Source organism: Sporanaerobacter sp. PP17-6a (assembly GCF_900095615.1).
Classification (GTDB): Bacteria; Bacillota; Clostridia; order Tissierellales; family Acidilutibacteraceae; genus Acidilutibacter; species Acidilutibacter cellobiosedens.
The window spans coordinates 57,672-115,342 of sequence record NZ_FMIF01000009.1 but is presented as its reverse complement, the minus strand read 5'-3'; the positions used below and the strand labels follow the sequence as shown (position 1 = coordinate 115,342).

Sequence of the window (57,671 nt, the reverse complement as noted above, 5' to 3'; positions counted from 1 at the left end):
TTTTCATTAATTGAAGTGTTTGTTTAGTATTTTTGTTATGTTATAATTTATATAGAGACAGTTGGGTATAAATTATAATATTGCTAATAGATATAAGTATATAGTCTTTTGTATAAATTATATAAAGGAGGAAAAGCAGCAGAGAACTGCAATAGTATGAAAAAATTACATTTAGGTATTGATATTGGTTCAACCACCGTAAAATTAGTTGTATTAAATGAAAAGTTGGAAATTCTTTTTTGTGATTACAAGAGACATTTTTCTGATATTAAAAGTAGTGTAAAAAATCTTATCCTCGGAGCATATAAAAAGTTTAAAGATGAAAATATAACCGTTATGGTTACAGGCTCGGGAGGACTTTCCGTTAATAAATGGCTTGATGTTCCATTTGTTCAAGAAGTAGTAGCTTCAACTACTGCAATCAGAAAATTTATTCCAAAGACAGATGTAGCGATTGAACTTGGAGGAGAAGATGCTAAAATTACCTATTTTAGAGGAAATGTAGAGCAAAGAATGAACAGCATATGTGCAGGAGGAACCGGTGCTTTTATCGATCAGATGTCATCTCTTCTTCAGACAGACGCAGAAGGATTGAATGAATTGGCAAAGAATTATGAGCATATATATCCTATAGCTTCCAGATGTGGAGTATTTGCTAAAACAGATATACAAGCCCTTATAAATCAGGGAGCATCAAAAAATGATATAGCTGTTTCCGTATTTCAGTCCGTAGTCAATCAGACAATTTCAACATTAGCCTGCGGCAGACCAATTACTGGAAGAATAGCATTTCTCGGAGGACCTCTTCATTTTTTGTCCGAGCTCAGAAAAAGGTATATTGAAACCTTAAGGCTCAAAGATGATGAAATAATAGTTCCCCGGAATTCACAGCTATTTGTTGCTTTAGGAGCAGCAATAGAATCTATTGAGGAGATACCCATAAGCTTTAAAAAATTTATAGACAAGCTAATAAATTTCGACAGACCTATAGATATGAGTATAAAGAAAATACAGCCTTTATTTAATAACAGGGATGAGTTGGAAAAGTTCAGGAAAGATCACGAAACTAAAAAACTTTTAAGAGGTGATATCAGATCTTATAGAGGGAAGTGTTTCCTGGGGGTTGATGCAGGTTCAACTACCACTAAAGCTGTATTAATAGATGAAAATGATAAAATATTATATTCATATTATAATAATAATCAGGGGAAACCTTTGGAATTGGTAGTACAAATATTAAAGGAGATCTATTCGGTTCTTCCTGCAGAGAGTAAGATTGTTTATTCTGCAGTTACAGGATATGGAGAGGATCTTATAAAAGAGGCTCTTGGAATAGACGTAGGAGAAGTAGAGACTATAGCTCATTATAAGGCAGCCGAATTTTATCTTCCGGGAGTAGACTTCATATTAGATATTGGTGGGCAGGATATGAAATGTATGAAGATTAAAAACGGCGTTATCGACAGTGTACTTCTCAACGAGGCATGTTCTTCCGGATGCGGTTCTTTTATAGAGACTTTTGCTCAATCTTTAAATATGAAGGTAGAAGATTTTTTAAATGAAGGACTTTTAGCTGAAAATCCCGTGGACTTAGGTTCAAGGTGTACTGTATTTATGAACTCAAAAGTTAAACAGGCTCAAAAAGAAGGAGCAACTATAGGAGATATTGCGGCAGGCCTTTCCTATTCTGTTATAAAAAATGCTCTTCAGAAAGTAATAAAAATAAGGGACCCTCAAGAAATGGGAGAAAAAATAGTTGTACAGGGGGGAACCTTTTATGGAGATTCTATATTGAGAAGTTTTGAGTTGATATCCCATAGAAAAGTTGTGAGACCAGATATTTCAGGATTGATGGGAGCACTGGGAGCTGCACTGATAGCAAAAGAACGATATGAAGACGGAAAAGAAACTTCATTGTTAAAAATAGAAGATCTAAACAATTTTAATTACAATACTAAGATGACAAGGTGTGGAGGTTGCGGAAACAATTGTTTACTGTCAATTCATACTTTTTCAAATGGAAATAGATATATTAGCGGGAATAGATGTGAGAAGGCTCTGGGATTAAATAAATCTTCAAAAAATATCCCTAACTTATATGATTATAAATATAAAAGAACCTTTGACTATAAACCTTTGAATGAGGAAGAAGCAAAAAGGGGTACAGTTGGAATACCGAGGGTATTGAATATATATGAAAATTATCCCTTTTGGTTTACTTTCTTTACGGAACTGAATTTCAAAGTTGTACTTTCGGCTCCATCGAGTAGAGCCATGTATGAAAAAGGAATCAGTACGATTCCCAGTGAAACCGCATGTTATCCTGCTAAGCTTGTCCATGGGCATATTTCAGACTTAATTGAAAAGAAAGTTAAATTCATTTTTTATCCTTCCGTATTTTATGAAAAAAAGGAAGATAAAACTGCTAATAATCATTTAAATTGCCCGATTGTTACTTCCTATTCGGAGGTTATAAAACATAATATGGATAATATAAAAAAGAATGATATACTTTTTTTGAATCCGTTTATTAGTTTTGACGACAAAGAAGGTTTAAAGAACAGACTTGAAAAAGAATTTAAAATATTTTCAATCGGAGGCAGAGAAATAGATAAAGCTGTAGAAAAAGCATGGGGAGAGCAGGCTAATTATAGAAAGGATATTCAATTGAAAGGGGAGGAAACTTTAGATTATATAAGCAAAAATAAGATCAGGGGAATAGTCCTTTCGGGTAGACCATATCATATTGACCCGGAAATAAACCATGGAATTCCAAATCTTATTACATCATTAGGGATGGCTGTTTTCACAGAGGATTCAATTGCTCATTTAGGTAATGTTGAAAGACCTTTAAGAGTAGTAGATCAGTGGACTTATCATTCAAGATTGTATAGAGCAGCAAGTTTTGTTGCTCAAAGAGATGACTTGGAATTAGTTCAATTAACGTCTTTCGGTTGTGGTCTTGATGCTGTTACCACGGATCAGGTACATGAGATATTGGATAACTACGAAAAAATATATACCTTATTAAAAATAGATGAAGTAAATAATTTAGGAGCGGCTAAAATAAGGATCCGTTCATTGAATGCAGCGCTGATGGAAAGAGATAAAAGAGGATTCAGGCCTCATAAAGTAGGAGGATCAATTAAAAGAGTACTTTTTGCTAAGGGAATGAAAGAAAGACATACCATACTTTCGCCTCAAATGTCCCCTATTCATTTTGATTTACTTCAAACAGCCATGAGAGATTGTGGATATAATTTTGAAGTGCTGCCCTCTGTAGACAGAGGTGCCATAGAAGAAGGGTTAAAATATGTAAATAATGATGCTTGCTATCCTTCAATAATAGTTGTAGGGCAATTTATAGAAGCTCTGAAATCCGGAAAATATGATTTAAATAATACATCAGTCATCATAACTCAGACAGGAGGAGTATGCCGAGCATCAAATTATATTGGATTTTTAAGAAAGGCTTTAAAAGATGCCGGATTTGGAAATATTCCAGTCATTAGTGCTAATGCCTATGGCATGGAAGAAAACCCCGGGTTTACCTATTCGATGGATATGGCATCAAAGGGTGTGATGGCAATAATATACGGGGATCTCCTTATGAGAGTATTATACAGGGTAAGACCTTATGAAAAAGTAAAAGGGTCGGCAGATTCATTGTATATGGAATGGAATCAAAGATGTAAGGAATCTTTAAAGAATGGAAGTAAAAAGTTGTATAAGAATAATATCAGAAAAATAGTTAAAGATTTTGATAATATTGATATATATGATATACAGAAACCAAAAGTAGGAATAGTTGGAGAAATACTGGTTAAATATCATCCTACCGCCAATAATGATATTGTAGATGTTTTGGAAAAAGAGGGAGTAGAAGTTGTAGTTCCGGATTTGACGGATTTTATTCTTTATTGTGCTTATAATGAAACCTTCAAAGCAGAATATTTATCTCAGAGAAAAAGAAATAAAGTCTTCGGAGATATTGCAATATCATATATAGAAAATTATAGGAAGGATTTAAAAAAAGCATTGAATGATAGTGAAAGATTTTCTTCCCCAATGTCTATTAAGGAGTTGGCAGGATTGGTTAAAAATTTTATCTCTTTAGGAAATCAATCCGGAGAGGGTTGGCTTTTAACGGCTGAAATGTTGGAGTTAATTGAAAACGAAGTAGAGAATATTGTATGCGTTCAGCCTTTTGGGTGTCTTCCAAATCATATAACGGGAAAGGGAATGATTAAATCTATAAGGGAGATGTATCCTAAGGCAAATATTATTCCCATAGATTATGATCCGGGAGCAAGTGAGGTAAACCAACTGAACAGATTAAAACTTATGCTTTCTACGGCTCGCCATAATGCTGACGAGGAAGAAGAAAAAGGAAATAAAGCATTGAATATTTAAAGATAAGGAGTCAGTGTCAAATTTATAGACGCTGACTCCTTTTTTTAGGATGTAGTTATACGTAAATATAAAATTTTCCCCTATTCTACCGACTTAAGTGATTCAATCATGTTGATTGTCTGCAACTTAAAATAAGTAATGATTTGCATGATTACAGAGAATATCAGAGTAATCAGACATGCCAGTACAAAGCTGAGCCATCCAATTTTTTTGAAAAATACAGTCGCATTTATTTCAATAATATCAATAACGAAGTGATGAAGGAAAATCCCCCCAATTAGGCCTATCCCAATACTAATTAAAGTCAGGATAAAGGTCTGACGGTAAATATATCCGTTTGTTTCCGTATCGGTAAAGCCCAATACTTTAAGAGTGGCAATTTCACGCGTTCGCTCGCTTATATTGATTGATGTTAAATTATACAGCACACTGATTGCTAAGAGGGAAGCAACCACCACAATCAAGACAATGATACCGTTTAGGCTTTCGCTAATCCCAAGGGCATTTTGCATCATATCGTTAGTAAAGACTACATTCAAAACCAAGTCGCTGTCTATTAGATGTTTGGCTAAAGCTTTTTCACCAGCTCTATGGTTTGATACAATTGCATTGTAGGATACAGGTTTGTCGAAAATTTTATTATACAAAGCGTTGTTCATGTAAATATAATCAGCATTATAGTTTTCAGCCACATCTGCAACAGTTAACTGATAAGCATTGTTATCAGCATCTTTTACAGTGATGTTATCTCCCTTATTAACTTTGAAAACCTTGGAGAGTCTTTGTGTAATCACGACGCCATTATCATTCAAAGCTAACTTACTTCCGGTATCCGCACTTTTTAGATTATAATATTTATAAAAAATATTTTCGTTCTTCGGCACGATCAAAAAGGCATCAAGTGATTTATCATTGGATTCACATTTTAGGGCAGTCTGTTTTATTAAAAGAGGTTCTTCTATTTTTTCTTTTGTTAAAAGATTTTCTAAATCTTTACTGATATTTTTGGTTTCATCTTTGAGAATTATCATGTCATCATAACGAAAAATTTCACCGTACTGCTTTTCCGCAACGCCATCCATGCTGTCCTTCAGCCCAAATCCTACAAGTAACAAAGAAGTACAACCTGACACGCCTATTATGGTCATAAGGGCTCTCTTTTTGTATCGAAACATGTTTCTCATGGTGATTTTCCATGTGAAGGAAAGGTGTTTCCATATTGGCCCAATTTTTTCGAGAAAAATTGTTTGCCCGTTTTTAGGCGGAACCGGACGCATTAAAGCTGCAGGATTCTGTTTTAATTCTTTATTGCATGAAATTATTGTCACCAAAGCCATAAGCGCTAATGTAATCGTCAAAATCAGCAAAAATGTCATCATATCATATTGGATGATAAGGGGCGGCAAATTAGATTTAAAATTTGAAAAATTTGAGTAGATAAGCGGTGGTATAATACGGCACCCCGCAAAAAATCCTACTGTTGCACCTAAGCCCGAAGCAGACAGAACATAGAAGATATATGTGGAAATAATACTGCTATTTTTATAGCCGAGTGAGGTTAATATGCCGAGTTCATTTCGCTCTTCCGCTATCATACGAGCCATTGAATTGGACGCCATAAGCATTCCGATCAGTATGAAAAAGAAGGGAAAAACAGCGGCGATCGAGGTGATCACATCTATACTGGATTTTAATTCGCTGTAGCCGATGGCGGCATCTCGGTCAAAAATATGCCATTGTGTTTTTTCAATATCAGAAAAATCTTTTTTGGCATCATCAATTTTTTCCTGTGCGTCAGCCATTTCTGTATTGAATTTTTCTAAATTCTTATTATATTCCGCATATCCGTCTTTCAATTTCTTTTCATTTTCCTCTATTTCACTTTTACCTTTTGCGATTTTGTCCTGAGCTTTTTTAATTTCGGAGTTAAAGTTTTCAATTCCCTTATTAAGTTTTGCTTCTTGAGCTGTTAATGTATCAACTGATTCTTTGAGTTTCAAGAGTCCTTCACGAGACTTGGAATATTGATCTATAGTTACACTGAGTTTGGCATATTCCTGACTTCCGGAAGGAAGCTGACTAAGTTGTGTTTTCATAGATCCAATAGCAGTATTCAACTTGTTGATTTTTGTGGGTAGTTCCTCTTTTTTAACGCCGTTTTGTATTAGCGCGGAATTGATTTCGTTCCAGCCATTTGCAATTTTAGCTTTAGAGGATTCAAACTCTGCATTTTGCCTTTTAATGTTTTTTTGTAAGTCTGTCTCGTTTTTAGCAAGTTCATTTTTTCCGTCTTTCAGCTTCTGTGTGCTGTCATCAAGCTTGGCTTTTGCATCAACCAGTTTTTTTTCACCTTTTGCCTTTTCATCGTTCAGTTTTTTTTCATTTTTGTTTATTTCCTGATTTGCTTTTTTATAAATTTCCTGATACCGTGTATTTTCCCTTTCCGGTTTAATTTTTATCAGTTCATTATTAAGTTGCGATGCCACACTATTATAATCTTTTGAATATGCAGTAGTGTTTTTAGTGCTTGCGGCAACGAGATAGATCTCGGTGTAAGCGTCTAACATAAAATTATCCTTGTTTATAAAAATAAAAGATGATAATTCTCCGTCGCCAATATTGGTACTCCCATAATTATTTGTCAAATATAGTACCGATTTTGCCGTACCAACAACGGTAAATTCGGTATTTTTTAATTTTCCGCCGACATCACTTGTTATTCTGATTTTATCACCGATTTTATAGGCTTTACTATCCGCAATGCATTCATTATCAGTCTTAGGCATCCGTCCGGAAATAAGTTGAACCCTATTGACTGATTTTTCAATTGCATGAACACGAATCGCTTTATTCTGATCCAAAACATCCAAAGAATAACTCGGAATAACGGTGTTTACATTTTTCAAAGTTTTTAGCGCATTGACATCACCATCTGTTAGACCCATTGAGCTGACGATTTTAAAATCCATTAAGTTATGGTCGCAATAATAATGATTGGCTACAGCAACTAAATCAGGCGCACTTTCCTGTACCCCTGCGAAAAAGCCTACACCCACCATAACAATAATAAACAATGACAGATATCTGCCAATAGATTTTTTTATTTTAATCAGGGTATTTTTATACAACAAACTGATCACCACACAATCTCTTCTGCTTTTTTGGGATTTTTATTTATAATAATATCTTTGACCGTTCCATTTTTGATTTTAATAACTTTATCTGCAACATCTGCAATTACGGTATTGTGAGTAATTATAACAGTAGTCATGCCCATTTTTTTACAATTTTTTTGTAAAAGTTCAATAATCCGTTGTCCTGTTACGCTGTCAAGTGCGCCGGTAGGTTCATCACACAAGAGAAGCTTCGGATTTTTTGCGACCGCTCTCGCTATGGCAACACGCTGCTGTTCTCCACCCGACAACTGAGAGGGAAAGTTGCTTATACGCTCCGATAAACCGACCTTTTCTAAAATTGTTTTGGGATCAAGTGAATTAGGACATATCTGACACGCAAGCTCAACATTTTCCAGTGCGGTTAGATTTTCCACAAGATTATAAAACTGAAATACAAACCCAATATCATTACGCCTGTAATTTATCAGTTCCTTTTTGTTATATTTATGGATTTCATTTCCGTCAACTGTAATATTGCCGTCGCTTGGACTATCCATCCCGCCGAGCAGATTCAACACCGTTGTTTTTCCCGCCCCCGACGGACCGAGTATAACAACCAATTCATTTTTTTCTATTGAAAAAGAGCAGTCATCAACTGCTGTAATCGCTAAATCACCGACTATATATTTTTTTTCAACATTTTCAAACTCAATAAATGCCATTTCTACACCTCCGATTTTAAACAACATAATGTTGACGATTAAACATTAATGCAATATACTAACATCATGGAACAAACACAACATGAATAAATTATACTAACATCATGAAATAAATACAACAATCAGATGTTTAATAAGTGTAGGTTTCACAGCAGATTTTCAAAAAATGTTTAGAAAACGACAAAATTGTTTATAAATTTTTTATAAGGGGGGGACTTAGATGGCGGCAGAAAAGATCGACAGGAGGGTAAAATATACCAAAATGGTTATTAAGGAGAGCTTTGTTAAATTTCTAAAACAAAAACCAATTTCAAAAATCTCTGTTAAAGAAATCTGTGATGATGCAGATATAAACCGCACGACCTTTTATGCACATTATGTAGATCAGTATGATTTGCTTCAGCAGATTGAAAATGAAGTAATTGATGATATTAATCAATATTTGAAGGGATACGATTTTAAAAACAATAAAGTTGTACCTACGGAGATGATTGAAAAAATCTTAGAATACATAAAGAAAAACTCAGAACTTTTTGACCTTTTACTAAATTCAAACAGAGATATGAAATTTCAACAGGAAATTATAAAGATTATTGGCAGGCAGCATTTTATATCCGTTATCGGAGATAATTCTTTAAATAAAGAAGATGCGGAATATATATTTTATTTTTTAGCAAGCGGTGCTGTCGGAGTCATTCAGATGTGGCTGAAGGGTGGGATGAAAAGGCATCCCAATGAAATGGCGGAATTGATATTAAAAATAGCGATTAACGGCAGATCATCGGTTATTTAAATGATAACTAACTTTTGCATTACAGCCACTTTTTGATTATCAATATTTTGAAGGCAGAAATTCAGGATAAAGCAAAGAACGAATCAGAATCAGTTCTTTGCTTTATCCTTTTGTTTTTAAGTTGTTAATTAGTATACCTTATTTTCTTATTGCTTTAAAAAGAGTGTATTAATTTAAGCTGCATTTAGATATATACTTTTTAATGTAAACAGAAAACTATTGAAAGAGAGGTGTAAAGATGTCAACAGACTGGTTAGGGATTTCCGGAAAAGTTGTAATTGTCACGGGAGGCTCTTCAGGAATCGGAGAAAGTATAATAACAGAATTATTGGAGCAAGGGGTAAAGGTAGTTAATGCAGATATTCATGATAATGGGAAAAAACATGATAATTTGTTGTTTGTAAAAACAGATGTATCGTCAAAAAAGGATGCGGAAAAAGTTGTTGAAGAAACTCTCAAGGCTTTAGGGACAATAGACGGCCTTGTAAATAATGCGGGAATAAATATTCCAAGGCTGTTAGTAGATAAAAAGCATTTTTATGGTAAATATGAGCTTTCTGAAGATGTATTTGATAAAATGACAACTATTAATCAAAAAGGTGTCTATTTAATGGCACAAGCTGTGGCGAGAGTTCTTGTCAGGAAAAATTCAGGAGTGATTATAAACATGTCTTCTGAAAGTGGCCTTGAAGGTTCAGAAGGTCAAAGCTGTTATGCTGCTACAAAGGCTGCCATAAACAGTTTTACCAGGTCCTGGGCGAAAGAACTGGGGAAATCAAATATAAGAGTAGTGGGGATTGCTCCCGGCATAATGGAAGAGACCGGCTTACGTACTTTGGAATATGAAACTGCCTTGGCATATACAAGAGGAATTACCGTAGAAAAACTAAGGGAAAATTATAGTAGGACAAGTACTATACCATTGGGGAGGAGTGGAAAGCTTTCTGAGATAGCGGATTTAGTATGCTATTATTTATCCGGCAGATCCAGTTATATTACAGGAATAACTACAAATGTTGCAGGAGGGAAAAGCAGAGGTTAAAGAATGGAGGAAGGTGTTAGTGTCTCTCGTAAAAAAGTGGTATCTAATTTTAAATACACTTTTAGTAAAGGAATATATTACTGTTGAAAAACTAAGTGACATTACTCAGACAACTTCTCAGACTTTAAAAAAGAATATTGAATTATTGAATGATCAACTTAAAGGAATAGCATCAATATTGTGGGAAAAAGGCAGCTATTATTTGTATATCGAAAATTATTCGGCGTTTAAAGAAATTATGAACGGAGAACTGAAAAAGGATATGGACTTTAATTCTTCAAGTAAGCGAATAGCTTTTATTTTAAAAACTTTGTTAAATACCAAGGGATTTGTTACAATGGACAGTTTGGCAGAAAGAATTGAAGTAAGCAGAGGAACGGTAAACAAAGATGTGAAGAATATAAAAAAAATAATTTCAGACTTTGGCATAAGTTTATATGGAATACCGAACAAAGGTATAAAAATTGTCGGGGACGAATTAAACAGACGGTTGTTATTGCTATATTATGTTTATGATTATTATTTTGCGGATTACAAACTAAAGAAAAGCACAGTCGAATATATAGACAAAATTGCAGAAGAATACCAGTTAAGCAATTATAATACGGCTATCATGAAAAAAGTTGTAGGTATTACTTTAGACAGAGTAGGAAAAGGCTTTTATATAAACAAGGAAATACCTTACTATAATAATTATGAAGGAAATTCAAGCTTTATAAAGAGGTTTCTTTATCATTTGGAAAAAGAATATGACATAGCCTTGGGGCCGTATGATCGAGACTTTGTCATTTTCCCGGTTAATATCAGAAATTCCGCTTATGTAAAGAAGGAGAGTATGGAGAAATATGAAAAAGGCATAAAAGACCTTTTCAATGATATGATAAGGAAAATCAGGGCAAATTTTATGCTTGAATTAGATGACAATCAGTTATTTGAAGAAATGAAATATCATTTGATGTTTATGGTGAACAGGCTTGTATTTCATATAGAATCGTTTAATTTGTTCTATGACGAGATTGAAAAGAAATATCCTTTTTCTTATGAATTGGCGAAGATGGCTGCGAATGTTATAGAGTCACGTTTAATGATAAGTGTGGCACAACCGGAAATCAGTTATCTTGCCGTATATTTTGAATTAATTTTATACCATAAAGACAGAGAAAACAGGCAAAAACAGATTGCGATAGTAAGTAATTTTGGGAAAGGCACGTCAATGTTAATAAAGAAGCAGATTCAGGAAATTTTGGGACCTGAGGTGACTATATTGCAATTTTCGGAGCAAAATTACACAAAACAAAATTTTAAAATTTTTTTTGCAGTTTTTACCACGTTTCCCATAGAAATAGATAAAAGAATACCTGTAATTCAAGTGGCTAATTTATTTGATAACAACTGGGTTATTAGCGAGTGGAATAAAATAGAAGAGGAACAAAATTTTGATATTGCTTACATTGATTTTTCATTTACCGTTCTGGACGAAGAAAAAAGTTATTTTGATAATGTTAAGTTTATGATTTGTAGATTGATTAAAGATAAGAAGTTAAATCCTAATTTTATAAATTTATGGCAGGAAAGAGAAAAAAAACAGTCCACTATCTTTGAGCAGGGGATTGCGTTTCCCCATACGTTAAATAAAGGATTTAATAAAATAGTGTTGAGTGTAGGAGTATTTAAAAATCAACTATTTGTTGGAAATCAAAGTATTCAAATCGTATTTTTGGCAGGAATACCCGAAAATATAGATGATGGTGCTGAGAATTCTTTACTGGAAATGTATGATTTGATATTTCGAATAGCAAGAAGAAAAGAAATTCATCAGAAAATCGGAGAAACAACAAATGGAAAAGAATTTATTTCACTTTTAAAAAGGGAGGGAATATTGCGGTGAATATATATATATTTGGATTGTTTGTACTCTCGGCCTATTTATTGCAAGTGTTTTTTGGGGCAAAGCAAATTCGACATTTTAATGAAGAATACGGTAGATTGAAAAATAAAGGAAAAGTAGCGATAGGAAAAAGGCCGGGAAAATTTCATGTTGGTACTATTGTTATGCTGGCAACAGATGATAACGGGGAAATTTTAGAAGCTGTAAAAATGCAGGGAATTACAGTATTATCTAAGTTTAAACCTATTATCTCACTGACGGGACAATATATTCAGTTGATAAATGAGCATTCTTTAATTGATTGCGGAGAAAACAATCTGACTAAGAAAACCATATTAAATGCAAGAGATGTATATCTGCATGTTAGCCGGGGAGAGAAAATACCTGAAACAAAAAGTCCTCTTGCTCTGCTAACCTCGAAGATAAAATTATTAAAAATAAAAAATTAAAAGGATGGTGTTGAATAATGGCAGCAGTAGCAAAGATTGCTAAGGGATTTATGAATTTATTTGAAACAGGAGGGAATACCTTTTTAGGATGGATGAAAGGTATAGTGCCTGTTGTTTTAATGCTGATGGTATTAATGAATACCATAATCAGCCTCCTGGGGGAAGAAAGAGTAACAAAGATTGCAAAGGCTTCTTCAAAAAATCCGTTTACCCGATATTTAATATTACCCTTTTTAGCTGCATTTATGCTGGGAAACCCCATGTCCTTTACATTGGGCAGGTTTTTGCCGGAGTATTATAAGCCAAGCTATTTTGCATCTTTAGCACAATTTTGCCATACAAGCAATGGCATATTTCCTCATATTAATCCGGGAGAACTCTTCGTTTACCTCGGTATTGCTCAAGGAATAGAAAAGTTAGGATTAAACACCATGGATTTAGCAATTAGATATATGTTAGTCGGGATACTGATGAATTTTATTGGAGGCTGGGTCACAGATTTCACAACAGCTTATGTTTGTAAACAACAAAATATAATGTTAAGCAAACAACCGAAAGTAACAGCTGAATAAGAAAAAGGAGGAATTTTAGATGGCAAAGTACAGAAGTATAAAAATAAAAAAAGGAAGCGGTGGTTTTGGAGGACCTCTTATAATTACTCCGACCGAAGAAAGATATAAAATTTTATATGTAACAGGAGGAGGAGAAAAACCTGATATAGTTGATAAAATGGCAGAGTTATCAGGGATGGAAATAGTTAATGGTTTCAAGACGTCGATTCCCGATGAAGAAATCGCATTGGCTGTAATTGACTGTGGAGGGACATTAAGATGTGGGATTTATCCTCAGAAAGGAATACCGACAGTAAATATTGTACCTACAGGGAAGAGCGGACCTTTAGCAAAATATATTACAGATGATATATATGTGTCTGCCGTTGGCGTAAATCAAATAGAATTAACCGACAAATCAGAAGCTTCTTCCGAAAAAGCTGAAAAGAGCAATAAACAAGTAAAAAGAGAATATAAGTACGATACTACTAAAAAGATTACCGAACAAAAATCTGAGAAAAGTCTTATTGCCCGTATAGGAATGGGAGCAGGTAAAATTGTAGCTACTTTTAATCAAGCGGCAAGAAGTGCGGTTCAAACAATTTTAACTACAGTTATACCATTCATGGCTTTTGTATCTTTACTAATCGGAATAATAGAAGGTTCAGGAGTCGGAAATTGGTTTGCAAATATTATGACTCCTTTAGCGGGAAATATTATTGGATTAATTATAATCGGATTAATCTGCTCTCTGCCGGTTTTGTCTCCTTTATTGGGTCCGGGGGCAGTTATTGCACAAATTATCGGTACTTTAATAGGAGTGGAAATAGGAAAGGGAAATATTCCTCCTCAACTTGCTCTGCCAGCTTTATTTGCAATTAATACACAAAATGCTTGTGATTTTATTCCAGTTGGCTTAGGGTTAGAGGAAGCTGATGCGGAAACTGTTGAAGTAGGTGTTCCGTCTGTTTTATATTCGAGATTTTTAAACGGTGTGCCTCGGGTGATTGTTGCATGGCTTGCCAGTTTTGGGTTGTATAGCTAATAAAGTATAATTATAATATAGGAAGGAACAGGAATAACTGATGAAAATTTTTGAAACAACAGTAAAAGGAATTGGCTTGAATGCAGAATTGTTTAAACATGAAAACTTATTAATACTCTTTGGTGAAAATGCACCGGATACTTTGGCAGATTATTGTTTTAATATTGAAATGAATAAAAGCGAAAGGGAGATAAAGCCCGGTATGACCTTAAAATTTGATGAACAGGATTATAAAATAACAGCGGTGGGAGAAAAAGTAAAAAAGAATTTAGATGATTTAGGACATATTACAATAAAATTTGATGGTTCTACAAAAGCAAAACTGCCGGGTACTCTTTATGTAGAAGAGAAAGAATACCCAGTCGTTCAAATCGGAACGAAAATATCTATTATTTTGTAAAAAAATATAAAAATAGCAAAGGTTGTCATTCCTACACCTTCAAATGGAAAACTTGAATTTGTGGTATACATTATAATTTTGGCAAATGTATTGCTTTTGTATATATAATAGCATATAATTAATATATGGAGGGAGTGATTGGCAATGGCAAAAACAACAAATCTGTATATAAGGATTGAACCTAAACTTAAGGAACAGGCAGAGTTAGTTCTTAAGCAATTGGGAATTCCGGTATCTAATGCAGTGAATATGTTTTTAAAACAAGTTGTTATGCAAAGAGGAATTCCCTTTGATGTTAAGCTTCCTGCAACAAAGCCTGTGGGAACAGCCGGCTTAACAGAGAAAGAGCTAAATGCGGAACTTGAAGAAGGCTATGCGGATTTTGTTCAAGGGAATACAAAGTCGGCAGAGAAAACTTTTTCGGATATTCGCAAGGATTATGAGATATGAAATATAAAGTAGTATTAACGGAACAAACAGATGCAGATTTAAGAAGTATATATGAATACATTGCATTTACACTGCTTGAACCCGGAATAGCAGTTAAGCAATTAGAGAGAATTGAGAAAGCTATATAAAGTTTAGATGAAATGCCTGATAGATTTAGGGCATTTGAAAATGAGCCGTGGCATAGTAGAGGACTACATCAAATGGTAGTAGATAATTTCGTTGTATTCTATATTCCGAAGTTAGAGGATAAAGCAGTTACTGTCATTCGTGTTATGTATGGAGGACGGGTTAAAAAGATTAATCAATATTGATAAATAAAATTAGAATTTATATAATATCTTCATAGTAAAATAAATGGGATAATAAAAATAGCAAAGGATACCGTATTCTTTGCTATTTTTATATAAAAAATCTCTCAATTATTTTAACACCTTTTTAATAAATTTCAGTTTATCTCCATAAGGAGGATATCTTAAATTTATATCTATTTTAGTGCTTTTTCTTAGGACACTTTTATAGTGAGTAAAGGTATCGAAACTTTTCTTCCCATGATAGCTGCCTATTCCGCTCATTCCCACACCGCCAAAAGGAAGGTTTGAATTTGCGATATGCATTATAGTGTCATTTATACACCCACCGCCATAGAACGTATTTCTTATTATCCTTTGAATTTTTTTCTCGTTATTTGAAAAGAAATATAAAGCCAAAGGTTTTTCATGTTCATTTACTATGTCTATTACTTCATCTAAGGACTCATATTCGAGGATTGGAAGGATTGGACCGAATATTTCTTCTTTCATTACGGGTTCATCCCAAGTTACGTCCTTTAGTATTGTTGGAGAAAAATACAGATTATCTGAATTTATTTTTCCCCCGTATACGATATTGCTTTTTTCAATAAGTTTCTTTAATCTGTTTAAATGATTGAGATTTACTATTCTTCCGTATTCTTTATTGTTTTCGGGATCTTTTCCGTAAAATTCTTCTATATAATATATCATGTTATTTATAAGTTCATCTTTTACTTTTTTCTGGACTAAAATGTAATCAGGGGCTATACAAGTCTGTCCGCAGTTTAGAAATTTTCCCCATACTATTCTTTTAGCGAACAATTTTAAATCTCCTTCCCAGTCTACAATACAGGGGCTTTTTCCTCCAAGTTCAAGGGTTACGGGAGTTAAATTCTTTGAAGCTTTTTCCATTATCAATCTCCCTACAGAAGGGCTGCCTGTATAAAAAATATAATCAAATTTTTTCTCTATTGCCTTTCTCCCTTCTTCTCCTGTGACAACATACAAATATCCTTTGTCAAAATTATTATTTATGATTTCTTCGATTATTTTGGTAGTATTGACAGAAGTACTTGACAGCTTAATAATCGCGGTATTTCCGGCGGCCATAGCTCCTATGAGAGGCCCGAAAGCTAATTGAAAGGGGTAGTTCCAAGGAGATATTATAAGGGTGTTGCCGAAAGGCTCCGGATATATGCAGCTTTGTGATTTAAAATTTGTAATAGGAGTCCTTACTCTTTTTACGGCACTCCATTTATTTAAATTGGATACTGCATACGCTATTTCACTTAATATGAGCCCTACTTCGGTGGAATACCCTTCAAAAGGGGATTTACCAAGATCATAATTCAAGGCATCCAATATTTCTTTTTCATTTAAAATTATTAAATTTTTTAATTTATTTAAGGCGCCCTTTCTGAAATTTATGTCTATGGAAGCTTTTGACTTAAAAAAATTCCTTTGATTATCTAAAACAGCATCTAAATTATTCATTTTTATCACCTGCTTTTAATAATACTATACCCCTTTTCATAAAATTTGTAACTTTTTTGTAACTCATAACTGATTTAATTCTGGTATACTTAAAAAAGAATATAAATTTGAAAAAAATTTTTACTTTAGTATAATTGTATTAACAGGATACAAAGATTAATGAAAGAGGTAATGTTATGAGATGGAAAAAAGGGATAGCTTCATTTATTATCATATTATTAATAGTTATTTTAATAATAGGCTGTAATAAGAAGGAAGAAAATGGGGGAAATACAAATACAGGAGAAAATAAACCCAACGGATCCGAAAAACTGACCGAAAACAATGAGAAAAAAATTATGGAAGGATTTAGAAAACTCACCTCCGGCAATAAAAAACCTTTTGAAATAGCTAAATATATCGATGCCAATATTGCCAAAGTCAGCAAAGAAAATGCTCAGGAGATGATCATCGGCTTGGAAGAATCTCAGGAATATTTTTCACAGGAATACATAGATGAACTTTTTAAAGGAAACAGACAAGACCTTATCATTAAAGCTGGAGGACCTTTTAGCTTTGACTCATCTAAGATTGAAGCTATAGAAGATAAAAGCTTAAAATCTGTTATTACAAATATATATGACGGAAAATACAAATTGATGGCAGGAGAAGGAAGTTATTATCCTATTATTGATTATGACCGATATAAGGATTATGAAAAATATTTGCCGGATGAGATTAAGGAATATATTGATATAAAGTCAATGGAATCCTCAGATCCTTCTATGAGAGATGCAGAACTTGGAATATCCTGGGATGAACTTGGAGAGAGATTGTTGAAAACCGAAAACTATTTGAAAAAATATAAAGCAGGAGTTAAATCCGAAGAAGTGACCAGGCTGTACGGAGAATATCTGATAATGTATCTGCAGGGAGGCGATAATTCTCCCATATATGATTATCAAACAGGATTAATACACAACGAGGTAATGACAAGCTATAAAAAATTAGTAAACAATAATGCCGATACTATTTCCGGTGATATTGTTAATAAATATATAAAGGCAATAGAGCAAAATAAGTTGAAAATAGACAGCAGTATTACAGCAAAAGTGATTGAGCTGCATAACCAAGCAATAGCCAAAGCAGAAGAAAATAAATAAGCCACCACAGGCATAGTTTCTAAACCCCTTCAGAAAAATGTAGAAACTATGCTTATTTTTTATTATAGCCACCTTAATCCCTTAGGGTAATGATTTTTAAGGACTCCATTACTCATCTTTCCCCATCCTATGGAATATCCGTCTACCAAAACCAAATTCCATCCTTTTGTTCCATGAAAATTTAATGTTTCACCCTTTAAATATCTTATTATTTCATCGCTGTGGGAGGAAAATGATACTGAATTTTCAAAATCATCCTTTTTTAGATAAAGGGCAAGAGAATGAGAAGGCTCAAATCTGTTTTTTTTCAATATTCCTATATGAAGACCCGGTCTTAATACCTTTAAGCCTTTTATATCTATATTTTCCTTTAACATATATATATTATCTCCAAAAGGGAATATATTTCCGTTTAAATCCCTTTTAAGATAATTTTCCTTAAATTGATAAAAATCCTTCAACTTATTTTTATCAAGGGGATATTTAACTTTGTTGAAGTGGGCAGAACTACCTCCGTTTTTCCTCATTACCGCTATAAAATGGCCTTCTCCTTTCACTTTATGGGGCCATATTCTGATGGCTTTATCTATCTCTTCAAAATTACTTACAGTCCATTTATTTTGTCCATGTTCAAATGGATAAAAATCTTTTTGCTTTTCCAAAGAAAATTCTTTGTTTTTCTTTAAAAATTTTTCTATAACCTGTTCGTTTTCTTCAGGAGAAAAGGTACAGGTGGAATAGACCAATAATCCGCCCTTCATGACCGTATCTTTTGCATATTCTAAAATATTTAACTGCCTTTCTGCACAGGTACGAACATTTTCCAAACTCCATTCTTCTGATGACAAGGGCTCCTTTCTGAACATTCCCTCACCTGAACAGGGGGCATCTACCAATACCCTGTGGAAGAAATCCCTAAATTTTTTTGAAATAGTTTCAGGAGGCTCATTTGTTACTATAGTATTTTCAATTCCCATTCTTTCGATATTCTCCGAGAGAACCTTTGCTCTTTTAGGATTTATTTCATTAGATATTAAGATGCCTTCTCCTTTCATTTTTCCGGCAATTGCAGTGGACTTTCCGCCCGGAGCGGCACATAAATCAAGTATTTTCTCATTAGGCTGGGGATTTAGAAATTCGACTACTGCCATAGCGCTTGGCTCCTGTATGTAATACATTCCTGATTCGTGATAAGGATGTTTTCCTGGATTATCCCCAGGGAGATAATAAAAGCCTTCTTTACACCAAGGAATAGGGCTCAAAACAAAATCATTTATATTTAAAAAATTATCTGCCGATAATTTCAGGGTATTTACTCTTAAACCGTATGTTCTTTCACCTTCATAACTTTTTATGAAAGAAAGGTAATCTTCGCCCAACATTTTTTTCATTTTTTCTTTATATTCTAAAGGTAATATCATAGGTTTTCTCCTTTTATTTATAGTATATCACTTTACATTACTGATTTATAAATTTATTTTGTGGTATTATATAATAGTAATAGAAAGTTTTTAGGGAGGGATTTTTTTGAAAGAGATATTGGTACTATTAGCCGACGGATTTGAAGAAGTGGAAGCATTAACGGTTGTAGACTATTTAAGAAGAAAAGATATACTGGTTAAAACATGCTCCATAAGCAAGAGCAAAATAGTGATTGGAGCACATGATATTCCTGTGGAAGCTGATTTACTTATTGATAATATAAGAAATATTGAGGACTGCAATGGAGTAATAATCCCCGGGGGAATGCCGGGAGCTGAAAATTTGAAAAACAGTAAAGCGGTAATCAATACAGTGCAGAAATTTTATAAGGAAAATAAATTGATAGGAGCAATATGTGCAGGACCTATAGTATTAAAAGAAGCGGGAATTATTGAAGGAAAAGATATAACCAGCTATCCGGGATTTGAAGAAGATTTGAAGGGAGGCAACTATAAAGAAGACTTGGTAGTTCGGGACGGAAATATTATTACTGCAAGAGGACCTGCTGCGGCAGTATATTTTGCCCTTGAACTTATAGAATATATATCGGGGAAAGAAAAATCAGACGAATTAAAAAATGACATACTTTTAAATATGGTTGAGGAAAGGTATCAATAGAAATACTAAGATATCATCATGGCTTTTCTATATTTTTAATTTAGTATGGGAAAGCCTATTATTTTTTTAACATTAGGGTATATATATTAAAATAGGTTTAAAATCTTTAGAGATGCTAATTTATTGTGAAGGGGAGCTAATAGTGGAAGATTATGAAAAGCAGATAGAAGAAATAACTCGGTATTTCAGAAACAATGAAAAGAAAAAAGAAGATTTTAAGTTGGGAGTAGAATTAGAACATTTCATTATAGACAAAAATACATTGAAAACCGTTTCATATTATGGAGATAACGGAGTAGAAGAGACATTAAAGGATTTGCTTTTTAAAGGCTGGGAAGGAATGTATGAAGGAAACAACCTTCTTGGCCTTATAAATAAAAACAACACCACTGTAACTTTAGAGCCGGGAAGTCAAATTGAGCTGAGTATAGAGCCTCTTAAGGAAATAAAGGATATTGAAAAAGAGTATTTTGATTTTTTATATGATATAATTCCGATATTGGAGAAAAAAAATCAAAATATTATTGCTGTGGGGTACCAGCCCAATACGAAGATATCCGATATAAGGCTTATTCCCAAGCAGAGATACGACTTTATGTATGAATATTTTAAGACCAAAGGTTCCCATGCTCATAATATGATGAAAGGAACTGCTTCTCTTCAGGTATCCGTAGATTACAAGTCAGAGGAAGACTATATTAAAAAAACACGTATAGCTAATGCTTTAACACCTGTTATATACGATATGTTTGATAACTGTTTGTATTTTGAAGGGGGAATATGGAATAAGTTTAATCTCAGGACTTATATATGGGAAAATTGTGATAAAGACAGATGCGGTACTGTAGAGGGAGTCTTTGACGAAGATTTCGGATATGCAAAATATGCGGAGTATATTTTAAACAGGCCCATTATATTTACCGAAGATAAAAAAGGAGATCATTTTACCGGAGAAAAATTATTTAAAGAGATGTTTGACCCGAATCATTATTCAATAGAGGAACTGGAACATGCGCTGACCATGTTTTTCCCCGACGTAAGAACCAAAAAATATATTGAAATAAGGATTATGGACGGAGTCCCTTACCCTTTGAATTTTTCTGCCATAGCATTGTGGAAAGGTCTTCTTTATAATGAAGATAGTCTTAATTTTTTATATGACCATATAAAGAACATGAAAGCAGAAGATATAAAGAAAGGAAAGAAGGAGATAATCGAGAAGGGACTAGGCGGAATATACTTGGGAAGAAAAGTTAATGATTTGGAAAAATGGTTGTTGGATATTTCAAAGAAAGGGTTAAACGGCAAAGAATTAGATTATATTTTGCCTTTGGAGGAAATGGTAAGGGAAGAGAAAACGCCCCGCAAGATAACCGAGGGGAATATGAGACTTGGGAAAAGAGAGTCTTTGAATTGGTGTGTTATAAATAATATAATATAGCGGAGATGAATAAAGATGGACTGGGAAAAAATAAACAATGAATATATAAATTTGATTGAAAAGAATCCTTATGAATACTATGAAGATTATAAAAAAACATTGGAGGCAGTCAGAAATTCTACTGCCATATATAAAGGAGAACCTGTGCCCTTTTTATATCATCCTATGTTTTATACTCCGGAAGATGTGAAGGACTTCGAATATATAGGTAAGATCATCATGTCCATAGCCAACAAAGTGGCTAAGAGGTACATGGATTTTCCGGAGTACAGAACTAAATTTGAATATTCCAAATTATTGGAAGATCTCATATTGATTGATGAGGGATATCATATAAACGTACCTATCGGAAGATTTGATATATTTTATGGCGGGAAAGATAATTTCAAGTTCTGTGAATTTAATACGGACGGATCTTCTGCCATGAATGAAGACAATACATTGGCAAGAATACTGATGGATACAAAAGCCATCAATAATATGAAGAAGAAATATAATATAAGTTACTTTGAATTAATATATAAATGGGTCGAAGAAAGCACTAAAATATTTAAAAAATTTAATCCTGATATAGAAAAACCAAATGTAGCTATTGTGGACTTTAAAGAAAGCGGAACTCCCTATGAATTTGAAGAATTTAAAAAAGCTTACATAAATAAGGGGTTTAAGGCAGTAGTGGCAGATCCGAGAGAGCTGAAATATATTGACGGGAAATTGTATTTTAAGGATATAAAAATTGATTTAATATACAGGAGAATAGTAACCAAGGAATTCGTGGACAGAATCGATGAAATAGAGGATTTGGCCAATGCATATAAAGACGGCAGTGTCTGTATGATAGGATCCCTTAAATCTCAGATAATGCACAATAAAATAATATTTAAAGTACTTCATGAAAAGGAAACATTACAGTTTCTTACAGAAGAGGAAAGGAATTTTATAAAAAAGCATATCCCCTATACGGAGGAATTCAACGGAGAAGATATATACAAAGAGGTATTGAAAAATAAGGATAAATATATATTGAAGCCTAAAGACCTGTATGCATCAAAGGGAGTATATGCAGGGAAGAGTTTTTCTTCAGAAGATTGGAAAAGAATAGCAGACGAATCTTTGGGGAAGGAATATATATGCCAGGAATTCTGTGAGCCCTTTACCAGGGAATTTGTCAATTTCGAGGATGGAAAACTTAAAGTTAGCAAACTTAAAACGATAACGGGGATATTCATGTATAATGAAAAATTTGAAGGCCTTTATACAAGACTGGGGAAAAGTACTATTATTTCCGGACTTCATGATTACTATACCGTTCCTAATATAGTTGCAGAAGAAAAATGATTTTTTTATTATTTCGACATATAAAGGAAGATAAGAATGAAACTTAATGATAATTTTTATTTGGAAAATACCGAAACAGTAGCAAGGAAACTTTTGGGAAAGATTTTAGTTCATAATATAAACGGAAATATTCTCAAAGGAAAAATAGTAGAAACAGAAGCCTACATGGGAGTCACAGATAAAGGGGCCCATTCCTACGGAGGAAGAAGGACCAAAAGAGTGGAAATCATGTATGGGCCGCCGGGAAGAGCTTATATATATTTTATATACGGAATGTATTACTGCCTCAATGCTGTTACTCAAAAAGAAGGAATTCCGGAGGCAGTCCTCATAAGAGCATTGGAGCCCTTGGAAGGCCACGATATTATGGCATTAAACAGGTTTAATAAAGAATATAAAGATTTGACATCCACTCAAATAACAAATCTGACAAACGGACCGGGAAAGCTTTGTATGGCTATGGGAATAGATAAAAAATTAAACGGAAATATGCTTTCAGGGGATACTTTTTATATAGAAGAAGGAAATAACGATAAATTCGATATAATAAAGACCAAAAGAATAGGTATAGATTATGCGGAGGAAGCAAAAGATTTTCTTCTGAGATTTTATATTAAAGGCAGTCCTTTTGTATCAAAAAAGGGTTAAAATAAGATTAAATGTTACACATGATAATTATATAAAACAATGTGAGGAATACTATGAAAAACAACGGAGAATTTCATATAAGAAAGAAAAGAAAAAAGGAACATATAGATTATTTTCTTAAATCCAACCATAATAGAAGCAATTTGTTTGAAGACATATATATTGAACATAATGCATTGCCCGAGCTGAACTTGGAGGATATAGATACAAAATGTTTATTTCTCGGGAAATATGCAGAATATCCTATAATGATAGATGCAGTTACGGGAGGAACGGAATTTTCCCGGGAAATAAACGGAGATTTGTCAAAATTGGCTCGGAAATTTAGTATTCCCATGGCGGTAGGTTCCCAAACCATAGCTTTGGAAAATGAAGGGAGCAGGGAATCATTTAAAATAGTAAGAGAAAATATGGGAGAGGAAGGAATAGTCATAGCCAATTTAAATGCTCATTCTTCCTTAGATGATGTTTATTGTGCCATAGATATGATAGATGCCGATGCTGTTCAGCTTCATCTGAACACAGCTCAGGAATTGGTAATGAAAGAAGGGGACAAAGAATTTAAAGGCATTTTGGAAAATATCAAAAATATAGTTTCTTCTCTTTCCAAGCCTGTTATTGTAAAAGAAGTAGGGTTTGGAATATCGGGAAATGTATTATCAAGATTATATGATGCGGGAGTTAAATATGTTGATATATCAGGAGCAGGCGGAACAAATTTTATAGAAATAGAAAATGAAAGAAACGATGAAATGGATTTTTCGGATATTTATTCTTGGGGAATACCTACTGCTCTAAGCCTTATTCAGTGCAGAAGATTTAAAGATGATGTCCATATTATTTCCAGCGGAGGAATCAGAAATTCTCAGGATGTAGTTAAATCTTTAATATTGGGGGCCGAAATGGTAGGCATAACGGGAGAAATTTTAAAGCACCTTCTCTATAGCGGTTACGAAGGGGCCTATACATATATTCATGGGATTGTATATAAACTGAAAATGCTTATGCTTCTGTTGGGAAAAGAAAATTTATCGGAATTAAAAAATACCCCTTATAAAATTAAAGGGGTATTGAAAGATCTCATTTAAAATCCTCCGGCACCGCCACCTCCGGCACCGCCACCTCCGCCTCCGGAGAAGCCGCCGCCGCTGCCGATGTTTCCCGAAGAAGGAGCAACAGGGCTGAAGGCACTGTTAATACTTCTGTCAAACGTGTTATTTTTCGTTGAACTCATAAGAAAATACCAGTAAATCCATCCGTTATTATTATAATAATAGTCATCGGAAAATTGGACTTTATAATTGTTTAATGTTTTTCTGTTAATGCCTAAAGCCAAAGCATATATCAAAGCTGTATCCGGAGGATATTTAAAGATATTCTTTTCCTGTGTATTTTCTTTTTCTTTCATGTATTTTATAAACTCTTTCCATTTTCTTTGCTGGGATTTACCTAAATCCGACGGCCTAAGCAAAAGAATTATTCCATATATCAAGGAAAATATGGACATAATCAAAGGGAAAAATCCATACGGTTCCCCAAACACGAAATCCATAACTGATATAACCAATAACACAGGAAATAGTATGATGAACATAATTCCCCACGGTTTTCCCTTTCCGTCGAAATATCCTCTTTTTCTTGATTCTTCTTTAATCAATTTTTGCCATTGATAATATTCCTGTGAAAAGCTTTTGTATTTTTTCTTTCCGTAATCTTCAATTTCTTCCGTGGTGACTCTGCCTTTTTCTCCAATAGTGTCTATAATCCAATTCATAAAATATTTTTCATGGTCTAATAGATCAGCCTCTTCATTTTTAATTTTAGTTATGATTATATTATTTAAATTTTTCTTGTATTCCCCTCCGTCTTCGATTTTTAAGTACCCTCTTCTGGCTAAGTCCAATATCGTTGCAATTACCGCATTTGTTGTTACGGACATATTACAGAGATATGAAGCTACAGCAGGGCTGCACTTTTCAGGTATAAAATCAGGATTCACCTTTTCATACAAGTCATTTTCTCTTTTGAACTTACTCAGTGAAATAGAAATGAGAATTAAAACTATACCTCCCGATATCAGGGAAATATAATTAAAAACATTTCCCATATATTCGTTTCTGATGGTTTTTTCTCTTGCTGATTCTTGAAGCTGACTTTCCTCTTTTAATATTTCGTTGTAATTATTTTTGTCAACCGATTTTTCGGAGTTTAAAATAAATTCCGTGGGGAAAAGTATCCTGCCCTCAATAAATGTTCTATCAGGTACATTTTCTACTTCCAAATGAACAACATCATTGCCTTTAAAATTTATTGTTCCGTTTAAAGGCCCGTGAGCAAATATTTTAACTCTATCTGTTCTATCCTGAGGGAGTATTATATTTACAGAAAAATATTCTATGGGAGTTTCGTTTTCGTCTCCAAGAAATTTATAATACAATTCTCCCGTGTCATTATATTTAACGGCAACATTTTTAACGGTATATTTAATTCTGAATGTTTTTTCTTCGTTCTCCGAAGGAGAGTATATGGTTATAAGGCTGTTGTCTGATTTTCTATCTATATTGAATACCCTGCTATCTCCATTTTTAGCATTATCCTTTTCTTTGTATTCAATTTCTTTTCCGTTTACCATTTGAAAAACTTGAACACCTTTTATTCCGTCTGTTTTTTCTGAACTGACATCCCTGAATACCCCGTTAAAATCCCTATTGAATTTAAATGTCAAATCCTCTTCTATATATAAATCTCCGTTTTTCCTAAGCTGTGAATTTACTATCCATCTGTTAATAAGAATATCACTTTCCGCTGATACTCCTGGTGAAAAGGAAACAATCAAAAATAGTACAAAAACTATAGGCATAAAGTATCTGAATAACTTTTTAATTGATATCACTCCTTTTTGTACGGCATATTTTTTTCACTTATCTTGTAATATATTCATATCGATAAGATTTTATCAGCTTTTTGTAATAGATGCAATAATAATTGTTTTTAGAACATAATTATCTATATATTGGCAGTATATATATTAACAAAATAAATAGTAAAGCTTATTATATGAAAATAGAAAATCGGGGAGTGAAAATAATGTACATGAATGTTCTCACATGGAATATTAAAGCCGGACAGAATAAAGACGGCAGTTATCCAATCCCAAAGACGAAAAATTTGGACAGAATTGCAGAAGCTGTTAAGGATTCCAAAGCTTCAGCTGCCTGTTTTCAAGAGGTAGATGCCTGTACCTTGCGATCCGGTATAAAAATTCATCAGGCCGCATATATTGCCGACAAACTTACCTCAATTACCGGAAAGACCTGGAATTATGAGTATATTGTCTCTAAAAATATGAATCCGGGCTATTACGGGAATGCAATTTTAAGCTGTTATCCTTTGACAACTGCTTTAAAAATTTCTTTTCCCAAGGTAAACAGCAGAGAAGACCGCAGTTTTCTTCTCACAAGGGTTGATGGGGACAATTTTTATACATATGTAGGTACATTTCATTTGGGACTGCAAGGAGATCACAGTATTCAAGCACAGCAGATAAAGGATATATTAAACAATAAAGGTTATTTTAACAAAAGATTGATTCTTGGAGGAGATTTAAATGCCCGGGAAGGTTCGGGCACTTATAATATAATGATTAATCACGGTTTTCCCATGATTGACATCGGCCCCGCAGGAGTCTGTACTTTGAACTGCTATAATAACCCTGACAATCCGAAGATTGATTTTTTGTTTATGAGAGGACTTTCGACATATACTTTAAGAAGCGAAGTACTGTCCATTGATATATCGGATCATAGGCCGGTAATATTATGTCAATGCTGAAGGGAAATAATTTATGTTGATAAATAGACTGTTCATATTGATAAAAGTACTGTCTGTCCAAAGTTATTGTGATATTTTGGAGGAGTGATAAAATTAAGGTAGGAAAACGATATAGGGGGAAAATGGAAATAGTAAAATTTTAGAGATTAAATTAAGTGGAAAGTAGGGATGAAGCTAAAAACTTAATCCTGAAATATAGTAGTATAAAGCTCTTCGAATATTCGAGAACATATAAGATTATAAAAGGAGGCGGAATTCATGAAATCATATGAACTCAGGGAAATGATAGAAGAGGATGTTGATGTTGCATCTATGTTTGATTATTCTACAGTTGATTGTGCAACACAGGCAGTCGCAGTATGTTGTAATTCATAAAACAAAATAAGTAGAATTATATAGACAAGAATAGATTTTTTATTCTTGTCTATATAATTTATATAAGATGGAGGAATAAAACATGGAATTGTCAAAATACAATATTGATTTTAATTTCGAAGATAGATATGTAATATACAATTTATCTTCGAAAAAATTTATTATGTGTAATTTAGAAAAAAAACATAATATATTTAATTTATTAAATATATTAAATAAATTAGATACATGTAATCTTAAAAAAGAAGAGAAAATTATGCTGAGAAAAATGGCAAAACAAGGCATAATAGTAGATAATACTAAAGATGAAATTGAAAAAATTAAATTTCTATTTAATAAAACCAAATATCAGGAAGGCACATTTATATTAGTTATATCACCAACGATTAAATGCAATTTCGGGTGTCCATATTGTTTTGAAACTCGCAGAGATGAAACATGGGATGAAAATTTAAGATACAATTTAATTAAATTTGTTGAAAATATAACTCCAAAAGTAAAAACACTGCAAGTGTCTTGGTTTGGAGGAGAACCAACACTTGAATATGATAATATAAGAATAGTGACTGAAAAATTTAAGTCTATATGTGAGAAGAATAAATGTAATTATATTTCTACGATAACGACTAACGGCTATATGCTTAATGATGAAAGAATAAACGAATTGGAAAGCTTAGGTATAAATAAGATTCAAATAACTATTGACGGCGACGAAAAATATCATAATGAAAAAAGGCCATTAAACAACGGAGGAAAAACATTTCAAAAAATATTCGAAAATATACTTAAAATATCAGAAAAAAATATGATGGTTATTTTAAGAATAAACTTGGATGATAAAAACAAAGATTCAATTGTACCGCTTTTAGAGAGATTTCCTGAAAAATCAGTCCCTGTCAAATGTGCATAGAAGAAGGATTAAATTTCGGTAAATTAACAAATAAAGGTTCTTTTTTAATAAAAGACCCTGCTGTTTTTTATAAATTTAGGAATTCATCCCCCTTTAATAATGATAAATGTGTAGAATGTAAATATCTTCCTATGTGCTTAGGCGGATGTTCCTATCAAAGATATAAAAAACCCAGTGTATGTGATGGAGAAAAGATATTAAAACAAATCAGTATAGAAGAGATAGCTAAACTTGCTGTTTACAATCAGATAAAAAATGGAACTATGTCTGAATATAATACTATATAATGTCTGATTTATAATATATTTTTAAATATAGATACAGTAAAAATCAAATTTTTTAATAGGTTTCAGCTAAAATGTTAAAAGAAATTAATTCCTTATATTAGTTTTAAGCTCAAATTATATTTTAATAAAAAACGGCATCGTATTAATATAATAAAGCATGATACAACATTTCATTAATATATTTAAGCTTATAATAATAAAAATAAATATATATAATAATAAAGTTAAGTTTTTCTATTGATATATTTTTTAATAGTGATATAGTTGATTTAGGAAAGCAATATAGAAATTTTTAATATTAGGAGGTTATAATGAAAAAGTATATTTTTAAGTATAAGGGAACATTTTTTTTAAGTGTTTTTATAAGATGCTTAGAAGGGGCGGCAGATGTATCAATAGCATTTTTGCTTAGTTATATTTTAGATTTTGGCACCAACAAAGATATGTCAGGATTTACTAAGAATTTAAAATATATTGTATTGTACTTAATATGTTATTTTTTTATAATCTATTTCAGAAAAATAACTCAAGCAATGTTTGTTAAAAAAAATATACAAAGTTTGAGAAATGACATATACATTAATGTTATAGATAAAAACATACCGGATTTTATCAGTAAAAATAGTGCTTCTTATATTTCGACTTTAACAAATGATATAAATATATTGGAACAGGACTATTTTATAAATTTACTTGATTTGATTGGAGAATTAGCTACACTGGCAATCGGAACTTTTGCAATCTTTAAAGTAAATGTAGAAATTGCAGTAGGGGTATTTATAGTAGGAGCTATTACATTAATTATCCCTGTAATATTTTCTAAAACTGTAAGCAGCATGAGAAAAAAATATTCCGATTCATTATCAAACTTAACTATAAATATGAAAGATACATTCAGTGGTTTTGAAATAATAAAAGGCTTTAATATAGAAGACAGTATAAAAGAGGAATTTAGCAATTATAATTTCAAAACAGAGGATTCCAAATTCAAATTTGCAAAATTTAGTTCAGGCGTAGAAACTTTATCTCAAGGTACTGGCTTTTCTATATTTTTTGTAGCTATTTTATTGGGGACTTATTTTTTTATACAAGGGAAAATTACTTTTGGGCTTCTTTTTGCAGCGATACAGCTTATGAATAACGTAGTGCCGCCCATATCTAGGCTTTCGGAAAGAATCAATAAACTAAAATCCACTAAATTGATAACCGATAATATTGAATCCATTTGTACCAAAAAAGAACTGGCTTCAAAAGGAATATCTAAAGATGATTTTAACGATAAAATAGAAATTAGTAATCTAAGCTTTTCTTATAATAGTGATAAAAAAACATTAAGGGATATAAATTTAACTATAGAAAAAGGTAAAAAATATGCCATTGTAGGAAAGAGCGGTTGTGGAAAATCCACTTTTTTGAGGATATTATTCAGATATTATGATAACTTTTCCGGAAATATATTGATGGATGGTACGGATATAAGAAATATCAATATTGATGATATATATAAAATAATGTCTATAATACATCAAAATGTATTTATTTTTGATTCGACTGTAAAGGATAATATAACTTTATACAAAGATTATAGTGATGATGAAATAAATACCACCATTAAATTATGCGGACTGTATGATTTTGTAAACAGTAAGCCTAAAAAATTGCTTGAAAATGTAGGTGAAAACGGGGTACTCCTTTCAGGCGGTGAAAAACAACGTATTGCTATTGCAAGAGCTATTATAAAAAAGACGCCTATATTGATATTAGACGAGGCAACATCATCACTTGACAGTGAAACTGCCCACAGTATTGAAAATTCGCTGCTTGATATTGATGAGTTGACTTGCATAGTTGTTACTCATAACCTTTCGGAAAGTATACTGAAACGATATGATTCGATTATTGCTATGAAAGACGGTCAAATAGAAGAGCAGGGCAATTTTTATGATTTGTTGGACAAGAAGGGCTATTTTTATAGTTTGTATAATGTTTTTAAATAAGTATGGCATAGAGCCATCAGGTTGCATAGATGCTTTGAATATTGATATATTTTTTAAGGCGATATAATTAAAATCAGGGAAACGATATAGAGATTGGCAGCGAAACGTAAACTCTTGTTAAGGAGGTTAATTTAATGCTGAAGTATAATATGTTATCAAAACAATATAAGGACCATGTTGTTGTAAATAATTTAAATATTGAAATAAATGATAAAGATATTGTCGGATTTTTAGGCCCTAACGGTGCCGGAAAGACTACCACCATAAAGATGAGCTGCGGCTTGATTACACCTACAAAAGGGGACGTGGAATGTTGCGGTTATTCATTGAAGAAAGACAGAAAACAGTATTTAAAAAATATAGGAGCCGTATTGGAAGGAAACAGAAATATTTATTGGAAACTGTCTCCCGTTGAGAATATAGAATATTTTGCGGGCATGAAGGGCATCGGGAAGAAAAAAATAAGGAATCAGATGGATGAATACTTGGAAATGTTTAGCTTAACAGAAAAAAGAAATATGGAATGCGGCAAACTTTCAAGAGGGATGCAGCAGAAAGTTGCTATATGCTGCAGTTTAATTCATAATCCCAAGGTTTTATTTCTTGATGAACCTACATTGGGATTGGATGTTCAATCGGTTTTGCTTATACGTGATGTATTGAAGAATTTGATAAAAGAAGGCAGAACCATGATAATAACATCCCATGACCTTAATTTTATCAGCTCATTGTGCAATAGGATTATCATAATAAATAAGGGGACAATGGTATTAGACGAGGATATTGATTTTTTAAACAGGTATTCCGAAAATATTGTTTATGTTGTAGAAGCAGACGGCGTCCGTGATGATACAGAAAAAATCATAAAAGCAAAATTTGATGTGGAAATTGAAAAATTTGAAGATAGTGCTGAATTCATGGTTACATTGAATAATGACAATGAAATTCTTGATTTTTTAAATTTTTTGAAATCTAATGGAATGAATATAAAGGATATATATAAGAAAAAAAGCGACCTTGAAGATATATTTACCGAGGTTATAGGTAACAAAAAGACGGTGAAATCCGTACCGGAAAATTAAGTCGCCAAATTTTATGGAGGAATGAGTAATATGGAGATACTCAATATATTTAAAAGTGAAACCAAAAAGATGTTAATAATTCAAAGAAGATATTTTTTGAATTTTTTAGCGGATATGCTGGTATATTATTTTGTGTTTATAGGACTGTATATTTTTATTAAAAGCAATATGAACATAATGTCTGCCGAGGAAATAAACAGGGCGGTTACTACACAATTTGTAGGGTACATATGCTGGTTTTTCTTTTCATTTACAATTAGTTTTATGAATAACGGAATCTACAGAGAATTGTTGGAAGGGACCTTTGAACAGGTATGCATAAACCATCATAGTATAATGGAGATATATGTAATAAGATTAATAATATATTTTATAAGAAATATTGTATTGATACTGCTGCTGAGCTTGCTTCTGATGATTTCCACAAATATTAAATTAGATATAGGAATGGATACGATAATGATATTTATGATATCGTTATTGGGAATAGCAGGTTTTTCCTTTATGATAGGAGGGGCAACCTTGATATATAAAAATGTGGGACAACTGTCTTTTATTATCAGCATTCTTTTTCTTGGGACCAGCATTGTTGATCTTTCGGTACTGCCATCCAAAATTCAAAAGATTATATACTCTCTTCCATTTACTAAAAGTGTAAGCCTCCTAAAAAATATAGAAGGTGCGAATTATAATATAGGGGGACAAGATATATTGTTCTTATTTATAAATTCCATAGCATATTTAATCTTGGGAATAGTTATATTCAAATTGAGCTTTAAAAAGGCAGCAAAAGAAGGTTCTTTTTCAAGATTTTAAGTTTTTAATAGAGAATTTTATATCAGGTCATCCTTAGCATTATATCGTTGGAATTTCAATTCCTGTTTCTATTATTTCCTTTACTATTCCGACAGGTTGTCTATAGTCATCCATAGTAAATGGTTGCGGTTCAAGATCAATTTCATAATCCACTGCATTTAACAATAAAAAGTAAAGACCATCAATCCTATTCATGTTTTTAAAATAATCCGAAAAGATTGCTAAATCAACATCACTATATTTATGAGGAGTGCCTTTTGCATAAGATCCAAACAATATAGCTTTATCTATTACAATCTTCTTGTTTAATTTTCTAATATAATCTTTGATTATTTTTTGTATTGACTCAGGGATTCTATCCATTTGAATACCTCCTCTGTAGTAGCCAATGTTCTTTTAGCTCTATCTGAATTTATCAAATTAGACATTTTTTCCTTATAACTAGGATATCTGCCAGATATATAATAGGATAATAGTTCAGCGAAAAAACTTTTATAATTATTTAAATTGTATTCAAATTCATTTATAGATAAATACTCTTTAAAATTAATTTCTCTCTTTAGGTAATTGAATATACTCGAAATATTATGAATTAATGGTGGTTCGTTATTAGTATATAATGTATATATTCCTTTGGTGAGTTTTTCTATTGCCTGTTGACACATAAAAACAACATAAATATATCTTCCGTTATTCATCATTATCTTTGCTGTTTCTAAATCATATTTAGCAGTTTCTAACCAGTATTCATATTTTTCTCTGTTATCCATTATATATCACATCCTTATACATATTATATCCAATTTTCTAATAGGTTTCACTATTAAAATGAAAAAAGAAAAAATATTCCACAGTATAATCTGTTACTCTGTTACATTACATAAATTGAAGGCGATATTTATTATTGATATATTTTTCGATGGTGATATAGTTAAATAAGGAAAACAATGTAGATGTTGACAGCCAAATATAAACCCTTATAACATGAAAGAAGGACAGTTAATATGTTGAATATAAAAAGTAACATAAGTGAATACAAAGGTTTACCGAGAGAAATGTATGTATTGTTTTTTATAAGAATAATTAATGCTGTAGGAAATTTTGTTTATCCGTTTCTTACATTAATATTAACCGAAAAAATGAATTACAGTCCTTTTGAAACAGGGATAATAATGTTGATCACATCGGTTATATATGTGCCTGCCTCGATATTGGGAGGAATATTGGCTGACAGGTGGAAGTATAAAAGCACATTCATGCTGTTTTCGGGGTTTACCGGAATATTATTTCTGATATGCGGATTTTTACTGAATTCAAGAATAATGATTATATTTTTAATATTAGCCAACGTATCAGATGGAATTTCTCAACCTTCCAATACTGCCATGGTTTCCAACTTCACTAATAATGAAAACAGAAGCACAGCTTTTTCTTTGTTGTATCTGGGGCATAATATAGGGCTTTCGGTAGGACAACTTGTTGGCGGTACTATATTTAATAATTATACAAAATATTTGTTTATAGGAAATGCGGCGACCATATTTTTATGTGTTATTTTGATAAAATTTTTAGTAAAGGAAGGTACAGAATATAATAATACGGAAAGTGATATTGACATAGGGGTTAATACTGAAGAAACTAATATAGATAAAAATGACAATAAAGGATTATTTAAAATTATAATTGAAAACAAAAAATTGATATTTTTTTCTTTAAATTCAATGTTATTGGCCTTTATATTTGCTCAGGAAAACTTTACATTACCTTTGCATGTAAGCGATATTTTCAAAGAAAACGGAGCAAAATATTTTGGCATGCTGACATCCATAAATAGTGTTACCGTCATTTTATTAACTTTACCTGTAACGGTTTTTACTAACAAGTTAAAACCCAGTCTAAATTTAAGTTTATCAGCCTTTTTTTCTTTGATAACAGCTTTACTTTTATGTGTATTTAAACAGCTATATGGATTTATATTGGCAATGATAATTTGGTCCGTCGGAGAGATATTTAAGGCCACAAATTTAGATGCATATGTGATGAACAATTCGCCAAAAGAATATCTGGGAAGGCTGTGTTCAGTATTTTCATTAATAAATGGTGCGGGATATGCAATTACCCCATTATTAATGGGAAAGTTTGTAGAAGTATTTGGTTTCAAAAGTTCATGGATACTTGTAAGTATTGTAGCTTTTACTGCCCTTAACGGTATGCTGTATTTGTATAGACAAGAAAAAAAGGAGAAATCGGAAACCATAGGGACGGTTTTTTCGGTTAACAAAAATATAAATAAATGATATTTTTGATAAGGGTGATAAATGTGCCAAGAACTGAAAGGGAAAAAATCAAAACAGGAATTTATCATAAACACCCATGTACATATTCTCATAAAAATTGGAATCCATAATAAAAGAATAATGGATAAGGTATTGAATAACGATTCAAGTTATGTTATTTTTATAGATTTATCAAGAAATCTTTATTTTTTCTTTATTATTTCTTTAAGTCTTAAATTTTCTTATTGAGTATAATAGACTCGACAAGAGATTTTAAGACTTAAAATTTATATAGCCCAGAAATTGACCATATGAAAGATTTAAAAGATGTGAAAAGTATTTTAGTGATTCAAAAATAAGTTCAGATGTTTAATAAATGAAAGTTAAGCTCAAGGAGGTCATAGTGTGATTCAAACTCAGCAACTGACAAAGAAATATGGTAATTATTTTGCGGTTAACAATGTTTCTATGTCTGTACAAAAAGGAGACATATATGGTTTAATAGGCAAAAATGGTGCCGGGAAAACCACTATTTTTAAACTCTTAATGGGACTTATCAAACCTTCGGGTGGTTCTATTACTTTTTTAGAAAGTTATAATTTGGAAATGGCTCGCCATTCTATTGGCTTTATGATGGAAGACGGATTTTTCTCTTATTTAAATGCTCATGATAATCTGATGTTTGCCGCTAAGCTTAAAGGAATCGAAGATGAAAAGGAAATCAACCGAATTTTACAGCTTGTAGGACTTAAAAATTCGACAAAAACATTCAGCACATTTTCAACGGGAATGAAACAAAGGCTATCAATTGGGCAGGCTTTATTGGGAAATCCTGATATGGTTATACTTGATGAACCGACCAATGGTTTAGATCCTCAGGGAATTGCGGATTTCAGGAACCTTGTGATGGAACTTAATCAAAAATATCAAACTACATTTTTGATCTCTTCTCATATTTTGGGAGAATTAAATCTCATAGGCACTCGTTTCGGATTCATAAACAAGGGTTATTTAGTGCAGGAAATTAGTGCAAAAGAACTGCATAATAACATACATCAAGGTCTTATATTTCAAGTAAACAAGCTTAAGAAGGCTTGTGAATTATTAGAAAATAAATTAAAAATCACTGATTACAGGGTAACTAAAAATAAGGAAATTATTTTGCCCGGTTATGAAGACAGACCTTATATCATTGCCAAATGTATGGTGGAAAACGGTCTTGACTTGATGCAGCTTAAGGTGAATCAGGTATCCTTGGAAGAATATTTCTTGAATCTTATAGGAGGCAATACGAATGTTTAATTATTTTAAATCTGAAATATGGCGTTTAACTCATAAACGAAGCAGCTTTATTTATTATGTTTTTTTGATTTTCATATATATTATAAGTATTTTGTTTTTGGCTATACAAGATCTTTATACACCTAACACATTGCTTGAAAGTGCACAGAGTATTATTTCCTTACTACCTGTATTTGTGGGTACACAGGTATTTTTAGCCGTTTACGGAGATGATTTAAAAGACAGAATGCTTATAAAGATTATAGGTACCGGACTGCATAGATTGGCATATCTGCTTGTTAAGACCGTTATGTTTATCTTATATTCGGCTATAGTATTTTTGATTTTGGGTGCTGTTTATCTTATTTCGTTTATGATTGCGGGTGGGCATCTAGCCGTATATGCACAGGATATTCAATCAATTGCGGTTATGGGGATTATAACCTATTTAAAAACACTTGCTTTTTCTCAGATTGCTGCTGCTTTTTTATTCTGCTTTCAAAAGACGGTTCCCGCATTGGTGTTATTTTTGACATTAATAATGGGTGTGGTACTTTTTGTATTTAATATCATGGCCTATGTATTTCCGATTATAGAAAAATTTACAAACTATTCCGTGTCAACATTATCCCAAAATGCCCAAACTATGTGGATCAACTTCCGACAGTTCGATACTTCTTTTATTATAGGCATAACGATATATATTGTTCTTGCATTTGCAAGTCAAATCATGATATTTAAAAATCGAGATATTAAAGGATGATGTAAATGAAAGCTACCCTCGAACTTTTATTTATAAGAATAAGGGGTTTCAGCTGAAATATTAAAATAAATTAATTCAATTCCCTGTATATATTATAAAATTGTTCTCTCTTTTTAGAGGAATTAGGAAAATAATGTAGAATTTAATAATTATAGAAGGGATTAAAAATTAAATAATGATTCCATGGAGGTTGAAAGAGAGCATAGTGAGCTTAATATCAATGAAAAATGTTTGTCAAAAGTATAAAGGGAATGATTTTTTCAGTTTAAAAAACATTGATTTGGAAATATCCAAAGGCGAAATATTGGGATTGATAGGGCCTAATGGTGCCGGCAAGACGACACTGATTAAAATATTGAGCGGATTGTTAGTGCCTACGAGTTATGATGAATTAAAATTACTTAAAAAGAATGATAAAAAAAATACGAGAGTCGGCTTGATATTGAATTCCAATCAACTGTATGACGAACTGACCGTTCTTGAGAATATAAAATTTTCTTTAAGCCTGTTCAAGCAGAAGAGGACGATGGATGAGATTGATTCAATGTTAAAGTTGGTAGATCTATATGACAGGAAATCAAAACTTGTCAGGACCCTTTCAACAGGAATGAAACAAAAGCTGAATATTATTAAAACCATGATGTTAAACGTGGAATTGTTGATTTTAGATGAGCCTACAAGCGGATTAGATCCCATATCAAAAGTGGAGATAAATAATTTGCTGTCAGAACTGTCGCAAAAATTTAAAGTCACTGTTATTATAAGTTCTCACGTTATGAATGAAGTGGAGAGATTATGCTCAAGAGTGGTATTTTTAAATAAAGGAATGATAATTGAAAATTGCAGTATGGGTGATTTGTTTGATAAATTTGGGAAAAAGATTTATGAAATTCATTTTCCATGTGAGGATGGGAAATTAAAGCCCTTTACAGAAAATATGAATCCGGAGGACTATATTGTATTTCATCAAAATAATTCAACGGTAATGATGATATTCCATGAATTAAGCGACTTTAAAAAGTTTTCATCAAATGATTTTATTGAATCTTTTCAGGAAAGAAGAATTCAGCTGGAGGATATCTTCTTTTATTATATATATAAAAACAAGGAGAGTGTGGTTTAGAATGTTTCGTCTATTGTTTTTAAGTTTGGCAAGAAATAAGTGGAATTTGGTAAAGATTTTTTTGCTTTCACCCTTTAATATGATTTTGCCGCCTTTATTTATAGGTATGGCAATAAGCGGTTATGTAGATGAAGGAACAACCTTAAGGTTATGCCTGTGGTCTTGCTTTTCTTTTTCTATATTTGAAGTAGTTAACAGGAGAATGGAAACTTTTAATACGGAAAAAATCCAAGATGTAATGATATCGGCAACATCACTGTTTTCTTTCAGTTTTTTTCAGACATGTGCAGTAAATGTATTATATATTCCTTCACTTTTTATAACGTTATTTTTGTATAATATTATTTTTAATTTAAAAATTGATTTTGCTTTTGCTTGCCTATGCGTTTTTCTGGTTTTTATAAATAATTTGTTGATGAGTTATATTCTACTGGCTGTTCAGATGAAAACACCGAATTATTTTAATAGCTTTAATTTTCTTATGGATGTGATTTATGCATTGTGTGGGGTTTTGTATCCCATTGAGATAATGCCTATATTTATTAAATATATTGCAAGGATTTTACCGATTACTAATATTATGGAATTCAGTTATTCTCCGTCTGTTGAAATAACTCACAGATTTGTCATGTGGGTAGGTTTTTTCGTATTATCATTTTTATTGGTGAGAAGCAGCAAAAGGAAATATTTGCATTCAGGAGGTTTTTATGGTTAGTTTGATAATGAAAGACATATTTTATTACAGAAGAAACTTAACTGAATACCTGCTGTCTTGTTTTAGAATGTTGTTATTTATAATTCCTTATTATATATATTCCGTGTATTTGAAAAATACTGATTTTAATATTCAATTTGCGGTTCTGACAATGACGGCTGTTAATTTTATTATGTCTGTTATTGTCGGCATTAATTTTGAATTATATAGAGAAATTATTCCCAATAAAATGGTTCAATTTAAGATGTCAAACTTGAGCATCGAAAAATATGTAGCGGCTCAGTCTCTCTTTTACTTTTTTTCCAATATGGTTCAGGTGGTTGTAATAATTATTCTGTTATCCCTATTAACTGAATTTAAATTGAAATTTAATGCTTTTCTTATATTAAGGGTTATATTGTTTTTAATATATCTTTTTCTTTTTATTTGCTTATTCGGTGCGGCGTTTTCCATGTTAACCATAGCTACAAAAAGATTTTCTTTCAGCGGTTTATTTATTAATATAATTTTTCTGTTCTCTTCTTGCTATACATATTATGCCGATTCCCCTAAGCTAATTCGAGTTATTTCATTAATTTCTCCTATAACATATTTATTCAATCTTTTTCGCAATTTTTTTGGATTGGAAAGTCTCATATTATCCGGAATTTTCACTTATTTTATCTTATCGGTCCAGTTAATCTTACTTTATCTTATTTTTAGAAAATTAATTGTTCCGAAGATAGATAAAGCAATTATAGATTCGATTTGATGAAGACAAATTAAGTAAAAATTATATATATTGAAAATGCATAATTTTTTATTTAAAAAATGGGATAAAATGATGGTATCAGGAATTAAGGGAACTCTTTTAACCGCCATGAGCATGAGAATGAAAGTTACACAATCGTCCTCATGGCTGTTAATTTATATTTTGTTAAAAGGGATGAATAGTTCCGTTTGCAATAAGAATAATGGATAATACAGCAAGAGCAATGATAAGTCCAAGTAATATCCTATCCCTGCTGTTATCGAAATATTTTTTATTCTGTTCTCTTTTACCCTTTATATAGACCAATGTACCCGGTGCATACAATATTGCCATTATAAGCAGAGACTGCCAACCGGTGGAATAAACAAGCCAGAAGGCGTATATAGTTGCAAGAACAGCCAATATTCTATTTTTTAGTACATCCGAGGAAGAATCTTTCTCGAACCCGTCCTTTTTAATTGTAATTTTAAGAAAATAAAGAGCACTTAATAGATAAGGAGGAATTATCATTCCTGCCGAAATTGTATAAAATATCTGATAAGTGCTTGCATTAAAAAATGTTATAATAAGGAAAAGCTGTATAATAGAATTTGTAAGTAAAAGTGAATTTATAGGGGCATGATTTTTGTTTTCTTTTGCAAATGCTTTTGAAAATACTCCGTTTTGAGCAGCTATATAAGGACATTCGGAAGCGATAATCGTATATCCCAATGTGGCACCGGCCAAAGACAGTATAACACCGAAATTTATAATTGAAGCTCCCCATTTTCCAACGGCTTTTTCAAATATAAAAGCTAAGGGCGGATTGCCGAGAGCTGCTAATTCTGTTCTTGTCATAATACCCATGCTTAGAATAGAAACAAGTAAATAGATTAAAAGTACTCCGAGAAATGCCGAAACTGTAGCTTTACCTACATCACTCGATTTTTTTGCCCTTCCGGATATAACTACGGCACCTTCAACTCCTATAAATGACCACACAGTAGTTATCATTGTAGCTTTTATCTGTTCCAAAAATGAAGGCCCTCCCGGCTCCCCCCAAAAGTTGCTCATAAATATTTTAGGATCAAAAGCTTTAATAAATAATACTGTTATAATAAATATTAGTATCGGAACTATTTTACTTATTGTAACAACAAGGTTTATACCTGCCGCTTGCTTTACTCCTTTTGAAACCATATAATTCATAATCCATATTAAAATAGAAGCGCAAATAATTGAAATAAGATTGTTTCCTTGCTCAAATACAGGTATGAAATACCCGATAGCCGAAAACAACAAGGTCGCATATGATACATTTGCCAGAAGAGCACTTATCCAATATCCCCATGCGGAATTAAATCCTATATAATCCCCGAAACCTTCCTTTGCATAGCTGTATATTCCGCCTGTCAAATTTGGTTTTCTTTTGTTCAATTCAAAGAAGCATAAAGTTAAGCAGAGCATTCCGATGCCACAGATTCCCCAGCCTGCCAATACTGCAGCAGTGTTTGCTCCGTTTGCCGCCATATCCCCTGAAAGACTGAATACTCCTCCTCCTATCGTTGCACCTAATGCAACGGCGGTGAGCCTGAGAAATCCTAATCCTTCGGTCTGCTGTACATTTTTAACTTTATTTTCAGTCATTTTTTAACCCCCTTATATTAAGAGTCCGTTTTATATAAGACGGACTCTGATATATTAAAAGATTTTGGATTAGAATCTCAAGGATAAACAACTGAGACCTCCATCTAATTTTCTGAACTCTGAAGTATCAACTATTTCAACTTTGTATCCCAATTTTTTTATTGCCTCTTGAGTTTTTGGATAACCCATGGGAACAAGAACATGATCGTTTACCCATATACAGTTTGCGGCATACCCTTCATCTTCGGGTATTATTATTTTGTTGAAATCTTTGAAAACAGGATTTTTGATGAATTCTCCCGCAATTAAAAGATTATTGTTTTCCAAGTATGCAAGTCCGCTTTTTAGATGGAGCATCTCATTAAGAGGAACTACAGAACCTGAAAAACCGTATTTTTCTAAGATTGATATCATTTGTTCTGCCCCATCTTTATTTGTTCTGGCAGACAATCCGATATAGAAATGATCTCCTACCATCATTATATCTCCTGCTTCTACTGTTCCAGGTTCTTTAATTTCTTCAATGTCCGAGTAGAACTTTTTCAAAACTTCTTTCATTTCTACTTCTTCACCGCGTCTGCTCAGAGCCCCGGGTCGTGTAATAATAGCGCATTTTTTTGTACACAATGCAACATCTTCAACAAAGCAGGAATCAGGGTATTTTTCGTCCGCATCCAATATTGTAACTTTCACTCCGCACTTTTTTAAAGTTTCAATATAAAATTCATGTTGCTTTTTTGCTAATTCAAAGTCGGGTTTACCCAAATTTGCGGAAGTTATTCCGTTTACAATTGCCTTACATGGTTTTCTTACAATTACGTTTTTAAACATTTTTTATTCCCCCTATTATATACGTGGTATATTGTATACAATATATTATATACTGAATACAATATACCACGTATTAATTTTAATTGCAAGTATAGAATTAATAAATAGGTTTGGTAAATAAGATTTTTTTGGAAAACTTCTAAAGTTGAACGAATCTTCCATATATGATATAGTTATTTGTATACAATATACATTTAAAAAGTTAATTAGGAGGAAAAATGAATATCTACAAAACATTAAAGGATTATGTTTATGAATATATATCCGAAGAAATAAGAAACAACAATATAAAACCGCGGGAAAAAATCAACGAAAGCAATATATGCCAGACCTTAAATGTAAGCAGAACTCCTGTAAGAGAGGCATTAATAGAATTAGCGAGCGATGGGATATTGGAAAGACATCCGAGAAGGGGTTTTATAGTGAAGGAAGTCCCTTTGGAGAAGATAAGAGAAATATATAAAATCTTAGGAGTGCTGGAAGGATTGGCGGGAAGACTTTCCGTAGATAATTTAACCGAAAAGGATATTATTAATATGGAGAAAATAGTTGAAGAAATAGACGAGGCCATTCAAAATGAAAGTTTCGAGGATTATTATAAACTACAGATGAAATTTCATTCAATATTTATATCAGCCTCAGAAAATTCTGAATTAATAAGGATTATAGATACTCTCAAAAAAAGCTTAATAAAGCAGGAGTATAATATTAAAGGTTCAGATAAAGAAGTAAATAATATTTTAAAGGAAACAAACAGTCAGCACAAAAAAATTATTGAATTATTTAAGAATAGGGATAAAGAAGGGATTGATAACTACTTAAGAAACATTCACTGGAATTTATCATATGCGAAATTTGATTCTGTTTGGGATTAACTGATTAAGAAAATAACTGATTATATTTTGTGTATGTTGACACATAATTTTATAAATAATATAATGGATTTAATAGCATTAGTTGAATAATCTGGAAGAGAGGTTTTTTATAATGGAAAATGCTCAGGATGTACAAAGCAATATGGACAAATTCTTAATGGACAAATTATTAAAATCCCGTTCTGTGTTTATAAGCGGCGAAATAAGTCAGGAACTTGCACAGAAAGTATGTTCGCAGTTGTTAATTTTGCAGGAATTAGGGGATGAGCCGATAAAGCTGTTTATTAACAGCCAGGGAGGCCATGTCGAATCAGGTGATACTATTCATGATATTATTCAGTTTATAAAACCGAAAGTATATATTATCGGTACAGGCTGGGTCGCAAGTGCAGGCATAACCATTTTTCTTGCATCCGAGAAACAATACCGTCTTTCATTACCTAATACAAGATATTTGATTCATCAACCTATGGGCGGAGCAAGCGGCACGAGTGCGGATATAGAGATTGAAGCAAATGAAATTGTACGTGTCCGCAGTCGTATAAATAAATTGATAAGTGATGCTACGGGTCAACCCCTTGAAAAGGTAAATAAAGATACGGACAGAAATTATTGGATGAGTGCTGAAGAAGCTATAGATTATGGTATCGTCGGTAAGATTATCACACGAAGTGATGAACTGTTAAATATATAATAAATAATTCCCATCTCAATTGAGATGGGAATTATTTATTATTTTTGATGCTATTTTAAATCAAATATTTCTACAGATCTGTCTAATATGCCGTTTAAATAAGCAAGGAGTATACCATAATTCGTAATAGGAATATTATTGTCCCTGCATATTTTTATTCTGCTTTGAATTTCCTTTCTGTTTACCATACATCCTCCGCAGTGGATTACAAGGCTGTACTCCTTCAACTCTTCCGTAAAATTATATCCTGTTTTATAAGTGTATTTAAAATTTTTCTTAGTTACTTTCGTTAACAGCTTTGGTATTTTAACTCTTCCTATATCATCGTGGAAGGTATTATGAGTACAGTTTTCGGCAATAAGTATATTTGCATTATCGGGAAGACCGGAAATTGCGTTTACACCCTTTATAAATTCCTCCAAATCTCCCTTTTGCCTTGCAAAGAGTATCGAAAAAGATGTCAATTTTATTTCTCTTGGAACTATTTCGGCTACTTCCTTAAAAGCCTGGGAATCTGTGATTACCAAATCTATATTTTTCAATTCCTTTATGGTGCTTTCAAGCTCGGTATTTCTTACTACGTGGGTCTTGATTCCGTAGTCGAGGAGATCTCTTATTACCTGAACCTGAGGCAATATAAGCCTTCCCTTGGGGGCCTCTTTATCTATGGGAACAACTAAGACGGCATCCCCATTATAAGGAAGGAGATTTCCTATAATAGGCTGATCTTCTTCAATAGACTGTATTCTTCTGACTAATTCGTCCTTAAGCATATTCACGTTTATTTTTTTTGTTGATGAAGTAAATATGGCATTTTTATATTTATCTTTTACTTTATTTAAATATTCTTCACTGACTTTATCTATTTTGTTCATAACGAGAATATATGGAATACTGTATTTGTTGAAATTGTGAACCATAGAATTTAATGAATCTTCGTCTATATCCGTTATGTCCATTACATATAGTGCTATGTCGGTTCTTCTTGCAGTTTCTATACTTTTTTTCATCCTCAAAGCACCAAGTTCTCCCTCATCGTCAATTCCGGCCGTATCGATGAACAGTACCGGGCCTACGGGTATTAACTCCATAGCTTTTTTTACAGGATCTGTAGTAGTTCCGGCTACATTGCTTACAATAGATATTTCTTGTTCTGCTAAGGCGTTTAAAAGGGAAGATTTGCCCGCATTTCTTTTCCCATATATTGATATGGTAATTCTGTTGGAATTTGGTGTGGAATTCATAGTGTTTTCACTATACATATATATCCCTTTCTCCTTTTTCCAGTAAGGCTATTTTTTCTTCTATCATTTTTCTTCTTTCCGGATCAGACTCTCCTATTTCTTCGAGTTCTTTATTAATCAGTGCTTCTCCGTTTTTTCTTGTTTTTTCCGAGGCATAGTCCAGAAGGTATTCCTTAAATGTGAGTATACCGTTGGGAACGCAGAATTTTTGAATCAGTCCAGGTTTTGCCATATCCATAAAATCCTCTCCAGTTCTTCCGCTTCGGTAACAGGCCGTACAGAAGGAAGTGATATGGCCGTTTTCACACATTTCGTTTACTACCGTATCAAGGGCACGGATATCTCCGAGATGGAATTGTTCCTTTTCCGGAATGTAGTCATCTTTGGTGTATCCTCCTATACCTACTTTTGAACCTGCATCTATCTGTGATATTCCAAGAGGAATTATTTCTCTTCTTACTTCCGGGGTTTCTCTTGCAGTAAGTATCATTCCCGTATATGGTACGGAAAGGCGAAGGATTGACACTACCCGTTTGAAATCTTCATCGGAAACTTTATATTTTGTTTGATCGTAAAATTCTGTATTTATCGCCGGTTCAATTCGTGGGAATGAAATAGTATGGGGACCTACTCCGAAGGTTTTTTCCAAGTGAATGGCGTGATATAAAAGTCCCATTACTTCAAATTTCCAATCGAACAGCCCAAACAATGCTCCTATTCCCACATCGTCTATTCCTCCCTGCATTGCCCTGTCCAGTCCATATAATCTCCAAGGATAATTTCCTTTCATATCATTTTGCGGGTGAAGAATGTTGTAGGTCTTGTGATGATATGTTTCCTGAAATATTTGGAAAGTCCCTATTCCGACTTTTTTTAGTTTTCTATATCCCTCTACATCCATAGGTGCAGCGTTTATATTAACTCTCCTGATTTCTCCATTATGATTTTTTGTATTATATACGATTTTTACGGTATTCGCTATAAAATCCGCATTGTAATTTGGATGCTCTCCATATACGAGAATCAGTCTTTTATGGCCTTTGCTTTCCAAAATCTTTACTTGTTCTACAAGTTCTTCTTCTGTAAGAGTTTTGCGGACTATGGCTTTGTTGTCTCTTCTGAAACCGCAATATAAACAGTTGTTTATACATTTGTTTCCTATATACAGAGGGGCAAAAAATACTATTCTGTTTCCGTATATCCTTTCCTTTAATTTTCTTGCAGCAGCAAATATTTCTTCTTGAAGTTCCTTATCTTCTGTTTGAAGCAGTTTAGCTGTTTCTATAGGTTCAAGACGGATTTTTTGAAGAGACTTATTGATTATTTCTCTTATTTCGCTCTTTTCGGCATTTTTTCCTTCCTCTAAAAGCTTGAATATCTCATCATCGTTGATAAAATCTTCCGAATACATTTTAATTCCCCCTATTCGTGATTTAATTATATGTCCAACTCTTTTTTTGAAATTGAAGTTTTAACTATACATTCATGTAAATTTCCAAGCTTGCCTGTAAGGCTGTTGATCTCGTCTAAAGTACCTACAACGGTGATGGATATTACCGAAATGTCTTCTTCATCAAAGGGAATCCCCATTCTGCCTTTAATTATCCGTTTATATTCAGAGACTATTTTATTGAACTCATACTGAGAACTTTTAGGGTTTTCAAGGATGGCACTTATTACACCAATTCTTTCTTTCAAGAATTTTCCTCCTTTCTCCATAAAAAAACTTCCTCTCAAAGGAAGTCAGGTGTAGTCAGAGACCCGATTCCCTTTCAGGTAAGATCATTCTCAACCCGTCAGGTATTGGCTGTATTTTTTATCCGAATGACTCAAGAATACTCTCGAAAAACTCGGATTATGTTTCTGATAATATATTAACAATATTATATCTAAAAGTCAATAAGGATTACAAATATTAAATAAATGTATCAAAGCTGTGAAACTTTTTTAGAGGAAATAATCAACAGATTTGAGTTGCAAGAATTTAAATGACTGGAATATAAAAAAAGGCTTCTATTAAAATATATATAAAGAAGCCTTTTTATAAAATATTTAAGTTCTTTTTATAAATTTGGTTTTACAACTGGGACATGTAATGCATATCTTTCCTTTTCCTCTTGGTACCCGAAGCTTATTTGAACAATTGGGGCATTTATAATATTTATATATCTTCATATCCCTTATTCTGTCTCTTTTATTGTAAAATCCATATTTTACTTTATTATAATATCCCATAAAAATATTATTTTCCTGATAACGCTTCTGTATATTTTTGGAAAACATTCTGAAAAAGCAAAACACAAGGGGAATCAAAGAAATAACGGAAAGTACATAAACATTGGTAAACCGTGACAATAACGATAATACCATATAAAGAATCATCAAGGCAATAGATAACTGATCGGGTCCGTATCTTCCTAACATTACTCTTCTGAGCCAGTTCATAAATCATATCTCCTTTTTCAAGATAGTTATATAAATACATTATACTATGACTGTTTTTACATTACAATAAAACCCGATAAAAACAATAGGAAAAAAATTAATATATGCTATTATTAATGTATGACAGTATATCAATAATGGTATAATCCTATGAAGGGAACCGTCAAAAGTTTAAGGAGGAGTATAAATGAAACTGACTAAACCAAAACTGTCAAAGGTACTTAAGGAAGATGTTGATCTTCAATCTGCCATACAGCAAGGAATTGAAGACGAAGAGGATATCGAAGGGTCTCATTTTGACAATAGCTATGTAGAAAATGTACAAGTACGTAATATTGAATTTAACGACTGCATATTTGAAAATTGTAACTTTATAAAGTGTAAATTGAATAAGGTATTTTTTGTTGATGTTGTATTTGAAAGCTGCGATATTTCCAATATTGATTTTGAAAGCTGTATTTTTCACCGGGTTGAATTTAGAAATTGCAAGGCAGTAGGGGCTAATTTTGCCAGTACTGATTTAAACAATATGCTAATGACTAATTGTAATTGTAAATATATAAATCTATTTTCCGCCAATTTAAAAAATACATCATTCGATGATTCTGATTTAACAAATGGAAATGTGCAGGACTGTCAATTGAAATTTATTGAATTTCATAAATGCAAACTAAATGGAGCTGATTTTTTGCATACTTCTTTAAAGGATGTTGATTTTACCACAGATGATATTGAAGGAATTGTGGTTTCGGGATATGAACTGAAAGGGGCGGTTGTTACTCCCTCCCAGGCATGTGAGCTGTCTCAACTCTTGGGCTTAATTATTAAATCATAGAATAAATATGATAATGGGAAACCTGATTTTACGGTTTGATGAAAAAGCTTGAAAAGTAGAAGAACATTTTTTCATTCCTTTTGGAATATATATCAATGGTCTTTTCCAACTTAAAATTTTCTAAGTTATATACATATAAATTTTCTAAATCAGCAGAATAAAGCGTATTTCCAAATACATAAATTTGACCGATGGAGTTTTTAAAAGTAGTTAATTTCTGCAAGTGATCCGTAGGATCAAATATGGTTAAGTCATTTCCTCTGTTTTGAACAAGGTCATAATGAGAAATTAAAAGTTTATTGTTATATTCAAAGATTTGATAGGGAAAAGGCGATTTAAGCTCATAGTTTTCAGCTTTTTTATTGTTTATATCAAATACGCTTAATTTATAACCCGGGTTTCCATCTATATCATATTGATTTGTAAAATATATTTTATCATTTATTTTTAAACTATAATATTGTCCCGTTCCGCATTCTGTAATATCTATAATATCATTTATTTTTAAACTCACGGGATCAATCAAATATAGGAAGGATTTATGCGCCGGTTCATCATTCATCTCTTCGCCGAAAGCATATAGAGTATTATCGTAGGCATCTAATCTGCTGATGTAGACATTATTTATATTCAGTGTCTCCAATTTATTTGTTGATTTATTGCATTTGGTGATAATTGAACTCATATTTAAAGTATTTGCGGTGTAAAGAAAATTTTCATCTACAGCAAAGGTATTTATATTGTGCTGTTTCACGTCATAAGTGTTTGTATTTCCATTGCTTAAGCCATATTCGAATACGACAGTCAGGTCCTTTGTTATTAGGCCCTTTGGTACAACATACATACTGCCGTTGAATATTCTGGGAAGATCAAAGGGAGAACCCATGGAACCCAATTCAATCTTTTCCCGTTTGATTATTTTCAGATTTTGATCTAAAAGTGTTAAGTATGTTTCATTTGATTGCCCTGTTGTTTCAATAATACCCATATGAAGATTTGAATTACTGTTTACCATATTTCCCGTATTTGTACATCCTATAAGCACAATAGCAGATAAAAATGTAATTCCCAAGAATTTTTTGATCATTTGATTTCCTCCTTATTATTTTCTTAAAGTTAAAATTAGGCACTCCAAAAACAACGGTATTGAAAATAAGATTGTTTGAGAAGTGCCCTAATATATTAATGCTTCAATAGAAGCCCTTTCTATTTTTTATTATTTTTCATATATGGTCATTGTTTTATCCGTATTTACTAATTCCATAGGATGGACTGCAATAGCGAATGCAGCTGTGTCGAGATTTATATCATATAAATCTAAAAATGCGGCATAAACAAGCTGCGAACAATAAAATTTACTTCTTGTATAAGGATTGAGATAGTTAAAATTATAAGGCAAACCTATTTTGTTGTAACAATAATTTGCAGCCGATGCATCTTCAGATATAGTTGTACTTGTCACAGTAACTCCGTAACATGTACCTCTGGTACGGTTCCAATCATTATTTCCGGTGGTCACGCCATTTGACAAAGATTCCACAACTGTACCGGAACTGTATATTATAGCTGCATGGCCTGTCGGAATTATTCCCTTGAGTTTATCTGCCGTAACAAGAATTACACCTTTTCTTGTAGGATATGTTCCAAAGGAATTATTTTGTTCTTTATCCGCGTCTTCTGTTTTATCCGGTACGATTACTAAATTTTTTTCTATTTCTTCTTTTATTTTTTCCACAGTTTCCGAATCAAATACTTCCTCAGCCGTTAAAATTTTTTCTTTTTCTGCAAAGGATGGAATGGATAAACTTAAAAATAGAACTGCAATAATGATAAATGAAATACATTTTTTAAAATTTTTCATAGGACACCCCCAGTATTATTTGTTAATAAATTATATTCCTGTAGGGTGTTATTTATTACAAATCAATTCCCAATACCTGTTTAACGATTATACCTACAATAAAGGATATCACCGCTACACCCATGCTGATGCCTGCCATTTCAAAAAAGTTACGCTTAAATGGTTCATCTTTAGCAACGGAAATATAAAAATTAAACCCTGCGATTATGGAAATAGCAATAAGCATTGTTACAATCAATGCCGGAATATAATTGTCTTTAGAGAACAGCAAATAAGGTATAATTAACAGCACTACAGTAATCAAATAGGCAATACCTGTATAGGCAGAAGATTTTACGGCATTTTTGTTCCCTGATGCCCGAGATGATAGGTATCCTGATGCACTCATGGAAAGAGTAGCGGAAATTCCGGTAATCAAGCCGGCCATAGCTATAACCGACGTATTCTGCATGGCAAGGGTATATCCGGCCAATGATCCCGTTAATTCCACAAGAGCATCATTCATGCCCAATACCATATCTCCTACATATTGCAATCTTTCTTCATCCAATAGATCAATGAGTTTTGCCTCGTGGGCTTCCTCATCACGAAGGATGGTTTCCAACATAGGTATTTCCGCTATATGGGCTTTATATGAATTGATTGCCTTTTCTTCTCCTCTTTCAAACATTTTAAGCATAAATGTATATCCCAACATAATTGCTATGAAGTTGTAGAACCTTATCCGACTCATATTAGGTTTGAGAATTTGGTTAGAATATGAAGCAAATTTTTCGGCATGGGAGTTTTCATCCTGAGATATGGATTTTAAGATTTTTTTTGCTTCAGGATCCTTGATGCGATCGGAAATTCTTTTATACAGTTCTGCTTCATCCCGTTCCCGCTGTTGACAACTTAACAAAAAATAATTTTTTTCTTTATTATTTTGTTCCATTAAACTTTTGCTCCTTTCTTTAATCATATCTTGAATATATTATATTTCTATTATAAAATAACATCAAGACACTGGATATATTCGGGACCAGTGAAAAAGTCCAATTTTTTAATTTTTTGTATCTCCAAATCCGCATTTTTACTGAGTAATTTTTAAAAATAACGACTTTATCAGTAGTCCCGATATATTCACTGGAACTTTATTACTGCATTAAATTTTGCACTTGACACATTATATAGATACTTGTTATCATATAATAACAACATATAGTATATGCTGTTATTATTTTTTTGTCATATTATCCTATTCATTATAAAAATAAGGAGATGCTAAAATGATTACGAAGATCAAAAAAAGAGATGGAAGAGAGGTCCCCTTTAATATTGAAAAGATTTCAAATGCTATATTTAAAGCAGCAAAAGCGGCCGGAGGACAGGATTATGATATGGCAGTTGCTTTATCGGAAGAAGTTGCTGAAATACTAGAACGGGATTATATACATAAGGTACCCGAAGTTGAAGAAATACAGGATATAGTGGAAAAGGTACTTATAGAGTCAGGTCATGCCCGTACGGCAAAAGAGTATATTCTCTACAGAGCCGAAAGAAACAGAGTAAGGGAAATGAACACAAGACTTATGAAGGTATACGAAGATCTGACCTTTAAAGATGCCAAGGATAATGACTTAAAGAGGGAAAATGCCAACATAGACGGAGATACGGCTATGGGTACCATGCTTAAATTTGGTTCCGAAGGGGCGAAACAGTTTTATGATTTGTTTATATTAAAGCCTGAACATTCCAAAGCTCACAAAGAAGGGGATATTCATATACATGATTTGGATTTTCTTATGCTGACTACTACCTGCTGCCAGATAGATATCGTAAAGCTGTTTAAAGGAGGGTTTTGTACCGGCCATGGATTTTTGAGAGAACCTAACGACATTCAAAGTTATGCCGCTTTAGCCTGTATTGCTATACAGTCCAATCAGAATGACCAGCACGGTGGTCAGAGCATACCGAATTTTGACTACGGAATGGCACCGGGGGTTAAAAAAACATATGTAAAATTATATAGAGTAAATTTATTAAAAGCCTTTGAGTTGTTGACGGAGGATGGAGAAATTCAAGATAAAATTATAGATATCTTTGATAACATTCACAAAGAAAAGGGATTGAAGCCCTCCATTGCAAATAACGAGAAGTATAAAGAAGCGGAATTTAATTATCTTTCTGATCTTATAAAAGATCCTTTATTGATAAAAAAAGCCCAAAAATTTGCAGAAAAAAATGCGTTGAAAGAAACGGACAGAAAAACTTTTCAGGCAATAGAAGCATTTATACACAATTTAAATACTATGCATTCCAGAGCGGGAGCTCAGATACCTTTTAGTTCCGTTAACTATGGAACCGATACGTCTCCGGAAGGCAGAATGGTTATGAAAAATCTTCTTCTTGCTACGGAAGCCGGCCTCGGAAACGGAGAAACTCCCATATTTCCGATACAGATTTTTAAAGTTAAGGAAGGAGTTAATTATAATGAAGGGGAGCCAAATTATGACCTGTTCAGATTATCATGCAGAGTAAGTGCAAAGAGACTGTTTCCTAATTTTTCGTTCTTGGATGCACCGTATAATCTTCAGTATTATAAACAGGGCCATCCGGAAACGGAGATTGCATATATGGGATGCAGAACAAGAGTTGTAGGAAATGTTTATGACCCCGACAGAGAAATAATATACGGAAGAGGGAATTTAAGCTTTACTACTGTCAATTTGCCGAGATTGGGGCTGAAAAGCAAAGGTAATCTGGATATATTCTTTAAGGAACTTGATAAGGTTATAGATTTAGTTATCGATCAATTGTTGGAAAGATTTGAGATGCAAGGGCGCAAAAAGGTAAAAAATTACCCCTTCCTCATGGGGCAGGGAATATGGATTGATTCGGATAAATTAGGAGAAGAAGACGAGGTAAGAGAAGTATTGAAACATGGGACTTTGACTATGGGATTTATAGGCCTTGCCGAATGTTTGAAAGCACTTACGGGAAAACATCATGGGGAATCCGAGGAATCGCAAAGATTAGGCCTTGAAATTATAGGGCATATGAGAAAGAGAATGGACGAAGCAAGCCAAAAATATAAGATGAATTTTTCCCTTCTTGCTACTCCGGCGGAAGGAACGGCAGGAAGATTTGTTAAAATGGACAAAGAAATATTCGGTTCCATTGAAGGAATAACGGACAGGGAATATTATACAAACAGTTTCCATGTTCCTGTATATTACGAAACAACCGCTTTTCACAAGATAAAAACGGAAGCTCCATATCATTCTCTTACAAATGGGGGACATATAACATATGTGGAGTTAGACGGAGATCCGACTCAAAACTTAGAAGCCTTTGAAAAAATTATAAGAGTAATGAAGGAATCCGGAGTAGGCTATGGTTCAATAAATCATCCCGTGGACAGAGATCCCGTCTGCGGATATACCGGAATTATCGGTGATACCTGTCCCAAATGCGGAAGGGAAGAAGGAAATATACCTTTTGAGAGGATCAGACGTATTACAGGGTATCTGGTGGGAACCTTAGACCGTTTCAATGATGCAAAGAGAGCAGAGGAAAGGGACAGAGTCAAACATTTTTCCTGCTCTGTAAAATAGGGAGAAAGATATGACTGATTTTTTAAGAATAGCAGGAATAATTAAAGAATCTATAGTTGACGGACCCGGTATAAGACTGGTAGTTTTTTCTCAAGGGTGTAAACACAACTGTAAAGGATGCCATAATCCGGAGACTCATTCCTTTACCGGCGGCAGACTGATAGATATTAAAGATATCTTGAAAATGGTAAAGGATAATCCTCTCTTAGACGGAGTAACCTTTAGCGGAGGAGAACCTCTTGAGCAAGCCGAAAATTTTGCGGTTTTAGGAGAAAGAATAAAGGAAATGGGGCTAAATGTTATAACTTATACGGGATATACTTGTGAGAAAATAATTGAAAGTTTCAATGACAGACCGGGTTGGGAGAGATTAATGAAATGTACGGATATTCTCATAGACGGCCCCTTTGAGATAGATAAAAAAAGCCTTATGCTGAAATTCAGAGGTTCTTCAAACCAAAGGATTATAGACATGAAAGCTTCTATACTTTGCGGGAAACCTATAGTTATAACTCCTTGACAATGTTAATTTGTATGGAATATAATGTTGATGAAAGTAATTTAATATATGGAAAAGATAAAATATAGCACAATAAGGAAAAGGGTGAAAAACCCTTGCTGTAGTCGCAGCTGTAATCAGGAATTTAGGTTGATGTTTTTGCCACTGTTTGTATACAAATGGGAAGGTTCGGCCTAAAGATGATCTGAAAGCCAGAAAACTTGGTGTTGTATTTCTTCTCGATACTCCGACTTAGAGGAAAGGGAAGGTTGAGTGAAATGAATTTAAACCCTCTTCCTTGGAAGAGGGTTTTATTTTTAAAGGGAAGTGTGGGAATGTGAAAAAATTAGTTGGAATAGGTTTGTTAATTTTTATAATATTATCTTCATGGGGGATATCCTATGGAAGCGGCGAAACAAGAATTACAGGAATCATCGGATTTGGCGGAAAAGTAAAGCTGAAAAGTGTAAATCCGTTAAAAATCACCGTAAGTACCGGAAATTCAGGTATAGATGAAGGTATAATCCGCATAGAAACTGAAAACAGGAAATATTATGAACCCGTAAAGATAGATGATAATAGTGAAAAAGTATATTATTTTTCCATTCCCATACCTGATTCCGAGGGTAAAATAAAAGTAACGTTAGAGAATAAAGGAAAGAAGATAAATTCCGTCGAAATCCCATTTGAACCTATTTCCGAGAAAACAACCATCTTAGGAATATTATCCGATGAACCGGAGAGATTGAATTATCTCAGCCAATTGAAACTAAATTTTATTCCCATGGAAGATATAGAAATAGTTGATTTGACCAAATACCTCAGCCTGAATGAAGAAGAACTTGAAAATTTAGATATGGTTTTTATAGAGAACTACAATTCAGAACAATTACCGGAAGAATTCGGGCAAAATCTTATTCAATGGGTTAAAAGAGGACACAATATTTTCATTGGAAACAAAACCTACAAATATAAAACTTTAACCGGAATATTTAAAAATTTAAATCAAGAAGAGATTTGGCATTTGGGAGAAGGTAACGTTGTATCCATAAACGAAAATTTGGAAACGATATCCTTAGATAACATAAAAGAATCAATTGAAAAATATGCTACATATTTAAATCTTAACGATTTGATCAAACCTGAAAATATTTTTAACAGGGAAAATGAGTGGAAAAATATGTTTTTTATAGGAAATTCTCTGTTGAAACCCAGTTATAATTTGGTTTATATATTTCTGTCCTTACTGATAGTTTATTTAATATTTCTTATTATAGGATTGGGAGAAAAAAGAGGTAAAATATTTGGAATATCAATAGGAGCCTTTTCTTTGATATTTTTAATAGCTTTTTTTAGAGAAAATATCTATGGAAGCAATGTGGGAAAGGTTGAGATAAAGGAATACGGAGAAGGAGTTTTCTCTACAGGAGTTGCATATGTGAAGGGAACTAAAGAGAATTCGGAATTTCAGCTGAATGATGGATTCTTGGACGGATATGGAGAAGACAATATTCATGTTATGCCTTTAAGCCAAAAGGTTCTTGCATTGAAAAAAGAGGTGTATCCTATATTTTTTCAGAATCGGGATGAAAAAGAAAGTTATGTGCAGAAACTTTCTATAGACGAAAATTCAATTGTATCAGGTGAAATACAAAATATTCTCCCTTATGATTTGGATAGCAGCTTCATCATAATAGGAGATACGGTTATAAATATTGGAACATTAAACGGAAAACAAGAATTGGATATTAAATATAGATTGGATGAAAATTTAAAGAATACCGGCGATTTTAATTATTTGGACAAGGTTTCTACTGCTGCCAAATTAGATGACGAAGAAAAACAGCTGTTTGAACAGTATTACTATGCTGAAAGTAATCCTAAGAACTGCTATCTGATAGGATTTAGCACAATAAAGGATAAAGATGAAAAGACATATACAATGAATGTCTTTCAAATTGATTTTGAAGAAAAAGAACATTTAAACATTCCCTTCGGAGTTATTTGTCCGGTTAAAAACTATACTAAATACTCGGAAGATGAATATATAAGGGAATATACGTTAGAAGAGGGAGAAGAACTTCTTTTATACTATCCTATGCCTGTGCGAGGGGATATTGAATCCCTGAGTCTTAGAGCAAAGATTGATTATGGCAACTTAAAAATAGAAGCATTAAATCAAAAAGATAAAAAATGGGAAAAATTATCATCTCAGTTATTTCAGGGTGACAGAGTGAAGGATTTTACGGAAAATGGTCCGTTGACCATTAAGATAACCGGCAAAGGAAGAATTATGCTTCCTCAAATATCCCTTCGTGGGAAATTAAAATCAGGTGAAAATAATGAATGATTTTTTAGAGATGAATAAAAAAAACAGAGAGTTGATATTCAGTTATGTGTTGATTAATACCATAGTTCTTTTAGGGTGTTTTTTCATGATAATTTTAACGGATAATTCCTACGAGGAAGATTTAACGGGTAAAATGTATCTTTATTATTCCGTATTTCAATTAATATTGAATTCGATTCTTATAACATTGTGGGAATGGGAAAAGAACGGATTTTTTCATATTGCCATGTTTACCTTATCTTCTTTTCCTCATCTGATTTTACTCTTATCGGTAAACAATATGAGCGGATTGTACGGCCTTTTCCCTCTTATTATCCAATATATATGGGCAACGGTAATTATCAGCATTAAAAACATGATGAGACATAAAGGGAAAAGTGATTTTCACATACAGCTCATACTCAAGATATTTATATGTACGGTAATAATATTCAGCTTGATATTCCTTTATTATTATTATGAATATAGGAATTTAGTCGTAGTATCGATATTCGACAGGAGGATTCCTCTTGTATTTTTCTTAAATCCAGTGATGACTTCGGCAGGAACGGCTGCTTCTCAGCTGGGTCAGCCAAATTATCTGGGATACAAGCCTTTGGGTATTTTCTGCATATTCTGGATTTCAATATCCTTTGGGATAAATATACTTATTAAACATGGAAGGCCTTACTATGAAAAAAAATGATGTTTTTAACGTTTTAAAAAAATTGAGGAAAAAGATATGGCTGAATAGGTTTTTAAATATCATCATCTATTTTGGATTGGGAATTTCCGGCACGGTTTTTTTGATGGCCATTTTAAGCCATATATTTCCGATAGTTTATGTAGGGAAAAAGATTTTTTATATTGTTGAAGGGGGATTATTATTGGGAGTGCTTTATTCTCTCTTCAAAATTCCGTCCGTTGAAGAAACAGCAGAAATCGGAGACGATACAGGGTTTAAAGAAAGGTTTTCAACTTATTTGGAATACAGAAACTGTCATGGAGAAATATATGATGCTTTTTTTGATGAGATGAGGGAAGCTCTTTCAGAGGAAGATATAGGGAAGAAATATCATATTAAGATAGATAAAAAGATGATTTTAATATCATTGATTATTTTTTTTATTTCACTGGGGATATTTTTTATTCCTTCAAATAAACGGGATATTGCACAAAGCAGAGAAGAAATAAATAAGGATTTAAAAGAGGAAGGAAAAAAAGTAGAAAATATTGTGGAAGATCTTAAAAAAGAAGAAAAAAACGGCAATATTACATCAGAAGAAGAAAAAGAGATGAAGAAAACA

At 32.7% G+C, this 57,671-nt stretch carries 52 protein-coding genes and 1 riboswitch (1 of these 53 only partly in view); of the genes, 36 read left to right on the top strand and 16 right to left on the bottom strand.

From position 1 onward, the window contains the following. Nucleotides 1–156 precede the first annotated feature (156 nt). On the top strand, nt 157–4,413 hold the full coding sequence (locus PP176A_RS05000) for a 2-hydroxyacyl-CoA dehydratase (protein ID WP_071139367.1): 4,257 nt from the start codon (nt 157–159) through the stop codon (nt 4,411–4,413). 80 nt (nt 4,414–4,493) lie between these two features. Here the strand turns inward: PP176A_RS05000 and PP176A_RS04995 are convergent, their stop codons facing one another. Continuing rightward, a complete protein-coding gene (locus tag PP176A_RS04995; protein WP_200796028.1) occupies nt 4,494–7,553 on the bottom strand; it encodes an ABC transporter permease in 3,060 nt (1,019 codons plus the stop codon). Further along, entirely contained in the window at nt 7,550–8,251 is a 702-nt protein-coding gene (locus tag PP176A_RS04990; protein WP_071139365.1) for an ABC transporter ATP-binding protein, read from the bottom strand. The genes PP176A_RS04995 and PP176A_RS04990 overlap by 4 nt, the downstream gene beginning before the upstream one ends. Before the next feature lie 220 nt (nt 8,252–8,471). Here PP176A_RS04990 and PP176A_RS04985 point away from each other — a divergent pair, with 220 nt between their 5' ends. The 9 genes from PP176A_RS04985 (at nt 8,472) to PP176A_RS16605 (ending at nt 14,997) form a co-directional block, all read left to right on the top strand. Beyond that, complete coding sequence (locus PP176A_RS04985) at nt 8,472–9,044, top strand: TetR/AcrR family transcriptional regulator (RefSeq protein WP_071139364.1); 573 nt, start codon at nt 8,472–8,474, stop codon at nt 9,042–9,044. 238 nt (nt 9,045–9,282) lie between these two features. After that, nucleotides 9,283–10,086, top strand: a complete 804-nt coding sequence (locus PP176A_RS04980; protein ID WP_071139363.1) for an SDR family oxidoreductase — start codon at nt 9,283–9,285, stop codon at nt 10,084–10,086. Next, the gene (locus PP176A_RS04975) at nt 10,058–11,974 is read left to right on the top strand and encodes a BglG family transcription antiterminator (protein WP_071139362.1); all 1,917 of its coding nucleotides are present in this window, start codon (nt 10,058–10,060) and stop codon (nt 11,972–11,974) included. The genes PP176A_RS04980 and PP176A_RS04975 overlap by 29 nt, the downstream gene beginning before the upstream one ends. Further along, nucleotides 11,971–12,423 (top strand): transcriptional regulator GutM, encoded by a 453-nt coding sequence (locus PP176A_RS04970; RefSeq protein WP_071139361.1) that lies wholly within the window; start codon nt 11,971–11,973, stop codon nt 12,421–12,423. The genes PP176A_RS04975 and PP176A_RS04970 overlap by 4 nt, the downstream gene beginning before the upstream one ends. 17 nt (nt 12,424–12,440) lie before the next feature. Continuing rightward, complete coding sequence (gene srlA / locus PP176A_RS04965) at nt 12,441–12,995, top strand: PTS glucitol/sorbitol transporter subunit IIC (protein WP_071139360.1); 555 nt, start codon at nt 12,441–12,443, stop codon at nt 12,993–12,995. Nucleotides 12,996–13,014: 19 nt separating this feature from the next. Beyond that, nucleotides 13,015–14,019, top strand: a complete 1,005-nt coding sequence (gene srlE, locus PP176A_RS04960) for a PTS glucitol/sorbitol transporter subunit IIB (RefSeq protein WP_071139359.1) — start codon at nt 13,015–13,017, stop codon at nt 14,017–14,019. Between the two features lie 40 nt (nt 14,020–14,059). Beyond that, the gene (locus PP176A_RS04955) at nt 14,060–14,419 is read left to right on the top strand and encodes a PTS glucitol/sorbitol transporter subunit IIA (RefSeq protein ID WP_071139358.1); all 360 of its coding nucleotides are present in this window, start codon (nt 14,060–14,062) and stop codon (nt 14,417–14,419) included. A 144-nt stretch (nt 14,420–14,563) separates the two neighbouring features. After that, nucleotides 14,564–14,869 (top strand): type II toxin-antitoxin system RelB/DinJ family antitoxin, encoded by a 306-nt coding sequence (locus PP176A_RS04950; protein ID WP_071139376.1) that lies wholly within the window; start codon nt 14,564–14,566, stop codon nt 14,867–14,869. After that, entirely contained in the window at nt 14,866–14,997 is a 132-nt protein-coding gene (locus PP176A_RS16605) for a hypothetical protein (protein ID WP_255401570.1), read from the top strand. The genes PP176A_RS04950 and PP176A_RS16605 overlap by 4 nt, the downstream gene beginning before the upstream one ends. 291 nt (nt 14,998–15,288) lie before the next feature. On the opposite strand, the gene PP176A_RS04940 is transcribed toward PP176A_RS16605, so the two are convergent. Then, nucleotides 15,289–16,653: an aldehyde dehydrogenase gene (locus PP176A_RS04940; RefSeq protein ID WP_071139357.1), complete on the bottom strand. Its 1,365-nt coding sequence runs from the start codon at nt 16,651–16,653 to the stop codon at nt 15,289–15,291. Between the two features lie 176 nt (nt 16,654–16,829). Here PP176A_RS04940 and PP176A_RS04935 point away from each other — a divergent pair, with 176 nt between their 5' ends. After that, nucleotides 16,830–17,795, top strand: a complete 966-nt coding sequence (locus PP176A_RS04935) for a hypothetical protein (RefSeq protein WP_071139356.1) — start codon at nt 16,830–16,832, stop codon at nt 17,793–17,795. A 62-nt stretch (nt 17,796–17,857) separates the two neighbouring features. Here the strand turns inward: PP176A_RS04935 and PP176A_RS04930 are convergent, their stop codons facing one another. Further along, nucleotides 17,858–19,216, bottom strand: coding sequence for an RsmF rRNA methyltransferase first C-terminal domain-containing protein (locus PP176A_RS04930; RefSeq protein ID WP_071139355.1), 1,359 nt, complete (start codon nt 19,214–19,216; stop codon nt 17,858–17,860). 106 nt (nt 19,217–19,322) lie between these two features. Here PP176A_RS04930 and PP176A_RS04925 point away from each other — a divergent pair, with 106 nt between their 5' ends. The 5 genes from PP176A_RS04925 (at nt 19,323) to fni (ending at nt 24,410) form a co-directional block, all read left to right on the top strand. Continuing rightward, a complete protein-coding gene (locus PP176A_RS04925; protein WP_071139354.1) occupies nt 19,323–19,895 on the top strand; it encodes a DJ-1 family glyoxalase III in 573 nt (190 codons plus the stop codon). Nucleotides 19,896–20,037: 142 nt separating this feature from the next. Then, the gene (locus PP176A_RS04920) at nt 20,038–21,336 is read left to right on the top strand and encodes a glutamate--cysteine ligase (RefSeq protein WP_234958809.1); all 1,299 of its coding nucleotides are present in this window, start codon (nt 20,038–20,040) and stop codon (nt 21,334–21,336) included. Between the two features lie 15 nt (nt 21,337–21,351). After that, entirely contained in the window at nt 21,352–22,674 is a 1,323-nt protein-coding gene (locus tag PP176A_RS04915; RefSeq protein ID WP_071139352.1) for a glutathionylspermidine synthase family protein, read from the top strand. Between the two features lie 36 nt (nt 22,675–22,710). Next, complete coding sequence (locus PP176A_RS04910) at nt 22,711–23,322, top strand: DNA-3-methyladenine glycosylase (protein ID WP_071139351.1); 612 nt, start codon at nt 22,711–22,713, stop codon at nt 23,320–23,322. A gap of 53 nt (nt 23,323–23,375) precedes the next feature. Continuing rightward, a complete protein-coding gene (gene fni / locus PP176A_RS04905) occupies nt 23,376–24,410 on the top strand; it encodes a type 2 isopentenyl-diphosphate Delta-isomerase (RefSeq protein WP_071139350.1) in 1,035 nt (344 codons plus the stop codon). Here the strand turns inward: fni and PP176A_RS04900 are convergent. Beyond that, complete coding sequence (locus PP176A_RS04900; protein WP_071139349.1) at nt 24,407–26,182, bottom strand: DUF2207 domain-containing protein; 1,776 nt, start codon at nt 26,180–26,182, stop codon at nt 24,407–24,409. The genes fni and PP176A_RS04900 overlap by 4 nt on opposite strands. Before the next feature lie 227 nt (nt 26,183–26,409). Between PP176A_RS04900 and PP176A_RS04895 the strand changes: the two genes are divergently transcribed. The 6 genes from PP176A_RS04895 (at nt 26,410) to PP176A_RS04870 (ending at nt 32,620) form a co-directional block, all read left to right on the top strand. Beyond that, nucleotides 26,410–27,153, top strand: coding sequence for an endonuclease/exonuclease/phosphatase family protein (locus tag PP176A_RS04895; protein WP_071139348.1), 744 nt, complete (start codon nt 26,410–26,412; stop codon nt 27,151–27,153). 457 nt (nt 27,154–27,610) lie between these two features. After that, the gene (locus tag PP176A_RS04890; RefSeq protein WP_071139347.1) at nt 27,611–28,438 is read left to right on the top strand and encodes a radical SAM protein; all 828 of its coding nucleotides are present in this window, start codon (nt 27,611–27,613) and stop codon (nt 28,436–28,438) included. Then, the gene (locus tag PP176A_RS04885) at nt 28,429–28,725 is read left to right on the top strand and encodes an SPASM domain-containing protein (protein ID WP_071139346.1); all 297 of its coding nucleotides are present in this window, start codon (nt 28,429–28,431) and stop codon (nt 28,723–28,725) included. Before PP176A_RS04890 ends, PP176A_RS04885 begins: the two co-directional genes overlap by 10 nt. A gap of 311 nt (nt 28,726–29,036) precedes the next feature. Next, nucleotides 29,037–30,722: an ABC transporter ATP-binding protein gene (locus tag PP176A_RS04880; protein ID WP_071139345.1), complete on the top strand. Its 1,686-nt coding sequence runs from the start codon at nt 29,037–29,039 to the stop codon at nt 30,720–30,722. A 134-nt stretch (nt 30,723–30,856) separates the two neighbouring features. Next, nucleotides 30,857–31,804 carry an ABC transporter ATP-binding protein gene (locus PP176A_RS04875; RefSeq protein ID WP_071139344.1) on the top strand — a complete coding sequence of 316 codons (948 nt, stop codon included), beginning with the start codon at nt 30,857–30,859 and terminating at the stop codon, nt 31,802–31,804. A 30-nt stretch (nt 31,805–31,834) separates the two neighbouring features. After that, entirely contained in the window at nt 31,835–32,620 is a 786-nt protein-coding gene (locus PP176A_RS04870; protein ID WP_071139343.1) for an ABC transporter permease, read from the top strand. Nucleotides 32,621–32,659: 39 nt separating this feature from the next. On the opposite strand, the gene PP176A_RS04865 is transcribed toward PP176A_RS04870, so the two are convergent. Both PP176A_RS04865 and PP176A_RS04860 read right to left on the bottom strand, forming a co-directional pair. Then, nucleotides 32,660–32,983 carry a nucleotidyltransferase family protein gene (locus PP176A_RS04865; RefSeq protein WP_071139342.1) on the bottom strand — a complete coding sequence of 108 codons (324 nt, stop codon included), beginning with the start codon at nt 32,981–32,983 and terminating at the stop codon, nt 32,660–32,662. Next, nucleotides 32,950–33,390: a HEPN domain-containing protein gene (locus tag PP176A_RS04860; protein WP_071139341.1), complete on the bottom strand. Its 441-nt coding sequence runs from the start codon at nt 33,388–33,390 to the stop codon at nt 32,950–32,952. Before PP176A_RS04860 ends, PP176A_RS04865 begins: the two co-directional genes overlap by 34 nt. 234 nt (nt 33,391–33,624) lie before the next feature. Here PP176A_RS04860 and PP176A_RS04855 point away from each other — a divergent pair, with 234 nt between their 5' ends. From PP176A_RS04855 to PP176A_RS04825, 6 genes are all read left to right on the top strand, one after another. Further along, complete coding sequence (locus tag PP176A_RS04855; RefSeq protein ID WP_071139340.1) at nt 33,625–34,917, top strand: MFS transporter; 1,293 nt, start codon at nt 33,625–33,627, stop codon at nt 34,915–34,917. Nucleotides 34,918–35,301: 384 nt separating this feature from the next. Beyond that, nucleotides 35,302–36,198, top strand: coding sequence for an ATP-binding cassette domain-containing protein (locus tag PP176A_RS04845; RefSeq protein WP_071139338.1), 897 nt, complete (start codon nt 35,302–35,304; stop codon nt 36,196–36,198). Next, nucleotides 36,191–36,940, top strand: a complete 750-nt coding sequence (locus tag PP176A_RS04840; RefSeq protein WP_071139337.1) for a hypothetical protein — start codon at nt 36,191–36,193, stop codon at nt 36,938–36,940. Before PP176A_RS04845 ends, PP176A_RS04840 begins: the two co-directional genes overlap by 8 nt. Nucleotides 36,941–37,130: 190 nt before the next feature. Further along, on the top strand, nt 37,131–38,063 hold the full coding sequence (locus PP176A_RS04835; protein WP_159429035.1) for an ABC transporter ATP-binding protein: 933 nt from the start codon (nt 37,131–37,133) through the stop codon (nt 38,061–38,063). Nucleotide 38,064: 1 nt separating this feature from the next. Further along, nucleotides 38,065–38,778, top strand: a complete 714-nt coding sequence (locus PP176A_RS04830) for a hypothetical protein (protein WP_071139335.1) — start codon at nt 38,065–38,067, stop codon at nt 38,776–38,778. Next, complete coding sequence (locus PP176A_RS04825) at nt 38,771–39,529, top strand: ABC transporter permease (protein ID WP_071139334.1); 759 nt, start codon at nt 38,771–38,773, stop codon at nt 39,527–39,529. Before PP176A_RS04830 ends, PP176A_RS04825 begins: the two co-directional genes overlap by 8 nt. Nucleotides 39,530–39,694: 165 nt before the next feature. On the opposite strand, the gene PP176A_RS04820 is transcribed toward PP176A_RS04825, so the two are convergent. Continuing rightward, nucleotides 39,695–41,155, bottom strand: coding sequence for a basic amino acid/polyamine antiporter (locus PP176A_RS04820; RefSeq protein ID WP_071139333.1), 1,461 nt, complete (start codon nt 41,153–41,155; stop codon nt 39,695–39,697). A 69-nt stretch (nt 41,156–41,224) separates the two neighbouring features. Next, entirely contained in the window at nt 41,225–41,986 is a 762-nt protein-coding gene (locus PP176A_RS04815) for a dimethylarginine dimethylaminohydrolase family protein (protein WP_071139332.1), read from the bottom strand. Between the two features lie 218 nt (nt 41,987–42,204). On the opposite strand from PP176A_RS04815, the gene PP176A_RS04810 reads away from it, so the two are divergent. Together PP176A_RS04810 and PP176A_RS04805 are read left to right on the top strand one after the other, a co-directional pair. Then, the gene (locus PP176A_RS04810; protein WP_071139331.1) at nt 42,205–42,861 is read left to right on the top strand and encodes a GntR family transcriptional regulator; all 657 of its coding nucleotides are present in this window, start codon (nt 42,205–42,207) and stop codon (nt 42,859–42,861) included. A gap of 112 nt (nt 42,862–42,973) precedes the next feature. Next, nucleotides 42,974–43,555, top strand: coding sequence for an ATP-dependent Clp protease proteolytic subunit (locus PP176A_RS04805; RefSeq protein ID WP_071139330.1), 582 nt, complete (start codon nt 42,974–42,976; stop codon nt 43,553–43,555). Between the two features lie 50 nt (nt 43,556–43,605). Here the strand turns inward: PP176A_RS04805 and hydF are convergent, their stop codons facing one another. The 4 genes from hydF to PP176A_RS04785 all read right to left on the bottom strand — a co-directional run bounded on the left by hydF (nt 43,606) and on the right by PP176A_RS04785 (nt 47,244). Next, nucleotides 43,606–44,817 (bottom strand): [FeFe] hydrogenase H-cluster maturation GTPase HydF, encoded by a 1,212-nt coding sequence (gene hydF / locus PP176A_RS04800; protein ID WP_200796026.1) that lies wholly within the window; start codon nt 44,815–44,817, stop codon nt 43,606–43,608. Continuing rightward, nucleotides 44,810–46,210: a [FeFe] hydrogenase H-cluster radical SAM maturase HydG gene (hydG, locus tag PP176A_RS04795; RefSeq protein WP_071139329.1), complete on the bottom strand. Its 1,401-nt coding sequence runs from the start codon at nt 46,208–46,210 to the stop codon at nt 44,810–44,812. The genes hydF and hydG overlap by 8 nt, the downstream gene beginning before the upstream one ends. A 26-nt stretch (nt 46,211–46,236) precedes the next feature. Beyond that, nucleotides 46,237–46,497 (bottom strand): TM1266 family iron-only hydrogenase system putative regulator, encoded by a 261-nt coding sequence (locus PP176A_RS04790; RefSeq protein WP_200796024.1) that lies wholly within the window; start codon nt 46,495–46,497, stop codon nt 46,237–46,239. 354 nt (nt 46,498–46,851) lie between these two features. Continuing rightward, complete coding sequence (locus PP176A_RS04785) at nt 46,852–47,244, bottom strand: hypothetical protein (protein ID WP_071139327.1); 393 nt, start codon at nt 47,242–47,244, stop codon at nt 46,852–46,854. A 187-nt stretch (nt 47,245–47,431) separates the two neighbouring features. Between PP176A_RS04785 and PP176A_RS04780 the strand changes: the two genes are divergently transcribed. Continuing rightward, on the top strand, nt 47,432–48,079 hold the full coding sequence (locus PP176A_RS04780) for a pentapeptide repeat-containing protein (RefSeq protein WP_071139326.1): 648 nt from the start codon (nt 47,432–47,434) through the stop codon (nt 48,077–48,079). A gap of 28 nt (nt 48,080–48,107) precedes the next feature. Here PP176A_RS04780 and PP176A_RS04775 read toward each other — a convergent pair whose 3' ends face one another. The 3 genes from PP176A_RS04775 to PP176A_RS04765 form a co-directional block, all read right to left on the bottom strand. Then, nucleotides 48,108–49,166, bottom strand: coding sequence for a hypothetical protein (locus PP176A_RS04775; RefSeq protein ID WP_071139325.1), 1,059 nt, complete (start codon nt 49,164–49,166; stop codon nt 48,108–48,110). Between the two features lie 129 nt (nt 49,167–49,295). After that, complete coding sequence (locus tag PP176A_RS04770) at nt 49,296–49,940, bottom strand: YiiX/YebB-like N1pC/P60 family cysteine hydrolase (protein WP_071139324.1); 645 nt, start codon at nt 49,938–49,940, stop codon at nt 49,296–49,298. A 55-nt stretch (nt 49,941–49,995) separates the two neighbouring features. Continuing rightward, entirely contained in the window at nt 49,996–50,874 is an 879-nt protein-coding gene (locus PP176A_RS04765; protein WP_071139323.1) for a VIT1/CCC1 transporter family protein, read from the bottom strand. Between the two features lie 334 nt (nt 50,875–51,208). Here PP176A_RS04765 and PP176A_RS04760 point away from each other — a divergent pair, with 334 nt between their 5' ends. From PP176A_RS04760 to PP176A_RS04740, 5 genes are all read left to right on the top strand, one after another. Further along, nucleotides 51,209–53,536 (top strand): anaerobic ribonucleoside triphosphate reductase, encoded by a 2,328-nt coding sequence (locus tag PP176A_RS04760; RefSeq protein WP_071139322.1) that lies wholly within the window; start codon nt 51,209–51,211, stop codon nt 53,534–53,536. A 10-nt stretch (nt 53,537–53,546) separates the two neighbouring features. Next, nucleotides 53,547–54,056: an anaerobic ribonucleoside-triphosphate reductase activating protein gene (gene nrdG / locus PP176A_RS04755; RefSeq protein ID WP_071139321.1), complete on the top strand. Its 510-nt coding sequence runs from the start codon at nt 53,547–53,549 to the stop codon at nt 54,054–54,056. Between the two features lie 43 nt (nt 54,057–54,099). After that, nucleotides 54,100–54,278: riboswitch (cobalamin riboswitch) on the top strand. Between the two features lie 94 nt (nt 54,279–54,372). Further along, nucleotides 54,373–56,385: a hypothetical protein gene (locus tag PP176A_RS04750; protein ID WP_071139320.1), complete on the top strand. Its 2,013-nt coding sequence runs from the start codon at nt 54,373–54,375 to the stop codon at nt 56,383–56,385. Next, nucleotides 56,378–57,070 carry a hypothetical protein gene (locus tag PP176A_RS04745; RefSeq protein ID WP_071139319.1) on the top strand — a complete coding sequence of 231 codons (693 nt, stop codon included), beginning with the start codon at nt 56,378–56,380 and terminating at the stop codon, nt 57,068–57,070. Before PP176A_RS04750 ends, PP176A_RS04745 begins: the two co-directional genes overlap by 8 nt. Then, nucleotides 57,057–57,671, top strand: partial view of a hypothetical protein gene (locus PP176A_RS04740; protein ID WP_071139318.1) — the 5' portion only. 900 nt of this gene lie beyond the right edge of the window; 615 of the gene's 1,515 nt are visible here — the first part of the coding sequence; its start codon is at nt 57,057–57,059; its stop codon lies beyond the right edge, outside the window. The genes PP176A_RS04745 and PP176A_RS04740 overlap by 14 nt, the downstream gene beginning before the upstream one ends.

What these genes read in the sequence shown, in the direction of transcription:
- PP176A_RS05000 (WP_071139367.1), top strand. Translation starts at nt 157, where the DNA reads ATGAAAAAATTACATTTAGGTATTGATATTGGTTCAACCACCGTAAAA.
- PP176A_RS04990 (WP_071139365.1), bottom strand. Translation starts at nt 8,251, where the DNA reads ATGGCATTTATTGAGTTTGAAAATGTTGAAAAAAAATATATAGTCGGT.
- PP176A_RS04985 (WP_071139364.1), top strand. Translation starts at nt 8,472, where the DNA reads ATGGCGGCAGAAAAGATCGACAGGAGGGTAAAATATACCAAAATGGTT.
- PP176A_RS04980 (WP_071139363.1), top strand. Translation starts at nt 9,283, where the DNA reads ATGTCAACAGACTGGTTAGGGATTTCCGGAAAAGTTGTAATTGTCACG.
- PP176A_RS04975 (WP_071139362.1), top strand. Translation starts at nt 10,058, where the DNA reads ATGTTGCAGGAGGGAAAAGCAGAGGTTAAAGAATGGAGGAAGGTGTTA.
- srlA (WP_071139360.1), top strand. Translation starts at nt 12,441, where the DNA reads ATGGCAGCAGTAGCAAAGATTGCTAAGGGATTTATGAATTTATTTGAA.
- srlE (WP_071139359.1), top strand. Translation starts at nt 13,015, where the DNA reads ATGGCAAAGTACAGAAGTATAAAAATAAAAAAAGGAAGCGGTGGTTTT.
- PP176A_RS04955 (WP_071139358.1), top strand. Translation starts at nt 14,060, where the DNA reads ATGAAAATTTTTGAAACAACAGTAAAAGGAATTGGCTTGAATGCAGAA.
- PP176A_RS04950 (WP_071139376.1), top strand. Translation starts at nt 14,564, where the DNA reads ATGGCAAAAACAACAAATCTGTATATAAGGATTGAACCTAAACTTAAG.
- PP176A_RS16605 (WP_255401570.1), top strand. Translation starts at nt 14,866, where the DNA reads ATGAAATATAAAGTAGTATTAACGGAACAAACAGATGCAGATTTAAGA.
- PP176A_RS04940 (WP_071139357.1), bottom strand. Translation starts at nt 16,653, where the DNA reads ATGAATAATTTAGATGCTGTTTTAGATAATCAAAGGAATTTTTTTAAG.
- PP176A_RS04935 (WP_071139356.1), top strand. Translation starts at nt 16,830, where the DNA reads ATGAGATGGAAAAAAGGGATAGCTTCATTTATTATCATATTATTAATA.
- PP176A_RS04930 (WP_071139355.1), bottom strand. Translation starts at nt 19,216, where the DNA reads ATGATATTACCTTTAGAATATAAAGAAAAAATGAAAAAAATGTTGGGC.
- PP176A_RS04915 (WP_071139352.1), top strand. Translation starts at nt 21,352, where the DNA reads ATGGACTGGGAAAAAATAAACAATGAATATATAAATTTGATTGAAAAG.
- PP176A_RS04910 (WP_071139351.1), top strand. Translation starts at nt 22,711, where the DNA reads ATGAAACTTAATGATAATTTTTATTTGGAAAATACCGAAACAGTAGCA.
- fni (WP_071139350.1), top strand. Translation starts at nt 23,376, where the DNA reads ATGAAAAACAACGGAGAATTTCATATAAGAAAGAAAAGAAAAAAGGAA.
- PP176A_RS04900 (WP_071139349.1), bottom strand. Translation starts at nt 26,182, where the DNA reads ATGCCTATAGTTTTTGTACTATTTTTGATTGTTTCCTTTTCACCAGGA.
- PP176A_RS04895 (WP_071139348.1), top strand. Translation starts at nt 26,410, where the DNA reads ATGTACATGAATGTTCTCACATGGAATATTAAAGCCGGACAGAATAAA.
- PP176A_RS04890 (WP_071139347.1), top strand. Translation starts at nt 27,611, where the DNA reads ATGGAATTGTCAAAATACAATATTGATTTTAATTTCGAAGATAGATAT.
- PP176A_RS04885 (WP_071139346.1), top strand. Translation starts at nt 28,429, where the DNA reads ATGTGCATAGAAGAAGGATTAAATTTCGGTAAATTAACAAATAAAGGT.
- PP176A_RS04880 (WP_071139345.1), top strand. Translation starts at nt 29,037, where the DNA reads ATGAAAAAGTATATTTTTAAGTATAAGGGAACATTTTTTTTAAGTGTT.
- PP176A_RS04875 (WP_071139344.1), top strand. Translation starts at nt 30,857, where the DNA reads ATGCTGAAGTATAATATGTTATCAAAACAATATAAGGACCATGTTGTT.
- PP176A_RS04870 (WP_071139343.1), top strand. Translation starts at nt 31,835, where the DNA reads ATGGAGATACTCAATATATTTAAAAGTGAAACCAAAAAGATGTTAATA.
- PP176A_RS04865 (WP_071139342.1), bottom strand. Translation starts at nt 32,983, where the DNA reads ATGGATAGAATCCCTGAGTCAATACAAAAAATAATCAAAGATTATATT.
- PP176A_RS04860 (WP_071139341.1), bottom strand. Translation starts at nt 33,390, where the DNA reads ATGGATAACAGAGAAAAATATGAATACTGGTTAGAAACTGCTAAATAT.
- PP176A_RS04855 (WP_071139340.1), top strand. Translation starts at nt 33,625, where the DNA reads ATGTTGAATATAAAAAGTAACATAAGTGAATACAAAGGTTTACCGAGA.
- PP176A_RS04840 (WP_071139337.1), top strand. Translation starts at nt 36,191, where the DNA reads ATGTTTAATTATTTTAAATCTGAAATATGGCGTTTAACTCATAAACGA.
- PP176A_RS04830 (WP_071139335.1), top strand. Translation starts at nt 38,065, where the DNA reads ATGTTTCGTCTATTGTTTTTAAGTTTGGCAAGAAATAAGTGGAATTTG.
- PP176A_RS04825 (WP_071139334.1), top strand. Translation starts at nt 38,771, where the DNA reads ATGGTTAGTTTGATAATGAAAGACATATTTTATTACAGAAGAAACTTA.
- PP176A_RS04820 (WP_071139333.1), bottom strand. Translation starts at nt 41,155, where the DNA reads ATGACTGAAAATAAAGTTAAAAATGTACAGCAGACCGAAGGATTAGGA.
- PP176A_RS04815 (WP_071139332.1), bottom strand. Translation starts at nt 41,986, where the DNA reads ATGTTTAAAAACGTAATTGTAAGAAAACCATGTAAGGCAATTGTAAAC.
- PP176A_RS04810 (WP_071139331.1), top strand. Translation starts at nt 42,205, where the DNA reads ATGAATATCTACAAAACATTAAAGGATTATGTTTATGAATATATATCC.
- PP176A_RS04805 (WP_071139330.1), top strand. Translation starts at nt 42,974, where the DNA reads ATGGAAAATGCTCAGGATGTACAAAGCAATATGGACAAATTCTTAATG.
- hydF (WP_200796026.1), bottom strand. Translation starts at nt 44,817, where the DNA reads ATGTATAGTGAAAACACTATGAATTCCACACCAAATTCCAACAGAATT.
- hydG (WP_071139329.1), bottom strand. Translation starts at nt 46,210, where the DNA reads ATGTATTCGGAAGATTTTATCAACGATGATGAGATATTCAAGCTTTTA.
- PP176A_RS04785 (WP_071139327.1), bottom strand. Translation starts at nt 47,244, where the DNA reads ATGAACTGGCTCAGAAGAGTAATGTTAGGAAGATACGGACCCGATCAG.
- PP176A_RS04780 (WP_071139326.1), top strand. Translation starts at nt 47,432, where the DNA reads ATGAAACTGACTAAACCAAAACTGTCAAAGGTACTTAAGGAAGATGTT.
- PP176A_RS04775 (WP_071139325.1), bottom strand. Translation starts at nt 49,166, where the DNA reads ATGATCAAAAAATTCTTGGGAATTACATTTTTATCTGCTATTGTGCTT.
- PP176A_RS04770 (WP_071139324.1), bottom strand. Translation starts at nt 49,940, where the DNA reads ATGAAAAATTTTAAAAAATGTATTTCATTTATCATTATTGCAGTTCTA.
- PP176A_RS04765 (WP_071139323.1), bottom strand. Translation starts at nt 50,874, where the DNA reads ATGGAACAAAATAATAAAGAAAAAAATTATTTTTTGTTAAGTTGTCAA.
- PP176A_RS04760 (WP_071139322.1), top strand. Translation starts at nt 51,209, where the DNA reads ATGATTACGAAGATCAAAAAAAGAGATGGAAGAGAGGTCCCCTTTAAT.
- nrdG (WP_071139321.1), top strand. Translation starts at nt 53,547, where the DNA reads ATGACTGATTTTTTAAGAATAGCAGGAATAATTAAAGAATCTATAGTT.
- PP176A_RS04745 (WP_071139319.1), top strand. Translation starts at nt 56,378, where the DNA reads ATGAATGATTTTTTAGAGATGAATAAAAAAAACAGAGAGTTGATATTC.